Source organism: Nosocomiicoccus massiliensis (assembly GCF_002871345.2).
GTDB lineage: Bacteria > Bacillota > Bacilli > Staphylococcales > Salinicoccaceae > Nosocomiicoccus > Nosocomiicoccus ampullae_A.
This window is the reverse complement of sequence record NZ_CP136964.1, coordinates 1,038,090-1,095,760: the sequence shown is the minus strand read 5'-3', so window position 1 is coordinate 1,095,760 and position 57,671 is coordinate 1,038,090. Positions and strand designations below refer to the sequence as shown.

The following is a 57,671-nucleotide window of genomic DNA, read 5'->3' as shown; positions in this document are numbered from 1 at the left end:
CTGATTCCGTGAACGTAGAAAATATGATTGATATCGTAGTAGCTCTTGAAAAAGAATCCAATCACCCCTTAGCAGATGCCATTCTAAGAAAGTTTGAACAAAAAAATCAACTGACTATTGAAGTAGAAAATCAGATTGGTAAAGGGTTGACAGGAGATTACAACGGCAAAAATTATCGGATCGGAAAACCAACTTCGTTTAACGAGGTTGCAGATGAATATATTCGTTTAAATAATGAATGGGCATCAGAAGGTAAAACAGTCGTATATGTAGCAGAAGATGAGAATGTCATTGGACTTATAGCTCTCATGGACGTTCCAAGTGAACATGCAAAAGACACCATTAAATACTTTAAAGAACAAGGCATACACACCACTTTAATCACTGGCGACTCAGAAATGACAGGAAAAGCAGTTGCGGAACAATTAGAAATAGATGAAGTAATCGCGAATGTCATGCCAGAAGATAAATCTCGAATTATAGACGAGCAAAAAGAGAAATACGGCTTAACAGCAATGGTGGGTGATGGTGTAAATGATGCCCCAGCCCTTGTGAATGCAAATGTAGGGATTGCCATGGGAGACGGAACCGATGTAGCAGTAGAAGTGTCTGATTTGGTTTTGATGCAGAATGATTTATCCAAATTGGTCCAATCTCATAATATTTCAACCAAAATGAATCGTGTCATTTGGCAAAATATTATTTTTTCAATGGCAGTCGTCGCTTTTCTAATTGTGGTTAGCTTATTAGGATTAACAGATATAGCAATCAGTGTCATTATCCATGAAGGAAGTACATTGGTTGTAATCCTAAATGGGCTTCGTTTGTTAAAATCTAACTAATCCAATCAAAACTCAAAAAGGTTTAGGTATACTAATAAGTTTCTGAAGTTTATATGCCTCTAACGTGCTAAAAACGTTAGAGGCATATTTTTTATAAATTACTTTGTCTCAAAAACAATCGATTATGGGACGATTTTAAATAACAACTTTTATAGACTAGAAGAAGGGTTTTTAGTGCCAAAACTTTGCTCTTTATCTACGTATCTTTACCCACCCTTTATGATACAATTGAGAAAATCAAAATAGAGAAGGAAGAGGATTATGAGTGGGTATATATATGGGTATGCAAGGGTAAGTACACGATCACAAGAATTGTCTCGTCAGTTGGATTTGCTCAATGAACATAACTGCAACGAAATACTGACCGAAAAGATGACGGGAACCAAAGCTAACCGTCCGCAATTAAATCGACTGAAAGATAAATTGCGTCCAGGTGATACAGTTGTCGTGGAAAGCTTCTCTCGTTTGGGTCGCAGTACAAAAGATTTAATTGAACTTGTAAATTACTTTGAAGAACATAATATAAAGTTGATCAGCTTAAAAGAGAATTTTGATACTGCCACTCCACATGGTCGGCTTATGATGACTGTATTTCAAGCATTTAGCCAATTTGAGCGAGATTTGATTGTTGAACGTACAAAAGAAGGTTTAAAAAGTGCTCGAGCTAGAGGGCGAAAAGGCGGGCGCCCTCCTGTGAACCAACGAGATATCGAACGAGCAATAAAATTGTACAAAAGTGAAGAATATAGTGTGAAAGAAATTGTTGAGATGACAGGAATCAGCAAGTCAACGCTTTATCGTTACTTAGATAAATAAAAATTGACGATTAATTTTATTTAATCGTAGGAAAGAGGTGTTCTCATAAACCAAGAACTTCCTCCATTAACTCTATATACGGGCGACTAAAATGACGAATGAAATCGATATGATCGGTGGTAAAATGGGTATGGTTAAAAGTATGTATAGAGTTCTTCAGTTAGGAGCAGAAGAAAAATACTCAACGAATGTGTATGAAGAAATTGATCTCATTATTATTGATGAAATAGATCGATTAAAAGTACAGCATTTAGAACAATTAAGAGATATTTATGACCAAAAAGATGTGGTTATGATCTTTATTGGAATGCCGGGTATAGAAAAGCGATTGGCTCGTTATCCTCAACTCTACTCGAGAATAGGTTTTGCCCATGAATTTGACAGATTGAGTAAAGACGAGATCCACCATATTCTGGAATACAAATGGGAAGAGTTAGGATTATCTGTCCAACTGGAAGATTTTGCTAATTATGAAGCTGTCACTAGTATTATTAAAATTACCAGTGGAAACTTTCGACTTATCCAAAGACTTTTCACCCAAATCGAAAGAATATTAGAAATCAATAACCTTGAAACTATCACGACAGAAGTAGTGGAAGCTGCACGAGATAGTTTAGTTATTGGAGTAAAATAAGTAACAAAAAGGACTATTTCATTTAGCGAAATAGTCTTTTTTTGTTCTATTAGTGCAACATAGCGCTTGAAGTTAGTGCGAAATAAAACCAAAATTTACACTTATAAATGTTGGTATATGTGCATTTGTTAAGCATTTTAGTTACAATAAATATGTTAGGACATATAAATAGGTCATATATATAAGGTGGTTTTATTGAATAAAGAAAAACATAAAATCGGTTATGCAAGAATAAGTGATAAAGATCAAAACTTTGCTCGGCAGATTGAAAGTTTAAATAAAGCAGGTTGCTACAAAATATATACAGATGATTTAAGTGGGAAAGATAGAAATAGACCAGCTTTAAAAGAAATGCTTAGTTTCATAAGAGAAGGCGATATAGTGGTTGTTTCTGAACTTGATAGATTAGGAAGAAATAATAAGGAGTTAACAAGGACACTTGATGAAATAAGAATAAAAGGTGCGACAATTGAAATATTAGATTTACCTTCTTTAAGAGGAGTTGAAGATGATAATTTAAGACAATTATTGCAGAATTTAATTATTGAGCTATATAAATATCAAGCAGAAAAAGAACGTGAAGCTATTTTAGAAAGACAAAGACAAGGGATTGAAATAGCTAAAAAACAAGGGAAGTATAAAGGTAAACCTTTCAAATATTCAAAAGACAATCCTAGATTAAAACATGCTTTTGAATTATTTAAGCAAGGGTTAAGTGATTGAGAAGTTGAAGAAAAAACTGGTATCAATGAACGTACTTTTAGAAGATATAGACAAAGAGCGGGTATTTATAGAAAAGATTATTAGAAACATAGTAGATCAATGACTTTTTCTTTTTAGAAAAGGAGTTAGAGTATGAATACAGTTATTTTAGCTGAAAAACCAAGTCAGGCTCAAAGTTATGCAGAAGCTTTTAAACAATCAAAAAAGAAAAATGGTTATTTTGAAGTGTCAGATGATGAATTACCAAGTGCGATAATTACATATGGTTATGGTCATTTAGTTAGTTTAGCAGAACCTGAAAAGTATAATAAAGATTGGAAAAAATGGAGTTTAGAGCAATTACCAATGTTTCCTGATCAATATAAATTTGAGGTCTCAAAAGGTGCTGCAAAACAATTTAACATTGTTAAAAAGCATTTAGATAATGCTGATACTATTATTATAGGTACAGATAGTGATAGAGAAGGAGAAAATATTGCACAATCAATAATTAATCTTTCGGGAAATGGTAAAAAAGATATTAAAAGATTATGGTTAAACTCACTTGAAACTGATGAAATTAGAAAAGGTTTGAAGAACTTAAAAGACGGTAAACAATTTTATTCTACTTATAAAGAAGCACAGACTAGACAGATTGCCGATTGGTTGGTTGGAATGAACTTATCACGTTTATATACGTTGTATATGCAGAATAACGGTCTGAATGGCGTTTTTAGTATCGGACGAGTGCAAACACCAACTTTATTTATGATTTATCAACGAAATCAAGAGATAGAGAATTTTGTATCAAAGCCATTTTATGAGCTTTATGGTACTTTTTATACTGAAAAAGGCGAGTATGAAGGTAAATATTCAGGGCGTTTTGATACAGAAGATGAATTAAATGATTTTTTAAGAGAAAACAACATTGATAGTATCAGTAAGCTTAATCGAGCAAAAGTAAAAAATGTTGATGTTAAAGAGAAAAGATAACAAGCACCTAGATTATTTAGCTTGTCTGATTTACAAGCAACAGCTAACAAAAGATTTAAGTACAGTGCTTCAAAAACATTATTAGTTGCTCAATCATTGTACGATAAAAAGGTATTATCTTATCCTCGAACAGATACTAATTATATTGGTAGCCCTGAATTTAACTATTTTCAAGTGGCTAACTTAAACTTGAAATTTAAGTATTTAAAGTTTTATTTAAATATATTTTTTATCTAACAAAAAGAGCGCATAATTCCGATTTTTTGTTAATTATCCGGATATATTTAACAAATTCCAGCATCCAAGGCACAAATTTGTAAATAAGAGTGATGAAAAACGCCCCCAGCCAGTGCTTTATCTTCAAAAAGAGTCGAATAAGTACAAATAAATACCCAAACCACACACCTCTCCACCAAAGTTTAGGATTGACTAAAAAATAAACATAAGGTATCCTAAAAATAGGTTATTATAAGGAGGTTTACATGTTAAAGGTAGAGAATTTAAATGTCGTATACGACAAGCATATTCATGCGATTAAAGATGCGTCATTGGAATTGGAGACAGGTAATATATATGGGATTATCGGCTCGAATGGTGCGGGTAAGTCTTCGCTTATTAAAGGGATGTTAAATCTTGTGCCGAACACTGGTACGGTGACTTTTAATGGCGAATCGATGAAAAATCACGCGAAACGTATATCGTACGTGCCGCAGCGTGTCGATATTGATATGACGTTTCCAGTGACGGTTTTTGACTGCGTGCTTATGGGAACGTATCCGAACCTAGGCGTACTTAAAAGACCTGGTAAAAAAGAAAAAGAGCGCACGTTAGAAAGTTTGAAAAAAGTTGGTATGGAAGATTTTAAAGACCGACAAATTGGTGAACTGTCTGGCGGACAGTTCCAACGAGTCTTAATTGCACGTACACTTGCACAGCATAGCGATCTCGTCTTTTTAGATGAGCCGTTCGTTGGGATTGATGTACAGAGTGAAAAAGTGATCATCAAAGTCTTAAAAGAAATGGCTGAAGAAGGAATTACGATATTAATTGTGCACCATGATTTAAGTAAAGTGCACGATTATTTTGATGAACTTATTTTAGTCCACTTCGGTGTTAAAGATTACGGTTCAGTAGAAAAAGTATTCACTGAGAAGAATTTAAAAGAAGCATATGGTGACAATATTATCGTGAAAGCAGGTGAAGCATGATGGTTATGAATATTTTTCACGATATCCTCGCATACGAATTTTTTCAAAAAGCGCTCTTAACTGGTGCGGTTGTAGGGATTGTGTGTGGAGTAATAGGGAGTTTTATCGTCATGCGCGGGCTCGCTTTAATGGGTGACGCGATTTCACACGCAGTATTACCAGGAGTTGCGATTTCATTTATGCTTGGTATTAACTTTTTCGTTGGTGCGGTAATTGTTGGATTACTCGCAGCGATTGGTATCGGGTTTATTAATCAGAACAGTAATATTAAAAATGATTCGGCCATCGGGATCGTGTTCTCGACGTTCTTTGCGATAGGTGTGTTGTTAATTGCAAAAGCAAATACAGCGATGGATTTAACCGAAATACTATTTGGTAACGTTCTAACGGTACGCGACATAGATCGTACGTTAACGATGATTGTTGCAGCTGTCGTTATCCTCGTTGTTATCCTATTCTATAAAGAATTTTTAATTACGACGTTTGACCCGACGATGGCAGTAGCAAGCGGGATGCCAGTGAAAACTATTCACTACGGATTAATGGTACTACTCACACTTGTAACTGTTGTATCGTTACAGACAGTAGGAGTTATTTTAGTCGTGAGTTTACTCATTACGCCAGCGGCGACAGCATATCTACTCACAAAACGTATGTCTCTAATGATCGTAATTGCAGCAAGTCTCGGCGGAATTTCTGCCATCATCGGACTGATGTTTAGCTTTAAGCTAAATCTATCGAGTGGTCCGACGATTGTACTTGTAGCTACAGCATTTTTTTTAATTGCATTTATTTTTGCACCTAAGAAGGGAGTTCTATGGAAATGGATTTAATTAAAAGGATTTCTGGCGTTTTAATTGCGCTACTTATTTTAACGGGTTGTTCATCTGACAGTGCAGATGAAGAGCAAAATGACAAACTAAAAATCACATCGACGTTTTCTATTATGACGGATATCGTTGAAGCGATTGGTGGAGATCATGTGGAAGTTCATAACTTAGTGCCACTAGGAACAGACCCACATGAATACGATCCAAAGCCAGAAGACATTCAGTTTTTAACAAAAAGTGATGCATTATTCTATAACGGCTTAAACTTAGAAGGAGAAAACGGTGGATGGCTAGATAAGTTCATTTCGTCAATTAATTATGACGAAAATAAAGTGTTCCGTGCGACTGAAGAAGTCGAACCAATGTATCTCGCATCAGGCACAAAAGATGAAGAAATCAACCCACACTCGTTTATCGATCCAAATGTCGGCATTAAAATGGCTGAAGCGGTCGAACAAGCATTAATTGAAATTGATGCAGATAATAGCGACTACTACAAAAAGCGTGCAGAAGAATATATCTCTGAGTTAAAAGACATTGAAGCGGAATATCGCGAAACGTTTGAAAATATTCCAGATGAAAAACGCATTTTAGTCGCAAGTGAGTTTGCATTTCAATATTTAACAGAACAATATGATATTCAAGAAGGTTATATTTGGGCAATTGACACAGAAGATAACGGGTCACCACAACAAATTAAAGACGCGACAGAGTTTGTAAAACAACATAATCCGCCGGTCTTATTTGTAGAATCAAACGTCGATAGACGTCCGATGGAAGCTGTGTCTAAAGAGTCAGGAGTACCAATTTACGAAAAGCCACTGTACAGTGACGAAATTGGTAACCGAGACAGTGAAGCAAGTACGTATATCGAATATTTAAGATATAACTTAAAAGTACTTTCTGACGGTATGAACAGATAATATCTTTTAGTGTGCCATAACTAAAATATTATATATATACGGATTAGAACTCTCTAATCCGTTTTTTTTTATGATGAGAGGATAGTTTTCTCTTTAGATAATATGAAAAAATTAGTATCATAATAAGTAATTTACTAATAGGTAGAGGGCGGATGATATGCATATTGAAACAGCACCAGCAAAGATTAATTTAACGCTTGATGTACTTCATAAAAGAGATGATGGCTATCATGAAGTTGAAATGGTGATGACGACAATTGATTTAAACGACTATTTAACGTTCAAAAAACGCGAAGATAACCGTATCGTGCTGTCCTCAAATCACGGGTTTTTACCACTCGATAAGAAAAATCTCGTCTACCAAGCTGCACTTATTATGCAAGAGTACGGTGCTAAAGGCGTGGATATTCATATCGACAAATCGATTCCAGTAGCTGCGGGACTTGGTGGAGGTAGTGCAGATGCCGCTGCAACCTTTAGAGGAATAAATACACTATACGATTTAAATATCGATATTGACGAACTTGCTAGACGCAGTGCAGAAATCGGGTCAGACATTCCGTTTTGTGTATATGGAGGCACGAGACTCGCAACAGGGCGTGGAGAAATTACGACACCATTAAAACGCGCAGGACATGCGTGGATTGTGCTTGCCAAACCGAATATTAGCGTGTCAACAAAACGTATATATGGCGCGTTAAAAGGCGAAAAATCAAACCGAGGGACAAAACGCATGGTCGAAGCGTTAAATAACGGAAGTTATTATGACGTGATTGACGCGTTGTCTAATGACCTTGAACCAATTACTCGAACGCGTTATAAAAAAGTCGATAATTTACTCGAGTGCTTCAGAAGAAGTAAAGCAGACGGGGTACTCATGAGCGGAAGCGGACCAACGGTTTATGGTATTTGTAAAAAAGAACATCAAGCGACACAGTTATATAACGCAATTAAAGGTATTTGTGACGAAGTATATAAAGTACGACTTATCGGCTAATTCAACATAAGTGAGGAGAAGCAAATGAAGTTTAAACGGAGTGAGCGCATCGTTTTTATCACGGAGTATTTATCGAGACGACCAAACGAACGTATCCCGTTATCTGTATTTGTTAACAAATTTTCACAAGCAAAATCATCGATCAGTGAAGACCTTCGAATTATAAAAGCAGTGTTCGAAGAGGAATCTATCGGTAGAATCGAGACGACGCACGGCGCACAAGGTGGGGTGACTTTTATCCCACATATTAGTTATGAGAAAGCCACGAAAATCGTCGACCAATTTAAACAAGAGATTTCTGAAACAAAACGTATCTTACCTGGTGGATATTTATACTTATCTGATATTGTCGGCAATTCATCTCTCATGGCGCAATTCGGAGACCTTATTGCTACGATGTATGACGATAAAAAAATCGATGCGATTGTTACAATCGCAACAAAAGGGATTCCGATGGCGCATGCAGTTGCGAGTAAATTAAATGTGCCCGTCGCAGTCATTCGTAAGGACAATAAAATTACGGAAGGATTGACGGTATCTGTCAATTACGTTTCAGGGTCAACGCGTAAAATAGAAACGATGATTTTAGCAAAGCGTACGCTAGAAGAAGGTAGCCGTGTACTCGTTATCGATGACTTTTTACGTGCAGGCGGTTCGATTAATGGTGTCATTACGTTGATGGAAGAATTTAAAGCGACAGTCGTCGGTGTCAGTGTACTCGTCGAGTCAAAAGATACACCTGGGAACCGTAGATATAAAGACTATACGTCAATTGTTAAAGTATCAAAAATCGATGAATATAATGAAACATTTGTCGTCGAAGAAGGAAATTGTTTAGAATATTTTAGAAAAAGATAATAATAAACTATAGGAAGGAATGTGTTTATTTATGAATACTGAAATGATTAATACGAAAAACGTACCAAAAGCAATCGGGCCTTATTGTCACGCAATGAAAGCTGGAGATTTACTTTTCACTTCTGGTCAAATTCCATTAAATTTAAACGGTGAAATTGTGTCTGATGACGTGAGAGAACAAACGACACAAGTATTAGAAAATCTCGGCGCGATACTTAAAGAAGTTGGACTTGGATATGAGAACGTCGTGAAAACTTTAATCTTTATTTCAGATATGAATGACTTCGATGTCGTAAACGAAGTTTACGGACAATACTTTACGGGTAAACTACCAGCGAGATCATGTGTTGAAGTGAGCCGTTTACCAAAAGATGTAAAAGTAGAAATCGAACTTGTGGCTTCTTTTAAATAATATAAACACATGTCCGTATTATTGACTACAGGAGGATTCACACAATATGAAAATTACTGATGTAAGATTACGTAAAGTGAATAATCAAGATACGAGAATGAAAGCATTAGCGTCAATTACGTTTGATGACGCGTTTGTTGTGCATGATTTAAGAGTTATTGAAGGTAACAATGGATTATTTGTTGCAATGCCAAGTAAACGTACAGCAGATGGAGAGTTCAGAGATATCGCTCACCCAATCAACTCAGAAATGAGACAGCACGTACAAGAAGAAGTGATGCGCGTCTACGATGAAACTGAAGACGTACCTGAAGAGTCAACGGAAGATGAAGAAGAAACTGAAGCGGTTGAATCAGACGAAGAATAATCGTATGGAAAGCTAGGGCATATACGCTGTCCTAGCTTTTTATCTTTTTAAATTTCTTAGGAAATACTGTAAAATAATGGTAGAAGAAACGATTTGGAGGCATATTGTATTATGCATAAGCAAGCAGTGATTTTAACAGATGTCGATACATCTCAGATGAAATCAAATACACATACCGCATTACATACGTTATGTGGGACAACGCTATTACAGCATATCATTAACCAGTTAAAACTTTCGGGTGTAAATGATATTTATTTAACGTCAAAAGAAGGATTAAATGAGTCATTTGACTCATACAAAGTTCTGACGGATACAAGTCAGCTAGAGGACAAGGACACAGTATTTGTAGATAGCCGTTCGCCACTCATTTTTGACGAAATGTATAAAAGCTTATACGAAGAAGATATCGAGAATATTTACGTCGTCGATGGCCAGTTGTTGCTCGTCGAAAAAGGCAAGTTAAACACTTTAAAATTAGATACGATTGAAAACATGGCGAAATCAATCGGAGCTGTTGAAGCAGACTTTGGCATATTTACTGTAGAAACGAGAAAAGAGCTCGCAAATGCCCGTTATTTATATCAAACTGTTATATTAGACCGATTAATGGATCATGGAGTTACGATTATTAATCCTGAAAATACGTACATCGATAGTACGGTAGAAATCGGTAGAGATACTGTCATTTATCCTGGAGCAGTTATCGAAGGTGAAACGGTCATCGGTGAAAATTGTGTCATTCGAGGCGATAGTGAAATCACGAACGCAAGAATCGGTAACGACGTTGTAATTAGACACTCTGTCATTACAGATTCAGAAATTGGTGACGGTACGTCAGTTGGACCATTTGCACAAGTTCGACCAGGAACAAAAATCGGAAAGTCTGTAAAAATTGGAAACTTTGTAGAAACTAAAAAATCTTTCCTTGATGATGGTGCAAAAGTGTCGCATTTAAGTTATATTGGAGATGCAGAGGTCGGAAAACGAACGAACATTGGTTGTGGAACAATTACAGTGAATTACGATGGTGTAAATAAGCACAAAACGATCATTGGAGACGATGCATTTGTCGGGTGTAACTCGAATATGATGGCACCAATTATGATTGGAGACCGCTCGGTTATCGCTGCGGGAAGTACTGTAGTAGACGATGTACCATCAGATAGTTTAGCAATCGCACGTGAACGTCAAACGACTAAAGAAAATTATTATAAAAAATAACCGCTGGAGGATATTATGGGAAATCAGCAAAACATTAAAGATGACATGAAAGTATTTACTTTATCTGCAAACGAACCACTTGCTCAAGAAATCGCAGACCATCTAGGTGTAGAGTTAGGGAAGTGTAAAGTGAATCGCTTCTCAGACCAAGAAGTGCAAGTAGACGTGTTAGAAAGTGTACGTGGTAAAGATATCTTTGTCGTACAACCAACGTCAGAGCCAGTAAACGCACACTTAATGGAGTTATTAATTATGATAGATGCGTTAAGACGTGCATCAGCACGCCGCATCAACTTAGTTATTCCGTACTATGGTTACGCGCGTCAAGATAGAAAATCTCGTCCACGTGAACCAATTACAGCGAAACTCGTTGCGAACTTACTTGAAACAGCAGGTGCAGACCGCGTTGTGTCTATCGACTTACACGCTGCACAAATTCAAGGGTTCTTCGATATTCCAATCGACCACTTAACGAGTGTTCCATTAATCACGAAATACTTTGAAGATGAAAAACACGACTTAAACTATGAAGAAGAAGTCGTTATCGTATCACCGGACCACGGTGGGGTGACACGTGCACGCCGTATGGCTGAAAGACTCGGTTCACCAATTGCGATCATCGATAAACGTCGTCCACGTGCGAACGTTGCAGAAGTAATGAGTATCGTCGGTGACATTAAAGGTAAAACAGCAATCGTTATCGATGACATTATCGACACAGGTGGTACGATTAAACTTGCAGCAGATAAGTTAATCGAAGAGGGTGCGACTGAAGTGTACGTATGTTGTTCACACCCAGTATTATCTGGTAAAGCAATCGAAAACTTACAAGAGTCACAAATTAAAGAGGTAATCGTAACAAACTCAATTAAATTACCTGAAGAAAAACAAATCGATAAAATTAAGCAACTTTCAGTTGGAGAGTTACTTGCTGAAGCAATTACTCGTATTCACGAAGAGCGTTCAGTCAGTCGCTTATTTGACTAAAGTTAAATATTGTTAAAATACTTTTACAATATATCCTATTATATGGTATTATTACGTATGGCTATTTGTTAAAGTGGTAAAATGACTGCTAGTTTATGAAAGGTGGAAAATATAATGGCAAAACTAGTTGCGAATTCAAGAGAGAGTTTAACAAAAGGTGAACTCAATGAATTACGTGCAGCTGGCAAAGTACCTGCGGTACTTTACGGTTATAATGTAGAAAACACATCAGTTACTGTCGACGAAGTAGAATTTATTAAATTAATTCGTAAAATCGGACGTAACGGTGTAATCGATCTTGAACTTGACGGTAAAACAGTTCAAGCAATGGTGAACGAATATCAATTCGAATCATTAAAAAATAGAGTGGACCACATCGACTTCATCGCAATCAACATGGATGAAGAAAGAACAGTAGAAGTAAGTGTTGTTACTGTTGGTGAAGCTGCTGGTGAAAAAGAAGGCGGAGTTGTTGAACAACCAAACTTCGTTGTTGAAGTTACAGCTCGTCCAGCGGACATCCCTGAAGAGCTTGAAGTAAATGTTGAAGCACTTGAAATTGGTGATTCAATTACTGTCGGAGATATCCGTGATAAGTTCTCATTCACGATTGAAAACGAAGATGACACTACTCTTGCAATGGTATCTGTACCACAAGAAGAAGTTGAAGAAGACGCAGAAGATTCAGAAGAAGTTGCTGAAGAAGCACCTGCAGAAGAATCATCTGAAGACGAAGAGTAATATAATTATTGCTAGGGCGGTGGGGAACCATCGCCTTTTTTAATATGGAGGAAAGATTATGAAGTGCTTTGTTGGACTTGGGAACCCAGGACCTAAATATGACAATACACGTCATAACATTGGATTTATGGCGATTGATAAATTAAGTGATAGTTTAAATATCGATTTAGATGAAAATAAGTTTAAATGTGAATTTGGTACAGGTTTAGTGAACGGCGAAAAGGTAATGCTCGTTAAACCTCAAACATTTATGAACTTATCTGGGGAAGGCGTTCGCCCGTTAATCGATTATTTCAATATTGAACTCGACGATGTTTATATATTATATGACGATATGGATCTTGGACTCGGGAAACTGAGACTGCGTCAAAAAGGTAGTGCAGGCGGGCACAACGGGATTCGTTCGTTAAACCAACACTTCAAAACTGAAAAATATAAGCGTATTCGTATTGGAATTGGTCGTCCAGATGGTCCAATGCCAATCGTGAACTGGGTGTTATCAAAATTCACAAAAGAAGACATGGTCACACTCGAAAAAGTGTTAGACGTCACGACAGATGCGTGTGAAATGGCAATCAATCACGACTTTATAGATGTTATGAACCGTTATAACGGTGATATCAATGCATAACCGAGTTAAAGAGAGAATCAGACAAGACTCTCGCGTGAGAGAGGTTTTAGACTATACGCCCAATCAGTCACTACTCGTTACGGGTATAACAGATGAGTTTAAAGGGCCGTTATTTCACGAGGTCGTCGAAGCGAACGATTCACCCGTCGTGTTATTTGTTGAAAACAATCATAAAATGGAGAAACTACAAAGCCAACTAATGGCGTATACAGAAGACGTGTATACATTTCCTGTTGGCGACATTATGATTGAAACGATGGCAGACCAAAGCCCAGAATTTAAAAAAGAGCGCATGCGAACGTTATATGCCCTTCTTGAAAGAGAGAAAGGGTTATTTATCGTGCCGACAGAAGGACTTATGAAGCCGTTAATGGTGCCTGAAAAACTATCGACATACAAAAAGAAATTAGAGCTCGGTAGTGATATCGATTATGGTGCGTTTATTCGTTACTTATCTGACGTTGGATACGTGAGACGTGAAGAGGTCCAAAACTTCGGTGAATTCGCAGTACGTGGAGATATTTTTGACGTGTATATGTCGAGTGGGCTCGTACGTATCGAATTATTCGACACAGAGGTCGACTCAATACGCGCCATTGACGAAGAAACAAAGCGTTCTACACATAATCTAGAATCTGTCACGCTCGAACCATTTTCAGAATATGTGTTAGAAGAAGATGAACGCGACGCGCTGATTGAGCATATTACAAAGCTGTACGATAAAACGAAAGAAACGATCGACAAAGGTGCACATGAATCACTCGATACGTACTTCGAGAAGTTGACTAATAAAGACTATACGATGAGTCATTTAAGCCAATTTAGTCATTTACTTTATGACGATGAAGTATCGATTTTAGACTATATTAGTGAAGATGCGATTATATTAATCGATGAAGTCAAAACGATAGAAGCAAGTTTTGAACGTGAAGTCCGTGCGATGCATAATTATTACGAAAGCCTTCAAGAAGCAGGTAAGATGCTCAGTGAAGGTGGAAATTATTTAGAGCATCAACTCGAGCGTCTATATAAAAGAGATGCGATTTATTTTACACTATTTTTAAGTGCGCTACCTGTGAACGTACAAGACATCGTTAAAATCTCTGTGAAACCGACTGAAATTTATTACGGACAATACGATATACTCGCATCCAACATTAATCAGATGGTACGTGATGGCTTTTTAGTAAACATCGTTTTACGTGACGAAGAAGAACTAAAAAAGACGCGCCAGTTACTCGAAGATTTAAATATCGATAGTTTCATAAAAGAACTTCCTGAAGATGTAGAAAATGGTGTTGTACTATCCATTGGAGAATTCGATGCAGGTTTTATACTGCCATTTATGCATGCTGCAGTTTTAACGAGTAAAGAGCTCTATAACCGTACGTCAAAAAAGAAGCGTCGTACGAAAAAGCTATCTAATGCTGAAAAAATTAAATCTTATCAAGAATTAAACGTCGGAGATTATATCGTACACGTACATCACGGTGTTGGGCGTTATCTCGGTATAGAAACGTTAGAAGTTGGCGGTCTACACAATGACTATATGAAACTTCAATATAAAGGGACGGACCAATTATTTATCCCTGTCGATCAAATGGACCTCGTACAAAAATACGTCTCTAGTGACGACGGTGCACCAAAAATGCATAAGCTCGGAGGTACAGAGTGGAAGAAAACAAAAGCGAAAGTTGAAAGTAGCGTAAATGAACTTGCTGACGAATTACTTAAGTTGTACCAAGAACGTGCAGCGACTGAAGGGTTTAAATTTAGTCCAGATAATGACATGGTTCAGTCATTTGAAGAACGTTTCCCTTATGAAGAGACGCCAGACCAACTTGCATCTATTCACGAAATTAAACAAGATATGGAAAGAGTGCAGCCAATGGACCGACTGCTATGTGGTGACGTTGGTTATGGTAAAACAGAGGTCGCAATTCGTGCAGCATTTAAAGCAGTTCAAGACGGCAAACAAGTCGCGGTGCTCGTACCGACGACGATTTTAGCCGCACAGCACTATGAAACGTTCATTGAACGTATTGAAGATTTCCCAGTCAACGTGGAGATGATGTCGCGTTTTAGAACGCCTAAAGAAATGCGTGAAGTTAAAAAAGGTCTAAAAGAAGGAACGGTCGATATCGTTATCGGTACACATACGATTCTCGGTAAAACGGTAGAGTTTAAAGACCTTGGACTTCTCATTGTCGACGAAGAGCAGCGCTTTGGTGTAAAACATAAGGAGCGCATTAAGCAGCTAAAAACAAACGTCGACGTATTAACTTTAACGGCTACACCGATTCCAAGAACGCTACACATGAGTTTAATGGGTGTTAGAGACTTATCAGTGATTGAGACGCCTCCACAAAACCGTTTCCCAGTTCAAACGTACGTCTTAGAATATAACGGGAACTTCGTCAAAGAAGCAATTAACCGTGAACTCGCAAGAGGCGGACAAGTGTTTTATCTCCACAATCGTACGGATACGATTTACGAAAAAGCAATTCACATTGAAACGCTCGTGCCTGATGCGAGTGTTGGAGTGATGCACGCGAGAATGACTGAGTTAGAAATCGAAGAGACGATGCAAGCGTTCGTCAATAACGAGTACGACATACTCGTGACGACGACGATTATCGAAACGGGTGTCGACGTGCCGAACGCAAATACTCTAATTATTGAAGACTCAGATCGCTTCGGATTGTCGCAACTGTATCAAATTAGAGGTCGCGTTGGTCGTAGTAACCGAATTAGTTACGCGTATCTTTTCTATCAACCAAACAAAGTGTTAACAGAAGTTGCTGAAAAGCGACTTGCGGCAATTAAAGAATACACTGAACTCGGAAGCGGGTTTAAAATTGCGATGCGCGACTTAAATATACGTGGTGCCGGGAACTTACTCGGTAAACACCAATCTGGATTCATCGATTCAGTTGGATACGAGTTATATTCAGATATGTTAGAGACTGCTGTGCTAGAAAAGCGTGGTTTATCTATTGAGGAGAAAGAACCTGCAAACATACCAGTCGAAATCGAACTCGATGCATATTTACCAGCATCTTATATTTCACATGAGCAATCGAAAATTGACCTATATAAACGTTTAAGAGCAGTGGGTAGTATTGAAGCGTTACGAGATATTGAAGATGAAATGATCGACCGATTTGGAGAATACCCAGTAGAAGTCGAGAATTTAATCGACCTCGTACGTGTGAAGATTTATGCACTAATACTCGGTGGGTATAGAGTATATGAAGATAAACAATACTTCTATTTAAACTTAACGAAAGACGCAACAGCACAAATTGACGGCGAACGGTTGTTTATCGACACGAATGATTATAAAAGAGAACTTCGTATTCGAGTACAAAATAACGAAATTCAGTTTCAAGTGAAATCGAAAGACATTAAGCTATTTATCGATATTTTAAAACGCTCGCTGAATAGTAAAAAGGAGGAAGCGGTATGATAACGATTGTCGGTCTTGGAAGTAGTGACGTCGATCATATGACAGTTGGTGTTTATAACAGATTAAAAACAAGCGACTTTGTATACTTACGTACAAACGATCATCCTGCTGTCGAACTGCTGCATACTGAAAATATTTCGTATAAATCATTTGACAATTATTACGTTGAAAGTGAAACGTTCGAAGAGACGTACGAAAAAATCGTAGACACATTACTATCAAAAGGAAAAGATACAGACATCATTTATGCAGTACCTGGATCACCGTTGTTATACGAAACGACGACAGAATTACTGCTAAATAACGATGCTGGTGTGGAAGTAGATGTTATTGGTGGACAGAGTTTTATCGACGTGTGTATTGAAGCGGTAAATATTCGTGTAAACGAAGGGTTTCAAATTTTAGACGGCTCGACATTAACTGAACGCGATTTAAATCACCGTCAACATACACTAATTACACAAGTGTACGATCAGTTTTCAGTATCAGATGTGAAACTGACGCTTCTCGACTATTACGAACCAGAGACGCCAGTCACTTTAATTGTCGCAGCTGGTAGCCGTGAAGAAAAACTAATTACAAAACCACTCGAAGAAATCGATTATGACGTACCAAATTCGAATTTAATGACGATGTTTATCGAAAAAATCGACAGTGAAACGTTAGATAACCGTTCGATTTACCACATGCGTGAAATTTACCAAGTGCTCGTTGGTGAAAATGGATGTCCGTGGGATAAAGTTCAAACACATCAATCGCTCGAACGATTTTTACTCGAAGAGTCGTATGAAGTGATTGAAGCTATTGAAAAAGAAGACGATAATCTTCTCGTCGAAGAACTGGGAGATATTTTACTTCAAGTCGGTTTACACGCAGCGATTGCTGAACGAGACGGTTATTTTAATTTCCACGATATATTAGAGAGCTTAAATCGTAAAATTGTTCATAGACATCCGCACGTTTTTGGAGATGTTGAAGTAAACAATCAAAGTGAGTTAACAGAAGTATGGAACGCTCAAAAGAAAAAAGAAGGTAAAACAGAACGTATAAAATACGAAAAAGAATACGCAACGACAGTACTTGAATGGATGAAGGAAACGATTCACTCAGGGAAATCGTTAGACGAAATATTGGAGGAACAACATGAGACTCGATAAGTTTTTAAAAGTGTCACGTATTATTAAACGTCGTCCACTTGCGAAGACGATGAGTGACGACGGACGTATCGAAGTAAACGGTAAAGTCGCAAAAGCAGGCACGACAGTTAACGTCGGTGACGAACTTAAAATTCGTTTTGGGAACCGTATCGTCACGTACGAAATCCTCGATTTAAAAGAGCATGCTAAAAAAGAAGAAGCCGAATTAATGGCAAAAATGCTACACGATGAAAAAATAGAAGACGATAAAGACGAATCTGGATGGTAACTGTATAAAAAATCGTGTAAACTTGTATAAAAGGATGTGAATGCAAATGACGAACAAAATTATTAAAATGCTCAATAAATATACAATCGATTTAGACTCTAAAAAAGAGTCGCTTAAAGGTGAGCGTAAAGTGAGACGCCGTCGTATGATTATTGTGTCGATGCTCGCGTTTGTCTTTATATTTGCATTCATATCTGGCGGCATCAAACAAAAAGTAGAGAATCGCGCGTTAAAAGACGAAGTACGTGAAACAGAACTCGTCTTAGAAGAAAAACAAGAGAAGCGTGCAGAACTTGAACAAGAGATTATTCAACTAAATGATGAAAATTATATTCGTCGTATTGCCCGTGGAGATTTCTTTATGTCTGGTAGCGGAGAACTGATTTTCTCGTTACCAGAATCTAAAAAAGAATCGACTCAAACAGAAACACAAACAAATGAAAACGAAGATTCAGAGTCAAAAGAGTAATAAAAGTGATTATTGTCGCATTTAATGTTATGATAAATAAACATTACTACACTATTCAGGAGGAAATTTAAGTTCATGTCAGTTGAAGTTGGCGAAAAACTCGTCGGAAAAGTCACAGGAGTTAAACCGTTCGGAGCATTTGTTGAATTACCGAATGGAAAGAGTGGTCTCGTACACATTAGTGAGGTTGCAAACAAATTCGTTGAGGATATTAATGATCACCTTAAAGTAAACGATGAAGTCGAAGTAAAAGTATTATCTGTTGGTGATGATGGAAAGATTTCTTTATCTATTAAACAAGCAGAGAAACCAAAAAAGCAACGTAGAGCACAGTCTCCAGAAGACTTTGAAAAGAAACTCTCAAACTTCTTAAAAGATAGTGAAGAGCGTATGAGTTCAATTAAAAGACAAGCGGACGCACGTCGCGGCGGACGTTAATAAATAGAAGTAAAAAGGCTGGAATTTTCTAGCCTTTTTTATCCTTATAGGGTGAAGTGAATGGTCAAATTAAACGTCACTTGGACGCCGTCAGACAATATCGCCATAGCGTTATCGGGTGGTATAGACTCGACGGTTTTATATCATTTATTGACAACGCGTTATAGAGATACATATCGAGAGTTATATATATTACACGTTAACCACGGGAGTCGAGAGGCCTCTATCGGTGAAGAACAAGCGTTACGAAAAATGGCGGATAGTGACGGATATGTATTTTTATCGACGACATTAAATTTAGACAAGTTTTCACAGCGAAAAGGGCGAGACTTACGATATGCGTTCTTTTATGACATGTTAAACGAATACGACATCGATTACTGTTTAACGGCGCATCATAAAGATGATGACTTTGAAACGATTATGTTTGAGTTATTAACCGGTCGCCATTTAAAAGGCATTGGTATTCCGTCTCAGTTCGGTAAAGTACTTCGACCGATGATGAGTGTTCGTTTACAAGAAATCGAACAGTATGCACATGAACATCGTCTTGAATATTTTGAAGATCATACAAACGACACGAACGACTATACGAGAAATTATATTCGTCACGAAGTGTTACCAAATATCGAACAGCATGACGAGCTGCATTTAGAAAGTTTGACGCAATTTAAAGAAGATTACAACGAAATGACGCAATATTTTAAACAAGAGGCTGAAAGCTTTCTTAAAGATAAGCCTGTTAGCCGAAAGAAGTTTAACGCGTGTAGTCACATATTAAAAGTATATATCTTAAATCGCTGGTTAAACGTCGGCAGAGCGTATAGTGTAGAAATGATTCGGTTGTTACAGAGTGACACGAGTCAATTTGAATTGCCAGTTGGTGAACAAAGTTTCGTCTGTAGTTATGACGATTGCTACGTCATAAGTGACCGAATGTTCGATGAAGAGATGACGATTGATGACGCTGGCACGTACTATTTTAATGGTTATAAAATTACAGTTGATGGTTCGCCGAACTTAACCGTTCGCACGTTTCAACCAGGTGACCGTGTGGCGATACCGAACGTCGGTACTAAAAAGGTGAATCGGCTTTTTATCGACAAAAAAATTAGTCATGAAAAGCGAAAAACGATGCCGATTATTGTCGATGACACCGGTACAATTGTTGCGGTAGGTAATATTTATAATATAATAGAACTATTAAGCAATTTTAAAATAGACTTACATGTTGAGGAGTTATATTATGACGCTTAGAAATGATATTGATGAAATACTTTTTAGCGAAGAAGATATTAAAGAAATTACGAAACGACTTGCTTCTGAGTTAACACGTGATTACGATTGTAAAAATCCGGTTTTTGTGGCGCTATTAAAAGGCTCGATCATGTTTATGGGAGACCTCGTAAAGTACGTCGATACACACTTAGAAATGGACTTTATGGACGTGTCGAGTTACGTCGGAACAAAATCGACAGGAGAAGTAAAGATACTGAAAGACTTATCGACGTCAATTGAAGGGCGTCACGTCGTAATTGTAGAAGATATCGTCGAAACAGGTGCGACTCTTAACTATATCATTGACTTTTTACGTTCTAGAAAAGCTGAGAGTGTTGAAGTTGTTACGCTTTTAGATAAGCCAATACCTGAACGTAAACTAGAAGTCGACGTTAAATATATCGGTACGACAATTCCTGAAGGATTCGTCGTCGGTTACGGACTAGATTTCAATGAAAACTATCGTAACTTGCCATATATCGGTTTACTAAAACCAGAACTATATAACTAATGCATAACAGTAGATAATATATGTTAATTTTGTTAATATTTCTTTTAGTGTAATAGAAACGGAGGATTACGGATGCCTAAAAATACTGGCCGTAATATATTGCTTTTAGCAATTCTAGCAGTAATATTATTCGGTATATTCCAAAGCTTAAATGGCGGCACTCAAGCAGATAAAGAGCTGCAGTACAAACCATTTATCGAAGCTTTAGAAAATCAAAATATAGAAAAAATGACGATTCAGCCTGAAAATAATGTGTATCTTGTTAAAGGTAAACTAAAAGATCAGGAAGATCATGAATCATTCCATACAGTGATTCCTTATAATGCAACTGGAGATTTAGATTCAATTTTAGAAACAGCTAAGAAAGACAACGACCTTAAATTTAACGTTGAACCAGCAAAAGAACAAAGCCCGTGGACAGGAATGTTATTTACGTTCATACCGCTACTTGTGATTCTATTCTTCTTCTTATTCTTAATGTCTAATGCACAAGGTGGCGGTGGAAACCGCATGATGAACTTCGGTAAAAGTAAGGCGAAGCAATTTGATAACACGAAATCAAAAACACGCTTTACAGATGTTGCCGGAGCAGATGAAGAAAAAGCAGAACTTATCGAGGTTGTGGACTTCTTAAAAGATCACCGCAAATTCGATAAAATGGGTGCGCGTATTCCGAAAGGGGTACTATTAACCGGACCTCCAGGTACAGGTAAAACATTAATTGCACGTGCAGTAGCAGGTGAAGCAGGCGTTCCATTCTTCTCGATTTCAGGTTCTGATTTCGTAGAGATGTTCGTCGGTGTTGGTGCGTCACGTGTACGTGACTTATTCGAACAAGCAAAGAAAAATTCACCATGCATTATCTTTATTGACGAAATCGATGCTGTCGGTCGTCAACGTGGTGCAGGTGTCGGTGGTGGACACGATGAGCGTGAACAAACACTCAACCAATTACTCGTAGAAATGGACGGGTTTGCAGGCAACGAAGGTATTATTATGATCGCTGCAACAAACCGTGCAGATATTTTAGACCCGGCATTATTACGTCCTGGTCGTTTTGATAGACAAATTCAAGTCGGATTACCTGACGTAAAAGGCCGTGAAGCTGTACTTAAAGTACACTCACGTAACAAGCCGTTAGACGAAACAGTCGACTTAAAAGCAATCGCACAACGTACGCCTGGATTCTCAGGTGCAGATTTAGAAAACTTACTAAACGAAGCAGCACTTGTTGCGACTCGTGCGGGTAAAAATACGATTGACATGCGAGACGTAGACGAAGCGACAGACCGCGTAATCGCAGGTCCTGCTAAGAAATCTCGCGTTATGAGTGAAAAAGAACGTCGTATCGTTGCGTTCCACGAAGCTGGACATACAGTAATCGGTATGGTGTTAGACGAAGCAGAAACAGTTCACAAAGTTACGATTGTTCCGCGTGGTCAAGCAGGCGGATATGCCGTGATGCTTCCTAAAGAAGATCGCTACTTTATGACAAAACCAGAGCTTCAAGACCGAATCGTTGGATTACTCGGTGGACGTGTTGCAGAAGAAGTTACGTTTGGTGAAGCATCAACAGGTGCACATAACGACTTCCAAAGAACGACAAGTCTCGCTAGAAAAATGGTAATGGAATTTGGTATGAGTGAAAAACTTGGGCCAATCCAATTTGGTGAGACAGGCGGTCAAGTATTCTTAGGTAAAGAAATGGGTCACGAGAAGAGTTACTCAGATAAATTTGCTTATGAAATTGACTTAGAAGTTCAAAAGATTGTTAAAGAAGCGTACGAAAGATGTCACGAAATCTTAACGACGCATCAAGAACAATTAACATTAATTGCGGAAACGTTACTCGTCGAAGAGACGTTAGACCGCGAACAAATAGAAGGGTTATTCCACGACGGAAAATTACCTGAACGTAAGTATGATGATAGTCATCTAGAAGAAGATACTGAAGATGATGAAAAAGTTGGTCATTCATACGAAGAAATCAAAGAAAAGTTACAACGTCATGAAGACGTATCTGATAACGAGGAAGAAGTTTCTCGTCCAGAAATGACAGAAGACGAAGACGTTACAGAAGACGTGGATCCAAAAGGTCCAAACGAACAACGTGACGTACAAGACGATAGAGATAACAAATAACGAAAAGTCGCCTCGAGTTAGGCGACTTTTATTATGGAGGAAATAAACATGGCAGATAAGTTAATACGTGGATTAGGTTTAAACGATGAAGTAAGAATTTTTTCACTAGATACAACAGATACAGTAAATGAAGCTGTAAATCGTCATAAAGCATACCCAACAGCAGCTGCAGCGTTAGGTCGTACAATGACAGCAACTGTAGTATTAGGTGCAATGTTAAAAGGAAAAGATAAAGTCACAGTCACAGTAGAAGGTGGCGGACCGATCGGTGCAATCGTGACAGACGCAGATGCGAACGGTCACGTACGTGGATACGTGCAACACCCAGACGTACACTTTGACTTAAACGCTCAAGGGAAACTCGACGTGAGTCGTGCAGTTGGTACGAACGGGTATTTAAGAGTCGCAAAAGATATCGGACTTAAAGACAACTTTGTCGGTTCAGTTGAACTTATTTCAGGAGAACTCGGTGAAGACTTCTCTTATTACTTCTATCACTCAGAACAAGTCCCATCAATCGTTGCACTCGGTGTACTCGTTAATCCAGATAACACTGTCAAAGCAGCAGGTGGACTCGTCATTCAAGTACTACCAGCAGCAAGCGAAGAGACGATTACATGTCTAGAAAAAATCGCGAGCGAGATGCGTCCAATTTCACAAATGATCGACGACAATTTAACACCAGAACAAATCGTCGATGAAGTACTCGGCGACTCATGGCGCAAGCTTGATGAAATGCCAGTAGAATTCGAATGTACATGTAGTAAAGAGCGTTTCATCAACGCGATTGCATCACTAGAAAAAAACGAAATCAAACAAATGATCGAAGAAGACGGTGGGGCTGAAGCAGTATGTAACTTCTGTCGCAACGATGTTTGGATTGAAAAAGAAGAGCTCGAAGCACTTCTAGAAGAATAAAATTGCCGTGCCGGAGAATATCCGGTTTTGCCTCGAATAGTGCGGGATGAGGTAGTTCATCTACCGCGGTGTGTAATTTGTGTGACGCCCGAAAATACGAACAGATTCGTGTTTCCGGGCGATTTTTTGTGCTGTGCTGTGTTTTAATTTACAAAAATTCTTCGAATCTGTTAGATATATCGAGATAATTAACAAATTCCCGGAATTCAGCACCGTTTTTGTTAGATAAAAAAATATAATTAACAAAAAGTGATCACCACTGGCGAAATATGTTAAATAAAATCAGATATCTAACAAAATCCGGATATTTTTGTTAAATATAATTTTGATAAAGAGAGTTATTACAATATAAGAGTGGAACGAGCCTTCCGTCTCGCTAGCGATGAGGTTATTTAACAGATAATTACCGAATCTGTTAGATATATCGAGATAATTAACAAATTCTCGGGATTCAGCACCGTTTTTGTTAGATAAAAAATATATTTAACAAAAAGTGATCACCACTGGCGAAATATGTTAAATAAATCCGGATATCTAACAATATACGGATATTTTTGTTAAATAAAACTTTGATAAAGAGAGTTATTACACTTTTAAGAACTTAATAGGCTTTCCGTCTCGCTAGCGATGAGGTTATTTAACAGATAATTATCGAATCTGTTAGATATATCGAGATAATTAACAAATTCCCGGAATTCAGCACCGTTTTTGTTAGATAAAAAAATATATTTAACAAAAAGTGATCGCCACTGGCGAAATATGTTAAATAAATCCGGATAACTAACAAAATCCGACAATTTTTGTTAAATACAACCACGCAAAAGTGTATTATTAAACTTTATAAGATGAAAAATCCAATCCACCAGTAATTTCCAGTAAATCCTACCATCAACTAAGCATCACATTTGTAATTCTAGCCCTACCGTGTTATATTCATAGTTACTTACTATGAAATAAAAATAGGAGGACATTTTATGTCTAACAAAGTATTTAATAATATTACTGAAGCGATTGGTAATACGCCACTCGTAAAGTTAAACAGATTAACAGATGATAATATGGCGGATGTTTACGTCAAGCTAGAATTCATGAACCCTGGTTCATCGGTAAAAGATCGTATCGCTTTTGCGATGATTGAAGCTGCTGAAGAAGCAGGAAAATTAACGAAGGATACAACAATTGTAGAGCCAACAAGTGGAAACACTGGAATTGGTCTTGCGATGGTTGCTGCAAGTAAAGGGTACAAAGCAGTTTTAGTGATGCCTGACACGATGAGTAAAGAACGTCGTAACTTACTAAAAGCATACGGAGCAGAGTTAGTTCTTACTCCAGGTGCTGAAGGGATGAAGGGTGCGATCGCTAAAGCAAATGAACTTGCTGAAAAAGATGGTTACTTCATGCCACAACAATTCGAAAACCCAGCAAACCCTAAAATCCATGAAAACACAACAGGTCCAGAACTTGTGGAACAAGCGAAAAGTGCAGGATTTACAATCGATGCATTTATTGCGGGTGTTGGAACAGGTGGAACAGTAACTGGTGTTGGACACGTATTAAAAGAGCATAACAGAGACACAAAAGTTTACGCGTTAGAACCTGCAGATTCACCAGTATTATCAGGTGGAGAAGCAAGTCCACATAAATTACAAGGACTCGGTGCAGGATTCGTACCAGACACATTAGACACAGAAGTTTATGACGGTGTCGTTAAAGTAGAGAATGAAACAGCATTCGAATATGCTAGAAAATTAGCAAAAGAAGAAGGAATACTCGGAGGTATTTCATCTGGAGCAGCAATATATGCAGCACTTGAAGAAGCGAAAAAATTAGGTAAAGGTAAAACGGTTGTAACTGTATTACCATCAAACGGTGAAAGATATCTATCAACACCATTATTTAATTTTGAATAATTAAAATAAATCCCAGCAACATTAAGTTGCTGGGATTTTTTTTGTGCTTATTTTTCTCTCTCTGTTACATTTAAATTATCACCAGTCTTATCGACTTCAATGTCATCGTATTGGACGGTGTCTTTAATATGTTTTACTTCTTCTGTCACTTCTTTTCGAATAACAATTTCTTCGGAAACGACTTGCTCTTTAATAATACGAATACGCTCTCGAGTCACTGGTATACGCGTAACGTTGATGTCGTCAGTGTCTTCAGCGTTATTGTATTCTGATAATAACGGCTCTTCTTCAAACTTATGACGTTCGATAGTGACGGAATCTTTTTGAATCGGTACATCGACTTCTTCTTCACGTGTTTTTACACGTTTTCTAACATTTACTTCGCCTGCGTCAACAGTATGTTTATTCGCGACGAGTTGTTCTTCATGTAGTTCAAATTTTCCAGGTGCTTCTTGTTTATTTTTATCATCTTCATTAAAGATGAATAACAAATACTCGCCTTGATCGAGTGAATTTGAAACCTCGATGAGTTCTTCATCGGTAAAATCTTTAAAAACAGAAGCATCTGTCGTCTCGTCGGTGATAATCGCTTCGTTTAGTCCACTATATTTTTGTAAAAGTTCGGGAACTGGGTGAGCGGTAAATACAGTTAATTCATTCGGTTCATATCCACGCGTGACATAAGCGTTAATTTTTTTATCTAATTCAGTTATATTTTGTGCTTGAGTAAATTGTGACATAGTAATCACTCCAAATTTATAATTTTTTAAACATGCTTATACTCTTACTCTTCAACTTCTATAACGAGTTTTCCATGAACTTCGTGATTTTCTAATTTTTCATGTGCTTTAAAGATATTGTCTACCGATAACCCTTTCATGACCTCTGTTACTGTTGGTTTATAAACGCCTTCACTAATAAGATGACTAATTTCACTTAAGTATCTATGGTACTGATACTGATCATCAAGATCTTGTAGTGCTCTTGTAAACATAAATTCATGTGTAAATGTAATGCTTTTTGCTTTTAAGAGGTTTAAGTCTTGTTTTTCATTAAATGCGACAATTGTTGCGATATGACCACGTGGCTTTACAAGATCAATCATCACTTCATAATATAAATCTGCGTCAAATGTACAAAATACATAGTCAACGTTTTCGATATTATGAGATTTAAATTCATCACGTAAATCGTTCTTATGATTTAACACGATGTCGGCACCGAGTGATTTTGACCATTCTTTTGTTTCACTTTTTGATGCGGTCGTAATCACTTTGAGGCCATAGTGTTTCGCAATTTGTGTCGCCATACTTCCAACGCCACCTGCACCGTTAATAATAAGAATGGATTTACCTTTATTGTCTTCCTTATTTTTACTAATATTAAACACTTCAAAGAGTGTTTCTGACGCAGTAAGACTAGTGAGTGGAAAGCCTGCCGCTTCATTAAGCGATACGTTTTTAGGTGCATGCGAGATATACGCTTCATGCATCACTTGATGTGTTGCGTTCGAGCCGTCGACATCTGCACGACCGGAGTAAAAAACGACGTCTCCTTTTTTATAGCTCGTTACTTCACTTCCAATATCTTCAACAACACCTACCGCATCGTAACCGAGTATTCTCGGTGGTTGTTTAATTTCAGTTTGACGTGTTTTTGTGTCGACCGGGTTCATACCAATCGATTTTACTTTAACAAATACGTCTTTATCGTTTAGTTCTGGCTTTTCTAACTCTTTTTTGTAAAATTTATTTCCTTCGCTGAGTTTAAATGGTTCATCTGCAGCAATCGCATACATATTTAACGCCTCCAATTTAATAGTTAATATATGGATACCCTTACTTCTAACATAAGAAACCGTCAAAGAATTTATAAGTTAAAAAGCCGATAAAAAAATGGTATAATACTTATATTCTATGTAATTGAGGATGATTAGAGTGAAGCGACTACAAATTATGGGTATATTAAATGTCACACCAGACTCTTTTAGTGACGGTGGAGAGTTTCATCAACTAGATCATGCGGTTGAACACGCAGAGCAAATGGTTAAAGACGGTGCAGATATTATCGACGTCGGCGGTTATTCAACGCGTCCAGGGCATACCCCTATTTCTGTTGAAGAAGAAATTAAGCGTGTCGTTCCAGTAGTCGAAGCGATTCACAACTTAAATTTAAATGTCGACATTTCTGTAGACACGTTCCGTAGTGAAGTCGCAAAAGCGAGTATTGAAGCAGGCGCTACGATTATTAACGATCAGTGGCGTGGAACGTATGATGAAAAGATATTAGAAGTCGTCAGTGAATATAACGTGCCGATTATTCTAATGCACAATAATGAGCATGGTAAATACGACGACGTCGTTGAAGGTATGATTGCGGAGTTAAAAGAAAGTGTAGAACTGTGTAAGAAGTATAATATTAAAGATGAAAACATTTGGTTAGATCCAGGTGTTGGATTTGTAAAATCACGAGACGAAGAAATTAAAGTGATGAAAAACTTACACAAACTTGTCGATTTAGGGTATAAGGTTTTACTCGCAACAAGTCGTAAACGAATGATTAAAGAACTTATCGAAGACGATAGAGGACCAAAAGATAGAGACGCTGGTACTGCAGCAACAACAGTTATTGGCATTAACCACGGCGTAGATGCAGTGCGCGTTCATAATGTAAAAATGAACCGAGACATTAGTGATGTTTATATGAAGTTGAGAGGAAATTAAATGGATATTATAAAAGTAAATGGTATTCGACTTTACGCATATCACGGTGTTTTACAAGCAGAGCGTGATATTGGTCAGTATTTCATCGTTGACGTGGTATTATATACGGATTTAAGTGACGCAGGAGTTTCAGACGATGTTAACGACACGATTAATTATGCCGAAGTGTACCAATCGGTTGAAACGATTGTTCAAGGTCCACCAGTGAATTTACTCGAGCACTTGGGACATAAAATTATTGAAAAACTTATGAATGATTATCCTGCCGTGAAAAAAATTGAAGTTACAATCACAAAACCGAGTCCACCAATTGACGGCAACTACAAAGATGTGAGTGTGACGTTAAATAGAGAGGTTAAATAATGAAAGCTAAAGCTTATTTAGGACTTGGTGCAAATATTGGTGAACGACATGAAAACTTAAAACGTGCAATTCAGTTATTAAATGCTGGACCGCACGTCGAAGTAACAAAAGAGTCATCAATTTACGAAACTGCACCATATGGTAAAACAGACCAACCTGATTTTTTAAATATGGTACTCGAAGTAAAAACGGATTTAGAACCGATTGAACTGTTAGAATTTTGTTTATCAGTAGAAAATGAACTTGGACGTGTGCGTGAAGAAGTGTGGGGGCCAAGAATTATTGATATCGATGTATTAATGTATGAAGACTTAGAAATCGACATTGATAACTTAATCGTCCCACACGAAGAAATGCATCTACGCAAGTTCGTGTTAGAACCGTTCAACGAAATCGCACCGAATGCAGTACATCCGACATTTAATAAAACTGTCAAAGAGCTGTTAGAAGAACTAAACGGTGACACGGATGTTTAAAATTGGGAATGTAGAAATCCCAAACCGCGTTGTACTTGCGCCAATGGCAGGGATTTCCAACGTCGCGTTTAGAAAGACAGTCAAAGAGTTTGGTGCTGGAATGGTATGTGCTGAAATGATCAGCGACAAAGCACTGATCACTAACAATAAACGCACGTTAAAAATGCTCGAGGTGGACGAGACAGAGCACCCAATGTCACTTCAAATATTCGGTGGTGAAAAAGACACTTTAGTTGAAGCGGCAAAATATGTCGACAAACATACGAACGCTGATATTATAGATATTAATATGGGATGCCCAGTGAATAAGGTCATCCGCTGTGAAGCGGGTGCGAGGTGGTTACTCGATCCAGATAAGATATACGAAATGGTAAGTGCTGTTGTAGAAGCGGTTGAAAAGCCTGTCACTTGTAAAATGCGTATCGGTTGGGATGAAGAACACATCTACGCAGTTGAAAATGCGAAAGCCGCTGAACGAGCGGGCGCTGCTGCAATCGCAATTCACGGACGTACACGCGTACAAATGTACGAAGGAAAAGCGAACTGGGACGTCATTCGACAAGTAAAAGAAGCGGTGAACATACCAGTAATTGGTAATGGAGACGTTACAACTCCAGAACTCGCTAAAAAGATGCTCGACGAAACAGGTGTTGATGCTGTGATGATTGGCCGTGCCTCACAAGGGAATCCTTGGATTATATACAGAACCGTTCATTATTTAGAAACTGGTGAATTACTCGATGAACCGAGTTTAGATGAGAAAATCGACGTACTCACACTACATATGGATCGTTTAATCGACTTAAAAGGTGAGAAAACTGCTATTATGGAAATGAGGAAACATGCGTCGTGGTATTTGCGAAACGTTAAAGGTGGCGGACAAGTTCGCAGGCAAATTAATACAGTGGAGACACGAAGAGATCTCATTCAACTTTTAACACAATTTAAACGAGACATGGAATTACGTGACAATAAACAAACAGAAATACTTGTATAAGGAGACATATCAATGAGTGAAGAAATTAACGACCAAATTGAAGTTCGTCTAAATAAAATGAACGAACTTCGTGAAAAAGGACTCGACCCATTTGGACAAAAATTTATTGTAGATGCTATGTCTAAAGAATTAGTCGAAAATTGGGACGAGTTTTCTAAAGAAGAATTAGCAGAAAAAGAAACAGAGTCTAAAGTGCGTATCGCAGGGCGCGTGATGACAAAACGTGGTAAAGGTAAAGCAGGATTTGCGCACATTCAAGATATCGATGGACAAATTCAAATTTACGTGCGTAAAGACCAAATTGGTGAAGACGCGTTCGACGTTTGGAATCAAACAGACTTAGGTGATATCGTCGGTGTTGAAGGTGTTATGTTTAAGACAAACACAGGTGAATTATCTGTAAAAGCGACGGAGTATGTACATTTATCTAAAGCATTACGTCCATTACCAGACAAACACCACGGACTGAAAGACGTTGAAGAGCGTTATAGAAAACGTTACTTAGATTTACTGACAAACGAAGAGTCTAAAGTGCGTTTCATTTTACGTAGTAAAATCATTACCGAGATCAGAAAATATTTAGACGGTGAAGGCTTCTTAGAAGTTGAAACACCGATGATGCATGCGATCGCTGGTGGTGCGCAGGCACGTCCGTTTATTACGCACCATAATGCATTAGACGTTGATTTATATATGCGTATTGCGTTAGAGCTTCACTTAAAACGTCTCGTCGTTGGAGGGCTCGACAAAGTGTACGAAATCGGTCGTGTATTCCGTAACGAAGGGGTATCAACGCGTCATAACCCTGAGTTTACGATGCTTGAATTATACGAAGCATACGCAGACTACGAAGATATTATGGACTTAACTGAAAACTTAGTCGCACACGTAGCGAAAGAAGTACTCGGTTCTTCAGTCGTAGAATACGAAGGAGAAGAAATCGATCTTTCACCAGGTTGGCGCAGAGTCCACATGGCTGAAATTGTTAAAGAGTATACAGGTGTAGACTTCTTTGAACAAATGTCAGACGAAGAAGCACTCGCGCTTGCAAAAGAGCACGGTGTTGAAGTCGATAAATTCCATAGTACGTTTGGTCACGTATTAAACGAATTCTTTGAACAAAAAGTAGAAGAACACCTACATCAACCAACATTTGTTTACGGTCACCCAGTAGAAGTGTCACCTTTATCTAAGAAAAACCCAGAAGATGAAAGATTCACTGACCGCTTCGAGTTATTTATCGTCGGACGTGAACACGCGAACGCGTTCACAGAGTTAAACGATCCAATCGATCAAAGAGAAAGATTCCAAATGCAAGTCGACGAAGCGAAAAGCGGGAACGATGAAGCACATGAAATGGATGAAGACTTCATCGAAGCATTAGAATATGGACTCCCACCAACAGGTGGTTTAGGAATAGGAATCGATCGTCTCGTAATGTTGTTAACGAACGCATCATCGATTCGCGACGTTCTATTATTCCCTTATATGAGACAGAGTAAGTAATTAGGAAACATCCGCCGATAATTATCGGTGGATGTTCTCTTTATAGCTATTTATAAAAAACACTTGACGGTTATTAAAATTCATTGTAATATGTATAGTGTTGTGTCATGGAGGATTAGCTCAGTTGGGAGAGCACTTGCTCGACAAGCAAGGGGTCGGTGGTTCGAGCCCGCCATTCTCCATTTTTTTAATTTTAAAAGTAAATCATCTGCGGAAGTAGTTCAGTGGTAGAACACCACCTTGCCAAGGTGGGGGTCGCGGGTTCGAATCCCGTCTTCCGCTTTTTACTTTCTAGGGCCTATAGCTCAGTTGGTTAGAGCGCACGCCTGATAAGCGTGAGGTCGGTAGTTCGAATCTACCTAGGCCCATCGTTCGACAGTCGGTAACGGCTGTCTTTTTTTATGCAAAAAAACCGTTCGTAATGAACGGTTTTGTGCTAGATGATTTTTTTATCTTTTAATACTTTTCTAAACTCAAGCATTGCAGTATAACTCGCGATAATTTGAATGTTATCTGTACTCGCGTGCTTTAAATCTTCGACGATTTTTTCTAGATTGTCATACTTTTTAATTATGTGAGGGTTAAAACCTGCTTCAACTAAACGTTCAGTCATAACTTCTTTACTTATCCCACCAGTTTTAATTGTCGTAATGTTTTGACTAAGTAATGATTCGAAGTTACCATCACGTAACCAACTCACATCTACCCCGTCCGCGGGACGGTTGTTTAAGAGCGCAACGAGTGTCATTGGCTCTTCAACTGCTTCGATTAGAGTTAGGACTTGGTTTAAACCGACAGGGTTTTTAACAACGTTTAATGTTGCTGTGTGACCGTATATATTAATGCGTTCTTGTCGGCCAAATACACGTTCTGTCTCAAGTAGTGCGGCTTTAATATCCTCGTTATTAATATCATATTCTTTAGCGACACTATACGCAGCAAGTGCGTTATAGATGTTGTATAAACCAGCGACTGGGATTTTAAACGTCGCATCGTCCATACGAAAAGTAGACGACTCTTCTGAAAGCTTTATAATATCTGTGACTTTGTAGTCGAGTATTGGTCGCTTAAAATTACCTGATTTACAGTAATAGTTTCCTTGTCCAGAGTACGTATATGTTTTATAAGATAGTGTGCCACCACATTTCGGGCAATGATGCTGAGATTTTGGTGGGTGAACAGGTGTATCTACACCGAAAAATTTTCGTTCGTTCGGTAACTCTACCGTATTAAATAACGGTAAATCTCCGTTTTGTAACAGTATCGCATCCGGTACTTTTTTAGCAGCGTTTACGAGTAACTCATATGTTTTCGTAACGTCACCATAGCGATCTGCTTGGTCTAAAAATAGATTTGTATGGATTATGTACTTTGGGTTTAAGTCTTCAACGACTTTATTTAGAGTTCCTTCATCGACTTCTAAAATAGCAAATTTCTTTTCATCTGTACGATTTTTATGTTCGATGAAAGCACCAGCTATCCCTTGAACCATATTACTGCCTTGTATGTTAGACACGATCGTATTATATTTTTTCTTAAAAATGTTTGTGATTAAACGTGTCGTCAATGTCTTTCCATTCGTTCCAGTAATGATGATAACGTCATAATGTTGTGAGATATCTTTAATTATATTTGGAGAGATTTTAAGTGCTATTTTACCTGGGAGGCTAGAACCACCACCAGTAAATGTTGTAAGGAGTCGCTTCGTTATGCGACCTGTTAATAAAGCGAATGTTGTTCTAATAGACATTGAGATTTCCCCTTAAAATTAGTATGTATTATTATATCATTTTCAAATAAAATAAATAAATAAATTTGAATTTTTTAAAAGACGTGCTATAATTATAAAACGTAACAATTACGATATAGGAGGATTGTATGGCTAAAAAATCTAAAATAGCTAGAAACAAACAGCGCGAAGCAACTGTAGAAAAGTATCGCGCAATTCGAGAAGAAATGAAGAAAAATAAAGACTACGAAGGTCTTAAAAAATTACCGAGAGACGCATCACCAACACGACTCGTTAATCGTTGTGAAGTGACAGGGCGTCCGCACGGTGTACTTAGAAAATTTGGAGTATCACGTATTAAATTCCGTGAACTTGCACATAAAGGCCAAATCCCTGGCGTTAAAAAATCAAGCTGGTAATCAAAATGTCCTCTTCTTAAAGAAGAGGACTTTTTTGATTTAAAATGAGATCTCAACCGTTTTTAATCCATCGATGTTTTTAATTTTAGCAACTTCTTCATCAGAAGTTGGATATAAGTAAATTTCTTCTAGTTCAGAAGAGACACTTAAATATGCCTCATCGTCTTTAAAGAAACATAAGTCTTCAGGAGAGTCCGGTAAACTCCAGTCATATAAACTATTCGAGCGTTCGAGTAGCTTATCTTTTGCTTCAGATGTCGTCTTAAAGTAATACACTTTTGCGGTGTCATCGAAAAGGTTTGTCGATGGCCATTCATGTTGTTCCAGCACTTCTATAAATGAGTCCCCAAACCATTCGTTTAAATCTTGAAATGCATGTTCGTACTTTAAAATATCTGTACGCACGACGAGTTGAAACGTATCGCACGTCTCAAATAAAAAGTCGAGCAATGCTTCATACGTTTTTCCCACTGGGTTTTCTGTTACTGAAATCATTTTTTCACCTCGATTAAATTTTTATATAAGAAAAAGGTATGTCTAAAGACATACCTTATCGATTTATCTTACAAAGAATCCAACGATAACTGCACTTAATACAGATACGAGAGACGCACCGTATACAAGTTTTAAACCGAATTTCGCAATAAGGTCACCAGATTTTGCGTGGATACCTTTAACAGTACCTACGATAATTCCAATCGAACCGAAGTTAGCGAACGAAACTAAGAATACTGAAACCATTGCTTGAGTACGAGGTCCAAAAGTATCTTTAATTGCTTGTAAGTTTTCCATCGCAACGAATTCGTTTGTAACGAGTTTTGTTGCCATTAAAATACCAACTTCATGCGCTTCAGCAACTGGCACACCAATTAATACAGCAAGTGGCATTAAGATGTAACCGAGTATATCTTGGAACGTAAATACCAATCCAGGAATCGCTAAGAATAAGTTATTTAAGATTGCGATAAGCGCGTTAAATGCGATCAGCATCGCTGCTACGATAACCGCGATTAAAGCACCTTGTAAAATGTAGTCACTTAAAATTTGGAAGAATGACTTCCCTTGGTCAGGGTTAGACTCTGATGCAGTATAGTTTTCTTCCTCAGGTACATCATACGGGTTAATAATATGTATGATGATGTAAACGCTGAATAAGTTCAGCACAATTGCCGTGATGACGTACTCTGGTTGTAATAGTGTCATGTATGCTGCAACCATCGATAGAGAAATAGAACTCATCGCTTGCGCTGCGAGTGTATACAGACGTTGTTCGCCAAGTAAAGGTACTTGGTTTTTTAATGAAACGAATACTTCTGATTGTCCAAGGAACATCGAAGCTGCACCGTTATAAGACTCAATAAATGGCATACCAGTAATTTTTGATAAAATCCATCCTAAGCCGTGGATGATTGCTGGTAAGATTTTAAAGTATTGTAAAATACCGATTAATGCCGAAACTACGATGATAGGAATTAATACGTTAAAGAAGAATACAAATTGTCCTTCACCATTTGCGTCAACGAGTAACGGTCCGAATACGAAGCTCGTACCGACGCCTGCATATTCAAGTAATTTACCGAATCCAAACGCGAGCCCATCGACTACTTTACGTCCGCCACCTGTAGATAGAATTAAAAAGGCAAATGCGAATTGTAATGCGAGTAGTAACAGTATTTGTTTCCACTTTTTAAATGCGAGTTTTTTATCAGAACTTGCAATCCACGCTAAGAAGAACGTAACTGCTATACCGATAATTCCCCATACTATGTTCATATAACACACCTCTATAAAATTTATGACGTTATTCCATTATTATAACTGTTGTGTATATTGTATGTAAAGAATGTTCAATGATTTGAAAGATGAATTAAAACATATGGATAAGCATCCAAATTGATTAAAATAGGTCAAATAGGTTATACTATAGTCAAAGAAGGTCAAAAAGAGGTGGTTCTATGCGAAATATGTCGGATATTATCGAGGCTTATCTGAAACAAAAAATTGAGGAGTCTCATAATGAGCGCGTTGAAATTAAACGTGCGCAAATCGCTGAGAAATTCGATTGTGTTCCGTCGCAACTAAACTATGTCATTAAAACACGTTTTACAAACGAACTTGGTTATATCGTTGAAAGTAAACGTGGTGGCGGTGGGTACATTAGAATTACTAAAATTGAAACTCACGCTAAAGCAGACTATTTAGAACATATACTTGGGTTAATTGGGGATAGACTCTCTCAAATCAATGCGCAACATTTAATACAGTCTATGTATGACCGAGAAGTGATTACATATAACGAAGCACGTATTATGGATCGCATTATTTTAAGAGAGACGCTATTAATCGATTTACCTGAACGAGATATATTACGCGCACATATTATGCGCAACATTATTGAAGCAATATTATACGAGGAGTGATTGAATGCGGTGTGAAAGATGTCTTAAACGTGAGGCGATGATTCATGTGGCGGTCAGTCAAAACGAACATAAAAACGAACTATTTTTATGCCAAGAGTGCGCGCATGAATTATTTAATCAAAGCGTTGAAGACCAAGACCACAATCACTTAAATAATTTTATGTTACACGCACAATCTGAAATGAGAACGTGTCATCATTGTGGATCTACATTAAAAACAATCGTCGACATGGGTCGATTCGGATGTGAACACTGTTATGAAACATTTGGAAGTGATATTCACCAGATGATTAACCGTGTACAACATTTAAAAGATCGTCACGTCGGTAAAGTGCCGAAATCGTACGAATTATATTTAAAACAAGAAGAAAAAATCGAAAGACTCGAAGAAAAGTTAAACGTATTGATTAAAACGCAAGCGTTTGAAGAAGCTGCAGTTGTGAGAGATGAAATCAAAGCGTTAAAGGAGGGTGGTAATGGTGAAGACGAGCCCCTGGCTGAATAACAGCACACATCCACCGATTGAAATGTCGTCTCGCATTCGCCTTGCGCGTAATGTCGAAGGCTTAAATTATCCGCATCTTATTAAGGATGACAAAGAGTACGCACCGATTATAGAGACGATTACAACAGACTATCCGGAGTTTAACGTCATACACATGAATGAGTTAACGGATATCGAAAAAGAACTAATGAACGAAAAGTTTTTAATCAGTAAACTGTTTAAAAATCGTGGTGTGACACTGATTGTCAGTGAAGATGAAACGACGTCGATTATGATCGGAGAAGAGGATCATATTCGTATTCAAGTTGTAAATGTCGGACGTTCGCTTGAAGAACTGTATGAGGTGGCATCTGACATTGATGATGCGCTAGAAAAAGATTTAACGTATCAATTCGATCGTCAGTACGGATATAAGACGGCGTGTCCGACGAATGTTGGAACGGGACTTCGTGCGTCTGTGATGCTTCACTTACCAGCCTTAACGAGAAATAAACGAATTAAACGTCTACGTGACGTCCTCACGCGTATGGGATACACGCTTCGTGGTATATACGGAGAAGGGACACATCCAGTTGGAGATGTTTATCAACTTTCGAACCAAGTGACGTTAGGTTTAAGTGAGTTAGAGATTATCCATCATCTCGAGGAAATTAAAGAACAAATTATATTTGAAGAAACTCGAATGAGAGATTGGTTTTATCAAAATCGTGCGTTGACAGTGAGAGATACTGTATTTCAATCATATGGATTATTAAAGTATGCAGAGCAAATGTCATTAGAAGAAGCAGCAATGCACTTAAGTCATTTAAAATATGGCGTCGATATGGGAATTTTAGAAATCGAAAACTTTGAATTTCAAACGATATTAAATCAAATACAACGTGCATTTGTGCGTCAAAGTATAGAGTCGGTAGAACCCGCATATATCGATGCAGCAGAAAATAAAGCGCGTGCCACAATTTTAAAACGGCGCTTAGGAGGTATTTAATCTATGTTATTTGGTAAATTAACTGAACGTGCACAACGCGTATTAGCGTATGCACAAGAAGAAGCGATTCGCTTAAAACATTCAAATATAGGAACAGAGCACTTACTACTTGGTCTCGTGCGAGAACAAGAAGGTATCGCAGCAAAAGTTTTACAAGCTTTTGATATTACAGAACCATTAATAGAAAAAGAAATTAGTAAATTCGTGACAGAGGGTACAGAAACGCCAGTCAGCCTTCAATACACACCGCGTGCAAAACGCGTCATCGAATTATCTATGGATGAAGCACGAAAATTACACCATAATTTCGTTGGAACAGAGCATTTATTACTCGGGTTAATACGTGAAAGTGAAGGTATCGCAGCACGCGTTTTATCTTCTCTCGGTTTAAACATCACGCGCGCACGAGCGATGGTCATTCGAATGCTCGGGAACCCGCAGATGTATAAGTCACAAGAAGCAAAACCTGAAACAGATACGCCAACACTTGACGGTCTTGCGACAAACTTAACAAAAAAAGCAGAAGATGGGCGTTTAGATCCAGTCATCGGTCGATCAGATGAAATTACACGAGTCATCGAGGTGTTATCACGCCGTACAAAAAACAATCCGGTATTAATCGGTGAGCCAGGGGTCGGTAAAACGGCTGTCGCGGAAGGACTTGCGCAAAAAATCGTTAAAAACGAAGTGCCGTCAACGTTAAAAGATAAACGCGTCATGATGCTCGATATGGGTACAGTCGTTGCAGGTACTAAGTACCGCGGTGAATTCGAAGAACGCATGAAAAAAGTCGTCGATGAAATTAAAAAATCAGGAAACGTAATTTTATTTATCGATGAAATGCATACGTTAATCGGAGCAGGTGGTGCGGAAGGTTCAGTAGATGCATCTAACATTTTAAAACCGTCTCTATCTAGAGGAGAAGTTCAAGTCATCGGTGCGACAACGTTAGAAGAATATCGTAAATATATCGAAAAAGACGCAGCACTCGAACGTCGTTTCCAACCTGTAATGGTCGACGAACCGTCAGTTGAGGACACTATTTTAATTTTAAAAGGACTACGTGACCGTTACGAAGCGCATCACAGTGTGACAATTACTGATGAAGCACTCGAAGCAGCAGCGGTTATGTCAAACCGCTACGTTCAAGATCGTTTCTTACCAGATAAAGCAATTGACTTAATCGATGAAGCATCTTCAAAAGTGCGTTTAAAATCACATATGTCACCACCAGATTTAAAAGATTTAGAAGATCAGCTAGAAAAAGTAAAACAAGAGAAAAACGCAGCTGTACAATCTCAAGAATTTGAAGTAGCAGCGAAATACCGCGATGACCAAACGAAAATCGAAGAGAAGCTTCAACAGTTAGAAAACGACTGGAAGAACGCGCAATCGTCAGACAAACAAAAAGTAACGCGCGAAGACATTGAACTTGTCATTTCAAAAATGACGGGCATTCCACTGCAAAAAATTGCAGAAGAAGAGTCAGAGCGACTGTTAAACTTAGAGAAAATTCTACACGACAGAGTCATCGGTCAAAATGAAGCGGTAGAATCAATTTCTAAAGCAGTACGCCGTGCACGTGCAGGGCTTAAAAATCCTGAACGCCCAATCGGTAGTTTCATCTTTTTAGGACCGACAGGTGTCGGTAAAACAGAGCTTGCAAAAGCACTGTCTGAAGCACTTTTCGGTGAAGATGACGCGATGATTCGTATCGATATGTCTGAATATATGGAAAAACATAGCGTTTCTAGACTCGTCGGTTCACCTCCAGGATATGTTGGATATGACGACGGTGGTCAATTAACAGAACGCGTGCGTAGAAAACCATATTCACTCATCTTATTCGATGAAATTGAAAAAGCACACCCAGACGTATTTAATATGTTACTTCAAGTGTTAGATGACGGACGTCTTACAGATTCAACAGGTCGTACAGTCGACTTTAGAAATACAGTCATCGTCATGACATCTAACGTCGGAGCGACTGAGTTACGAGACAACAAATTCGTAGGATTCGGCTCTCAAGAAGCTTCAGAAGACTACGAAACAATTCGCAATACGATGATGAAAGAACTTAAAAACACGTTTAGACCAGAATTCATAAACCGTGTCGACGATATCATCGTATTCCACAGCTTAGAAAAAGAACATCTAGAAGAAATCGTTTCTCTTATGATTAAAGACTTAAATGCGCGTCTAAAAGACCGTGACATTCAAGTTGAATTAACAGACAGCGCAGTAAAAGCACTCGTCGATGACGGGTACGACAAAGAATTTGGTGCGCGACCATTAAATAGAAGTATTCAAAAGAATATTGAAGACACGTTAAGTGAAGCGATATTAAGTGGACAAGACTTAGTAGGTAAAACGGTGTCTGTCGATTATAAAGACGACGCATTTAAAGTCGACACAGGATCGCTTGAAAAGACAACTGAAAATGCATAAATAGATGTCGAGGGTTTAGAGCTTGTTATAATGCTCTAAACCCTTTTATATCATATGTACGGTACTTTCATAATTGTTTAGAAAATTATATAATAGTGAGTAATTAAACCGAGGAGGTTAACGTTTACAAATGGCAAAAACAAAAACAGTATTTGAATGTTTAGCATGCGGATTCGAATCTCCAAAATGGTACGGTCGATGTCCAAACTGTGGGGCATGGAACCAAATGGAAGAGTCGCTTGTACATAAAGAAACGAAAGCATCTGGACGCGGCACACTCGGTAAAGTAACCGATGAAAAAACACGTGCGACCCAGTTATCACGTGTGACGAAAAAAGAGTCGCCACGTACAAAAACGAAGAGTGGCGAGTTTGACAGAGTACTTGGTGGTGGGATTGTCGATGGTTCTCTTATTTTAATTGGAGGAGATCCAGGGATTGGAAAGTCGACGATTTTATTACAAACGGCACTCACACTTGCGGAAGATTACGACGTATTATACGTCTCAGGTGAGGAATCTCTGGAACAAATTAAAATGCGTGCAGACCGAATTACGACAGATGCGTCGAATTTAAACGTATACGCAGAAACGAATTTATTTTATATCCACGACGAGATCAATAAATTAAATCCAGACTTTTTAATTATTGACTCCATTCAAACAGTATTTCATCCAGATATTACAAGTGCACCAGGAAGTGTGTCTCAAGTACGTGAATGTACACAGTCAATTATGAATATCGCAAAAGGGCAAAACATCGCGACGTTTATCGTCGGACACGTTACTAAAGACGGGCAGATCGCAGGACCGCGTTTACTCGAACATATGGTAGATACCGTCTTATACTTTGAAGGTGACCAACATCACACGTTTAGAATTTTACGCGCAGTAAAAAACAGATTTGGATCGACAAACGAAATGGGTATTTTTGAGATGAAGTACGATGGTCTAAAAGAAGTCTTAAATCCATCTGAAATCTTCTTAGAAGAACGCTCTAAAAATACGCCAGGATCTGCGATTGTTGCGACGATGGAAGGGACACGCGCGATGCTCGTTGAAATACAAGCACTCGTCACGCCAACGCATTTCCATAATCCAAGACGTATGGCTACAGGAATCGACCACAATAGATTATCACTACTCATGGCAGTATTAGAAAAATCTGAAGGGCTACTCATGCAGCAACACGACGCGTATATAAAAGTCGCGGGTGGCGTTAAACTCGATGAGCCAGCGGTTGACCTTGCTGTGATTATGGCAATCGCTTCGAGCTTTAAAAATATAAGTGTACGAGGCGATACGTGTTTCATCGGAGAAGTCGGTTTAACAGGTGAAATTAGACGCGTTACTAAAATCGAACAACGCTTACAAGAAGCGGCGAAGCTAGGGTTTAACCGAGCGATTATCCCAGCGTCAAATTTAGCAGGACTAGCTCCTGTAGATATTGAAGTTGTCGGTGCAAGAACATTAAAAGATGCAATGAAAGAAATTTACAAATAGAAAGGAAGGAAGACGAATGTTAAGAGGATTATTAACACTCGTCTACTTTCTTACCGGAGTCACACTCGGAATATGGTGTTTCCATTCGACGGACTTTCCAGTACCAAGTGCAATCCACAACGTATTTTTCTATGGTGCGATTGGCGGGGTACTATTTTTAGCTTTAACATTTTGGACGATGCCATATTTTGTGCGCGGGTTAAAGAAAGTAGAGCGAAAATTATTATCTAGAAACATTACGGAAATATTCTTTGCGACAATTGGTATGCTACTTGGATTATTGTTTACTGTTTTTATTACGTTATTAACGAACATGTTAGACATACCTGTTGTCCGTGAAGTCATTCCACTAATTTCAGCAGTCGTCCTCGGTTATCTAGGCTATCAACTCGGCTTAAAAAAGACGACAGAGATTCTCGAGTTATTTAACCGAGCACCTAAAAATTTAACAAAAAAACTACTCGATACGAGTGCAATTATCGATGGACGTGTGTTAGACGTTTTAAAAAGCGGATTTTTAGAAGGCGAAATTATTATTCCGCAATTCGTGCTAGACGAACTACAATTAATTGCAGATTCTACCGATCATTTAAAGCGAGATAAAGGACAACACGGTCTCGACATTTTAAACGCGCTTCAAAAACAATCGGACGCCGTTAAAGTAAAAACGGTCAAATACGATAAGTTAGATGTGGACCAGCAGCTCATTGAACTCGCTAAAGAAGAAAATGCTGCAATTATTACGACAGACTATAATTTAAATCGTGTAGCACAAGTCCATAAAGTGACAGTATTAAACGTGAACGAATTAACTGAGGCGGTGCAGTTAAACATCCATCAAGGTGACACGTTCGAGATTTTAATTACAAAATCAGGTAAAGAAGACAACCAAGGTGTTGGATACTTAACCGACGGCACGATGGTCGTTTTAGATTCAGGAGAATCTTTTATTAACGAAACGGTACTCGTTGAAGTAACATCGATACTTCAAACCCATTCTGGGAGAATAATATTTACAAAACTTGGAGAGAAATAATGCAGTATTCAGCAGTGATTCCAGCAGCAGGGATCGGAAAACGTATGGGACTTGGCTTTAATAAGATAAAATACGAAATTGACGGCCAATCGATCATTCATCGCACAGTCGACATATTCAACCAAGATCCAGACTGTAAAGAAATTATTATCGCAACTGGAAAAGAAGACATCGAAGAATTGAACGAAGAGTTAAAAGACGTCAAAAAAGTAAAACGCATCGTACTCGGCGGTAAAGAACGCCAACATTCGATATATAACGCGCTTTTACACGTCGATGCGGATTACGTATTTGTACATGACGCTGCACGCCCATTTTTAGACATGGGTACTTTATCACGCTTAAAGACGGCGGTCGTGGAAAAAGAAGCGGTCATTTGTGGTGTCAAAGCAAAAAACACGATGAAGACAGTCGTCGACGGAAAAGTTGAAGCAACAATTAACCGAGAGACGACGTTCGAGGTGCACACGCCACAAGCTTTTTGTTATAATTTATTAATGGATGCACATGAGTACGCACGAGAAAACGACTTAGCAGTCACGGATGATGCAATGATGGTCGAGGCGTATGGACATGATGTTTTTATGGTAGATTCGTCGTATAATAACATTAAAATTACGACGGTAGAAGATTTAGTACTCGGAGAATCGATATTAAGGAGTCGAGAAAGATGAGAATCGGTCACGGTTATGATGTTCATCAGTTAAAAAAGGGACGACCGTTAATTATCGGTGGTCTTGAAATCGAGCATGAAGAAGGATTAGACGGTCATAGTGACGCAGACGTACTTCTTCATACGATTGCAGACTCGATTTTAGGTGCACTCGCACTTGGTGATATTGGAAAATTTTTCCCGGACAATGATCCAAAATATAAAGACATGGATTCACAAGTATTATTAAGTGAAGTCGTGTCAAAAATGACAGAAAAAGGTTACGAAGTCGGTAACGTTGACGCGGTAATTATCGCTGAGGCACCGAAGTTTCGTCCGTATATCGATGACATTCGACAAAACGTCGCGCGACTACTCGACACAACGATCGACAACGTAAACGTAAAAGCAACAACACATGAAAAGCTCGGCGCATTAGGTCGAAAAGAAGGTATCGCGAGTGAAGCGGTGATTTTATTAAAAAGAAAGAAGGCAAACAATGAGTAAAGTAAGAGTAAGATATGCCCCAAGTCCAACAGGTTACCTACATATCGGTAACGCAAGAAGTGCACTATTTAACTATCTATTCGCACGTCACTACGGTGGGGAGTTCATCATCCGTATTGAAGATACAGATAAAGCACGTCACGTCGACGAAGGTGAATCTTCACAGTTAAATTATTTAAAATGGCTCGGACTCGACTGGGATGAGTCAGTCGACGTCGGGGGTCAGTATGGGCCATACCGTCAATCTGAACGTAACCATATTTATAAACCTTATATCGAAAAGCTACTCGCTGAAGACAAAGCGTATCGTTGCTATATGACAGCAGAAGAGTTAGAAGAAGAACGCGAAATACAACTTAAAAACGGTAAGCAACCGATGTATAGCGGTAAGCACGCGAACTTAACAAAAGAAGAAGAAGAAGCATTTATCGCTGAAGGTAGAGAACCATCGATTCGTATTCGCGTACCAAAAGATAAAACATACACGTTCAACGACATGGTAAAAGGTGAATTATCCTTTGACTCAAACGGTATTGGAGACTGGGTCATCGTTAAAAAAGACGGTACACCAACATACAACTTTGCCGTCGCAATTGATGACCATGAAATGGCAATCACACACGTATTACGTGGAGATGATCACATTTCAAACACACCACGTCAATTAATGGTTTACGAAGCGCTTGGATTAGAGCCACCACAATTTGGTCATATGACGTTAATCGTAAACGAAGAACGTAAAAAGTTATCAAAACGCGACAGCGGTATTTTACAATTCATCGAAGACTATGAAGCACTTGGCTATTTACCAGAAGCATTATTTAACTTCATCGCTTTACTCGGATGGACACCAGGTGGAGAAGAAGAGCTATTCACAAAAGAAGAGTTCATTGAATTATTTACAGAAGAACGTTTATCAAAATCACCAGCATTCTTTGACAAAGTAAAATTAGAATGGGTAAACAACCAGTACATGAAACAAAAAGATATCGACAAAGTATTTGTGCTTGCATTACCATTCTTAGTTGAAGCAGGTCGCGTAAAAGAAGGCGCTTCAGAAGAAGAATTAGAATGGGCAAAATCACTCGTTCAGTTATATCAACCACAAATGAGTTACGCAGCTGAAATCGTCGAGTTATCTGAGCAATTCTTTAAAGAAGACGTTTCGTATGATGAAGCGGCAAAAGAAGTGTTAGCTGGTGAACAAGTCCCTGAATTAATGGATGCGTTAAAAGCAACATTCGCAAACTTAGAAGATTTCACAGCAGACAACATTAAAAAAGCGATCAAATCAGTGCAAAAAGAAACAGGCATCAAAGGTAAAAACTTATTCATGCCAATTCGCGTAGCGACAACAGGCGAAACGAGAGGACCAGAATTACCAAACGCATTAGAACTCCTCGGTAAAGAGACAGTACTCGCACGCATTGAAAACGTCATTCAAAGTCTTTAAGATTGAAAACAACTAAAAATCGTTATATAATTCACTTGTTGTTATCAGTATTTAAATAACGTGAAAACAGAGATTGCCTGGTCGGTGCGAAGGCAACACTATTATTTAAAGAAATGCATAAATTTTAAAGTGAATAAAAGATAAAAATCAGAGTGGAACCGTGCAACGCACCTCTGTCCGTATTAGGGCAGAGGTGTTTTTAATTGCGACAGGCGGTAAAGTTTAATGGGATTGTCAATCGCGAGGTAAAGCGCAGGTTTTTGTTCAGCAATTGGATTGTTGGCGGGGCGCTGGTGCGTAGCAATGCCGTTTATTTAACAGATTTTTGCTGAATCTGTTAGATATCTCCGGATAATTAACAAAAACAAGATGAGATACCCGAAATATGTTAGATAAAAAATTATAATTAACAAAAATCGGGTCACGCGAATGAAATTTGTTAAATAAATCCAGATATCTAACAAAATCACGATATTTTTGTTAAATAAAATCGTGAGAAAGAGTTTTGTTACACCTTAAGCGCGAAAAGTGCCTTTCATCTCACTGGCTACGTAGTTATTTAACAGATTTTTGCTGAATCTGTTAGATATCTCCGGATAATTAACAAAAACAAGATGAAATACCCGAAATATGTTAGATAAAAAATTATAATTAACAAAAATCGGGTCACGCGAACGAAATTTGTTAAATAAATCCAGATATCTAACAAAATCACGATATTTTTGTTAAATAAAATCGTGAGAACGGGTATAACTATCTTATAAGAGTAAAAACTCAAAAAGACGCCAACTCTTACCTGATTGCACCCACGCCAAACCCCACTCACAAAAGGAGAGACAATGTTTAAAAGAATAAAAGAAGATATTGATATGGTGCTTGAACTTGATCCAGCAGCGACGAGTCGGACGATGGTTTTTCTGACGTATTCTGGTATGCACGCTGTCTGGGGTCACTTGATTGCTCATTGGTTTTATAAGCACCGGATGTTTTTAATCGCGCGTATCATTTCGCAAACGATTCGATTTTTTACAGGCATTGAGATTCACCCTGGCGCGACGATTGGTAGGAGGCTTTTCATCGACCATGGAATGGGGATTGTCATCGGTGAAACGACAACGATTGGAGACGATGTTACGTTATACCAAGGTGTCACGCTCGGTGGTACCGGTAAAGAAAAGGGTAAACGTCACCCGACTATTGAAGATAAAGTACTCGTCGCAACCGGCGCGCAGGTGCTTGGTAATATAACCATCGGCGAAGGCACGAATATTGGTGCGAACTCAGTCGTCTTAAAAAATGTGCCGTCGTACTCAACAGTCGTCGGGATTCCAGGACATATCGTTAGACGTCACGGCAAACGTGTACCAACAGACACGCTTAACCATAACAACTTACCAGATCCGATATTAAATAAAATTTTAGAATTAGAAAAAGAAATCACTCAATTTAAAGAAAAAGAGAGGAATGAGGTTAAAGATGGTTCACATATATAACACACTCACACGTCAAAAAGAAAAGTTTGTTCCAATTGAAGAAGGTAAAGTAAAAATGTACGTCTGCGGACCGACGGTGTATAACTATATCCACATCGGTAACGCACGTCCAGCAATCGTATTTGACACAGTACGTCGCTACTTAGAATACCGTGGGTACGATGTCACGTTCGTATCGAACTTCACTGACGTTGATGACAAACTCATTAATGCGTCAAAAGAAACAGGTCAAACAGTTCCAGAAATCGCAGACAAATTTATCGCAGCATACTTTGAAGATACAGGTGCATTAAACGTCAAAAAAGCAGACGTCCACCCGAGAGTTATGGATCATATGGACGACATCATCGCATTCATTGAAACGTTAATCGATAAAGGACATGCTTACGAGCGAGACGGAGACGTATACTTTAAAACACGTTCATACGACGGTTACGGGCAGTTATCTAAACAGTCAATCGACGATTTAAAAGTCGGTGCGCGTATCCAGCAAGGTGAAAGTAAAGACGATCCACTTGATTTCGCGTTATGGAAACACGAAAAAGAAGATGAAATTAGCTGGGATAGTCCGTGGGGTAAAGGACGTCCAGGTTGGCATATCGAATGCTCGGTAATGGCGACAAAACATTTAGGCAAGACGATGGATATTCATGCGGGGGGACAAGACTTAACGTTCCCGCACCACGAAAACGAAATCGCTCAATCTGAATCTTGCACAGACGAAACGTTCGCAAATTACTGGATGCATAACGGCTACATCAATATCGACAACGAAAAGATGTCAAAATCACTCGGGAACTTTATCACTGTGCACGATATTTTAAAAGAACTCGATCCGAACATTTTACGATTCTTTATGCTAAGCGTGCATTACCGTGGACCAATTAACTTTAACCGTGAACTCGTCGACTCAGCAGCTGCTGGCTTAGACAGAATTTTAACAGCATACAATACTGCAGTAGAACGTAGAGAACACGCAATTAGTACAGAATTAGACGATAAAGAACTAGACTTCGTCAAAGAAAATATAAATACGTTTGAAGAAGCGATGGACGACGACTTCAACACAGCAAACGCAATTACAGCGTGGCACGAACTTGCGACGCGCCTAAATAAATATATGCGCCGTGACGCAACGAACAAAGACGTCCTTGACGCATATATCAACGCATACGACGCTTATAGTAACGTTCTTGGTATTACACTTGAACAAGAAGAATTACTATTAGACGAACGAATCGAAGCATTAATCGAAGAACGTGAAGCAGCACGTAAAGAGAAAGATTTTGCCCGTGCAGATGAAATTCGTGACACACTTCATGAAAAAGGCATTATTTTAGAAGATACAAAAGACGGAGTGAAATTCCGCCGTGGATAATTTATATGAAATTCACGACTTAACAAAAGCATACGTCGGTGACGCAGTTTACAGTATGTATGTCCGTAAACATATTGTGAAATCGTCACCTCGTATTCGAGCAAATGACGCGCATCAACTCGGCACGACGTTTGAAAAGGCGACGAGTCAGTCAAAAGCGTTACAGGCACTCGAAGATATATTAACGGATGAAGAAAAAGAAATCGTCAGACGTGCAAAAAATAAAAAGAGTAATACGAAAGCAAAGAGCGCAACGAGCAAAGAGTATCAAGAAGCAACAGGGTTAGAAGCCCTCGTTGGAGTTTTATATTTAAACGAAAAGTACGATAGGCTCGATGCGCTTTTTGAAATTATAGTGCGAGGTGAGTATTTATGAGTGAATCCGTTCTTGCAGGACGTCATGCAGTTAAAGAGGCGTTACAAGGTAATCGTGATTTAAACAAGATTTTAATTCAAGATAGTATTGAAAAGCATCAAATTAACGATATTTTAAAGCTTGCAAAGAAAAACAAAGTCGTCGTTCAAACAGTTCCTAAAAGTAAATTAGAATCGTTTACGAATGAACGCCATCAAGGTATTATCGCGTTTATCAGTGCATATAAATATATGCCGTTAGACACTCTCATTCAAAACGTCGAAGGAAAGAAAGCCAATCTACTTTTACTCGACGGCTTAGAAGATCCACATAATTTAGGAAGTATATTACGTACAGCGGACGCTACAGGATTTGATGCGGTAATTATTCCGAATAGACGTAGTGTACAAATTACAGATACAGTCGCACGCGTGTCAGTTGGTGCGGTCGAACACGTCCCAGTCGTACGCGTAACAAACGTCAACCAAGCGATCGACAAACTAAAAGACGCAGGTTTTTGGACGGTCGGTACAACGATGGATGCGCCGATGGACTATAGAGAATACCCGGCAGACATTAATACGGTACTTATTATCGGAAATGAAGGGGACGGTATTAGTAAAAAGACGTTAGAAAAATGTGATTTTACTGTGACGATTCCAATGGTCGGTAAAATATCAAGCTTAAACGCTTCGGTATCCGCAGGAATTTTAATGTACGAAGTGTACCGTAAACAATACCCGTTAAAAGAGTAGCGTCATGAAAAGAAGACAAAAGATTATGTTAGTCGACGGGTACAATTTGATTGGAGCAAACAAACGACTGACCGAAGAGGGCCGATTAAGTTTAGAATACGCACGCGAAGAATTACTCACGATATTAAGTGAATATCAAGCCGTATCCAAGTACGACGTCATTTGTGTATTCGATGCGTACGAGGTGAAATCAAAAGAGACGGTGTACGACTATCACGGTGTCCAAGTCGTTTTTACGAAAGAAAAAGAAACCGCCGATGAATATATCGAACGTTTCGTTTATAAGTATTTCCATCCACACTTAACGGAAATTACGGTCGTAACGAGTGATTTACCAGAGCAAAACGCGATATTTTCTTACGGAGCGTACAGAATTCCATCGAGAGAAATGTGGGAAGACTTAAAACATGCAGAAAAAAATATTAGTGTCGAAATTGAAGCAATAAATCAAAAAGTGCCTAAGACAAAATTAAATATTAGTGACGATATTTTAGCAGAACTTGAAAAACTGCGACGTGGCAAGCGTTAGGGCGACTTGTGAGTAGCGACTTTCGTATGTATGATATATACAAAAACGGGAGGTATTCATGTACAACATTCGTTCGTTTTTGATATTTATTTACGAAGATTCGAAACTCAATGAATATGTCGAACACGTAAAAAATGGGAAACTCGATTATTTTGACAAGATTGACGAAGCTATTCGTTTAAAAGTACGTAAAATGACATATAAACATACGCGAGACCCTTATGAAAGAGAAGACTTAGAACAGATGATTATGGAGTATTTACTCCACGCGTGCTTTAGATACGACAAAAGACTTGGAGACTTTCATAATTACGCAATAAGATCTGCATATTTAGAACTAAAAAAGCGTAGTGTGTATTTTTATCGATTAAATAGTAAAGAAACGACAAGCAACGAGCTGTCAAACTACGTGTGTGACAAAGTAGAAACATACGACCGCATCAATCAAATCATAAACCGAGATCAGTACTCTTATATGCTCCAAGATAAAAAGACGTTTTCAGAATACGAGCGTGCTGTGTTAAAATATTTAGGAGAGCATTATACATTTGATGAAATTAGCGAAAAGTTAAAAACGAATCGTAAATCGATTCAAAATACATTGTACCGTGTCCTTCGTAAAAAAGAGAAACAGCACGGCGTTTATTGACAAACGTAGACTTTAATCGGTATAGTATATAAGAATTGAAATGAGGTAATGAGATGAAAGTTGCATTACTATGTAGCGAGTGTGGCAGTCGTAATTATCACGTTAAACAAGCTGCCGATAAGGATGGAACAAGACTCACGATGAAAAAGTTCTGTAAACAATGCAACCGACATACGATTCATAAAAGTTCCATATAAGATGAGGAGGCGTCGCATGAATAACGATAGAAATTTCCTTGCAAACGTCGTCAGTGAAATGAAAAAAGTAAGTTGGCCAACTGGTAAAGAAGTAGTGAATTATACGTCAATCGTTGTTTTCACTGTTATCTTCTTCTTATTCTTTTTCTACGCGATTGATATAGGTATTACGTATTTAATTGATGCAATGTAATGAGGGAGGATATTATGTCCGAAGAAAAACAATGGTATGCCATTCATACTTACTCAGGCTATGAAAACAAAGTACATCAAAACTTACTTGCACGTTTAGAGTCGATGAACATGCAAGACCAAATTTTCCGTGTCGTTGTACCAGAAGAAGAGGAAACGACTATTAAAGATGGTAAAAAGAAAACACAAATGAAAAAGACATTCCCAGGTTACGTCTTAGTTGAGATGATCATGACAGATGAGTCTTGGTACGTCGTACGTAACACACCTGGAGTAACTGGATTTGTCGGTTCTCAAGGTGCTGGAATTAAACCGAACCCATTATTAAAAGAAGAAGCACGCTTCATCTTAAGACAAATGGGTATGTCAGAGCGCATCGTAGATTTCGACGTAGAAATCGGAGAATCAGTTAAAATTATTGACGGTCCGTTTAATAATCAATTCGGTACGATCGAGGAAATCGACGAGCAACACTTTAAACTGACTGTATTAGTTGAATTATTTGGACGTGAAACGCCAGTTGAAGTCGAATACGACCAAATCGAAAAAATCGACTAAATAAAGATTGAAAATACAAGTGAAGTATGTTAATATGAGATGGTTGCAAAAATGCGACCATCTTTTTTATGTAAAAAGATATGAGTGGGAGGATGAAATCTTAGCATCCTGTGACCACATCACGAGAATGAGGAGGTTGACATCGTGGCTAAAAAAGTTATCAACGTTGTTAAATTACAAATCCCTGCAGGTAAAGCAACTCCTGCACCACCAGTTGGACCAGCATTAGGTCAAGCAGGTATTAACATTATGGGATTCACAAAAGAGTTTAACGCACAAACTCAAGACCAAGCAGGTCTTTTAATTCCAGTGGAGATTTCAGTATATGAAGACCGTTCATTTACTTTCATTACAAAAACTCCACCAGCAGCAGTTCTTCTTAAAAAAGCGGCTAAAGTTGAAAAAGGTTCTGGTGAACCGAACAAAAACAAAGTTGCTGAAGTAACTGAAGCACAAGTTCGCGAAATCGCTGAACTTAAAATGGAAGACTTAAACGCAGCAGACGTTGAAGCAGCAATGCGCATGGTAGAAGGTACTGCACGCAGCATGGGCTTCACTGTTAAAAAGTAATAATTATTTATAAGAAAAAGTATTGGTACATGTGGGAGGTTCACCCGCTATAACCACAAGGAGGAATATAAATGGCTAAGAGAAGTAAAAAGTATCTTGAAGCTTCAAAGAAAGTAGACTCTGAAGCAGTATACTCAATCGAAGATGCTATTAAGCTTGCACAAGAAACAAGCACAACAAACTTTGATGCGTCAGTAGACGTAGCTTTCCGCCTAGGTATTGATACACGTAAAAACGACCAACAAATCCGTGGTGCGATCGTATTACCAAACGGAACTGGTAAATCACAACGTGTATTAGTGTTCGCAAAAGGTGAAAAAGCGAAAGAGGCAGAAGCAGCTGGAGCTGACTACGTAGGAGAAGCAGATCTTGCTGAAAAAATCAACGGTGGTTGGTTTGACTTTGACGTAATCGTTGCAACACCAGACATGATGGGGGAAGTTGGTAAACTTGGTCGTGTATTAGGACCTAAAGGTTTAATGCCAAACCCTAAAACTGGTACAGTAACGATGGACGTTACAAAAGCAGTTGAAGAAATCAAAGCTGGTAAAGTAGAATACCGTGCTGAAAAATCTGGTATCGTTCACTCTACAATTGGTAAAGTGTCATTCGGTACTGATAAATTAGTTGAAAACTTCAACGCTTTACACGAAGCTTTAGTAAAAGCTAAACCAGCAACTGCAAAAGGTGTTTACTTCCGTTCAGTTGCAGTTTCTAGCACGATGGGTCCTGGTATCAAATTAGATCCATCACAAGTTAGAACAGACGTTTAAAAAATAAATTGACAAGAGTAAATGTACGTGGTATATTTACTCTTGTATTAAATTTAAATTTAGATGTTTTACCTAAGACAGTAGGAGTCTAAGACTTAAAACACAATCCTACCGAGGCAAACAAAAATGACTTGTATATTATTTATAAATATATGAGCACTTTTTGCCCTGGGTAAAAGGTGCTTTTTTTATTGCACCGATAATTTTCAAAACGGAGGTGTAACTATGACAAATGTTATCGAAAGAAAGAAACAACACGTTTCTGAAATCGCGGAACAATTCAAAAACTCAGTTTCAACAATCGTAGTTGATTACCAAGGTCTTTCAGTTGCTGAAGCAACAGCACTTCGTAAACAACTTAGAGAAGCTGGTGTTGAGTTCCACGTTTACAAAAACACGATGGTACGTCGTGCGTTACAAGAAGCTGGAATCGAAGGATTAGAAGAACACTTAACTGGTCCAAACGCGATTGCGTTCTCAAACGAAGACGTAATTGCTCCAGCAAAAGTACTTCACAGCTTCTCAAAAGAGCATGAAGCACTTGAAATTAAAGCGGGTGTCATCGAAGGTGAAATTGCAGACGTAGAAAGCGTTAAAGCAATCGCAACTTTACCATCAAAAGACGGACTTGTATCTATGTTACTTTCTGTTCTTCAAGCGCCAATGCGCAACTTCGCTTATGCGGTTAAAGCAGTGGGAGAGCAAAAAGAAGAAGGTACAGACGCAGTAGAAGAAACTGAAGAAGCATAATTAAAAATTAAAAAAGTTAAAAATTGGAGGATTTAATAATGGCTAATAAAGATCAAATCATTGAAGCAATTAAAGAAATGTCAGTATTAGAATTAAACGAATTAGTTGAAGCTATTGAAGAAGAGTTTGGTGTAACAGCAGCAGCTCCAGTAGCAGTAGCAGGTGGCGCAGCTGAAGGTGGCGCTGAAGAAAAATCTGAGTTCGACGTTGAACTTACAGATGCAGGTTCATCTAAAATCAAAGTTATCAAAGCAGTTCGTGAAGCAACTGGTCTTGGACTTAAAGATGCAAAAGAGCTTGTTGACAACGCTCCTAAAGTTATCAAAGAAGCATTACCTAAAGAAGAAGCAGAAGCACTTAAAGCACAACTTGAAGAAGTTGGAGCTAGCGTAGAGCTTAAATAATTAAAATATGATATTTTAGACTTATAAACATTATGTTTATAAGTCTTTTTTTTCTACATAAAAGGAGGGTGTTTATGTCACATTACTATACGACAGATGATACACCGCATGATTTTAAAGAAATTAAATATAATATAAAAGGTAAAACATATACGTTCACAACAGATCGTGGTGTGTTTTCAAAAGATCGTGTTGATTTTGGTACAGACGTATTATTAAATGCAGTGTTAGAAGATTATGATGGTCCGGGGTACTTTATCGATATGGGGGCTGGGTACGGCCCAGTGAGTATCGTACTTGCCGACCATTATGGTGGAGACGGTGTTGCGGTCGAAGTAAATGAAGATGCAATCAGTGTTTTAGATACGAACATGCATAACAATAACGTAAGTTTTGATATTGTTAAGAGAGAAACATATGATGATATGGAGTTAAAAGCTGATCTATACGTAACGAATCCGCCGTTTAGAGCAGGAAAAGATACAGTGCTTGAAATTATTAATGATAGTTATGAACGATTAGTCGATCACGGTGCGTTTTACATGGTCGTTCAAAAGAAGCAAGGTATGCCGTCATATTTAAAACATTTAGAAACGTTATATGGAAATGTAGAAAAACTCAAAAAGAGTAAAGGTTACTACATCTTAAAGAGTATTAAACACGTAAGTTAGAATTATTGTTTAATATTAAAGAAAATAGGTGTACAATGAAAAATATAGAAAAGAGAAGTCAGTGAGGAGGCCGAACTATGGCATATGTAATTTTACAACCGTGTGCAGCAGAAAAGTCTGGTGACTGCGTAGACGTATGTCCTGTAGATTGTATCGAGGAAGGCGAAGATCAGTTCTACATCAATCCGGATATTTGTATCGACTGTGGTGCGTGCGTAGCAGTTTGTCCAGTAGATGCGATTGTCGAAGAATCAGAAATGCTACCAGAAGAAGAAATTTACCTCAAAAAAGCAGAAGAGTTTTATGCGAATAGATAAGTACATATACTCCATTAACATTTTGTTAGTGGAGTATTTTTGTTATTCAAAGTTATGTGAAATCAGTCAGATTTACAAGAGATAATAATTTGACTTGACAAATTAGCTGTGATATAGTTGTTAAATGAATATTATTATCAAGAAGTATGTATATTTTTCGAAAGCACGTATTGGTAGAAGCTTTTGAATAAGTCAATGTTTATAGGAAATGGAGTTGTTTAATTCCGTTTTCTTTTTTGTCTTATGAGGTCTATCTGTTGATAATAGTGGGAAATATTTTTAGGGGTGAATCTGTCGATGAGTCAAGTGATTCAGTATGGAAAACATGCAAAACGTAGAAGCTATTCACGTATCGAAGAGAAGTTGGAGTTACCGAACTTAATTGAAATTCAAACGAATTCTTATGAATGGTTTCTGAAATCTGGCTTAATCGAAATGTTTAAGGATATCTCACCTGTTGAGGATTTCACAGGAAACATTTCGCTTGAGTTTGTCGACTATAAACTCGGAGAGCCTAAATACAACGTCGATGAGGCTAAAAACCACGACGCTACGTATTCGGCGCCTTTAAGAGTTAAAGTTAGACTCATTATTAAAGAAACTGGTGAAGTAAAAGAACAAGAAGTGTTTATGGGAGATTTCCCTCTCATGACAGATACAGGTACATTCATTATTAACGGTGCAGAACGTGTTATCGTTTCTCAGTTAGTCCGTAGTCCTTCTGTGTATTACTCGGATAAGCTCGATAAAAACGGTAGAACGAGCTACACAGCGACAGTTATTCCTAACCGTGGTGCATGGTTAGAGTATGAAATGGACGCAAGAGATACGGTTTACGTAAAAATTGACCGTACGCGTAAAATGCCAATTACGGTATTACTACGTGCGCTAGGTTTCGCTACAGATCAACAAATCGTTGACTTATTAGGGGACAGCGAATATTTAAGAAACACATTAGACAAAGACACAACAGAAACAGTCGATCAAGCATTACTTGAAATATATGAAAGATTACGTCCAGGCGAACCGCCAACAGTTGAAAACGCAAGAAACTTACTATATACACGTTTCTTTGATCCAAAGCGTTATGACTTAGCGGCAGTTGGTCGTTATAAGATGAACAAAAAACTTCACTTACAAAACCGTCTATTCAACCAAGTCGTTGCAGAGCCACTTGTAGATACGGAAACTGGTGAAGTAATCGTTGAAGCAGGAACGACAATTGACCGTCGTACGCTCGACAACATTATGGAACAACTTGAAACGACAGTGAACTTAAAAACGTTTGAATTCGAAAACGGGATTTTAGAAGAGCCTGTAGAAATTCAATCAATTAAAGTTAAATCTAACGTCGATGGTGATGAAGATACAACGACAAACATCATCGGTAACGCGTTCCCTGACAAAGAAGTGAAATCTATCACTCCGTCAGACATTATCGCGTCAATCAGTTATTACTTTAACTTATTAAATGGTGTTGGACATACAGACGACATCGACCATTTAGGTAACCGCCGTTTACGTAGTGTCGGTGAGTTATTACAAAACCAATTCCGTATTGGTGTTGCACGTATGGAACGTGTCATTCGTGAAAGAATGTCAATTCAAGACAAAAACACAATTACACCGCAACAACTTATTAACATTCGTCCGGTAATTGCATCGATTAAAGAGTTCTTTGGTAGCTCTCAATTATCTCAGTTCATGGACCAAACGAACCCACTTGCTGAGTTAACGCATAAGAGACGTTTATCAGCACTTGGACCAGGTGGTTTAACGAGAGAACGAGCAGGGATGGAAGTACGTGACGTACACTATTCTCACTACGGACGTATGTGTCCAATTGAAACACCAGAGGGACCAAACATCGGTCTAATCAACTCGTTATCAAGTTTTGCACGTGTAAACGAATTTGGGTTTATCGAAACACCATATCGTCGTGTAGATCCTGAAACAAATGCGGTAACTAGCAGAATCGACTACTTAACTGCAGACGAAGAAGAGCAGTTTGTCGTCGCACAAGCGAACGCAGAGTTAAACGAAGACGGTACGTTTAAAAATGAAGAAGTTATCTGTCGTTTCCGTGGAAACAACACAGCAATGCATAGAGATAAAATGGACTACATGGACGTATCACCAAAACAAGTTGTATCAGCAGCAACAGCATGTATTCCGTTCTTAGAAAACGACGACGCGAACCGTGCATTAATGGGTGCGAACATGCAACGTCAAGCAGTGCCGTTACTTATTCCGGATTCACCGTACGTCGGTACTGGTATGGAACACGTCACAGCAAAAGACTCAGGTGCAGCAGTTGTTTCACGTTATAAAGGTGTTGTAGAACACGTAGAAGCGCGTGAAATTCATGTGCGTCGTTACGTCGATAAAAATGGCGACGGAAACTATACGAAAACTGAAGAAATCGATAAATATAAACTTGTGAAATTTGAACGTTCAAACGCAGGTACTTGTTATACTCAGCGTCCAATCGTATCACTTGGCGATGAAGTTGAAAAAGGAGAAATTTTAGCGGATGGTCCTTCTATGGACAACGGTGAAATGGCACTTGGACAAAACGTCGTCGTCGGATTTATGATGTGGGACGGTTATAACTATGAGGACGCAGTTATCA

Annotated in this window: 59 protein-coding genes, 3 tRNA genes, 3 pseudogenes and 1 other annotated feature (2 of these 66 cut by a window edge); of the genes and pseudogenes, 60 read left to right on the top strand and 5 right to left on the bottom strand. The window is 38.3% G+C overall.

From position 1 onward, the window contains the following. From CJ229_RS05735 to cysK, 26 genes and pseudogenes are all read left to right on the top strand, one after another. Positions 1-842: the 3' portion of a heavy metal translocating P-type ATPase gene (locus CJ229_RS05735; protein WP_317846526.1), read on the top strand. Its footprint begins 1,084 nt before the window's first position; the window shows 842 of its 1,926 coding nt (coding positions 1,085-1,926); the start codon falls outside the window, past its left edge; the stop codon is at positions 840-842. A gap of 261 nt (positions 843-1,103) precedes the next feature. Beyond that, positions 1,104-1,658, top strand: coding sequence for a recombinase family protein (locus CJ229_RS05730; protein ID WP_070623068.1), 555 nt, complete (start codon positions 1,104-1,106; stop codon positions 1,656-1,658). A gap of 187 nt (positions 1,659-1,845) precedes the next feature. Then, positions 1,846-2,292: pseudogene (locus CJ229_RS05725) on the top strand (AAA family ATPase); the annotation flags it as partial. A 195-nt stretch (positions 2,293-2,487) separates the two neighbouring features. After that, a pseudogene (locus CJ229_RS05720) lies at positions 2,488-3,099 on the top strand (recombinase family protein). 48 nt (positions 3,100-3,147) lie between these two features. After that, positions 3,148-4,224 (top strand): annotated as a pseudogene (locus CJ229_RS05715) (DNA topoisomerase). A gap of 245 nt (positions 4,225-4,469) precedes the next feature. Further along, complete coding sequence (locus CJ229_RS05710) at positions 4,470-5,195, top strand: metal ABC transporter ATP-binding protein (RefSeq protein ID WP_102167571.1); 726 nt, start codon at positions 4,470-4,472, stop codon at positions 5,193-5,195. Beyond that, positions 5,192-6,028: a metal ABC transporter permease gene (locus tag CJ229_RS05705; RefSeq protein WP_040928179.1), complete on the top strand. Its 837-nt coding sequence runs from the start codon at positions 5,192-5,194 to the stop codon at positions 6,026-6,028. The genes CJ229_RS05710 and CJ229_RS05705 overlap by 4 nt, the downstream gene beginning before the upstream one ends. Beyond that, positions 6,019-6,948: a metal ABC transporter substrate-binding protein gene (locus tag CJ229_RS05700; RefSeq protein WP_102167605.1), complete on the top strand. Its 930-nt coding sequence runs from the start codon at positions 6,019-6,021 to the stop codon at positions 6,946-6,948. Before CJ229_RS05705 ends, CJ229_RS05700 begins: the two co-directional genes overlap by 10 nt. Positions 6,949-7,105: 157 nt before the next feature. Further along, positions 7,106-7,945: a 4-(cytidine 5'-diphospho)-2-C-methyl-D-erythritol kinase gene (gene ispE / locus CJ229_RS05695; protein ID WP_070458327.1), complete on the top strand. Its 840-nt coding sequence runs from the start codon at positions 7,106-7,108 to the stop codon at positions 7,943-7,945. A 24-nt stretch (positions 7,946-7,969) separates the two neighbouring features. Then, positions 7,970-8,803, top strand: coding sequence for a pur operon repressor (gene purR, locus CJ229_RS05690; RefSeq protein ID WP_317846525.1), 834 nt, complete (start codon positions 7,970-7,972; stop codon positions 8,801-8,803). Between the two features lie 31 nt (positions 8,804-8,834). Next, on the top strand, positions 8,835-9,215 hold the full coding sequence (locus CJ229_RS05685) for a RidA family protein (RefSeq protein WP_040928182.1): 381 nt from the start codon (positions 8,835-8,837) through the stop codon (positions 9,213-9,215). Positions 9,216-9,261: 46 nt separating this feature from the next. Continuing rightward, the gene (gene spoVG / locus CJ229_RS05680; RefSeq protein ID WP_040928183.1) at positions 9,262-9,582 is read left to right on the top strand and encodes a septation regulator SpoVG; all 321 of its coding nucleotides are present in this window, start codon (positions 9,262-9,264) and stop codon (positions 9,580-9,582) included. Positions 9,583-9,693: 111 nt separating this feature from the next. Then, positions 9,694-10,806, top strand: coding sequence for a DapH/DapD/GlmU-related protein (locus CJ229_RS05675; RefSeq protein WP_102167572.1), 1,113 nt, complete (start codon positions 9,694-9,696; stop codon positions 10,804-10,806). A gap of 15 nt (positions 10,807-10,821) precedes the next feature. After that, positions 10,822-11,793 carry a ribose-phosphate diphosphokinase gene (locus CJ229_RS05670; RefSeq protein ID WP_068128640.1) on the top strand — a complete coding sequence of 324 codons (972 nt, stop codon included), beginning with the start codon at positions 10,822-10,824 and terminating at the stop codon, positions 11,791-11,793. Between the two features lie 114 nt (positions 11,794-11,907). After that, a complete protein-coding gene (locus tag CJ229_RS05665; protein ID WP_102167573.1) occupies positions 11,908-12,534 on the top strand; it encodes a 50S ribosomal protein L25/general stress protein Ctc in 627 nt (208 codons plus the stop codon). A gap of 58 nt (positions 12,535-12,592) precedes the next feature. Next, entirely contained in the window at positions 12,593-13,165 is a 573-nt protein-coding gene (gene pth, locus CJ229_RS05660; RefSeq protein ID WP_102167574.1) for an aminoacyl-tRNA hydrolase, read from the top strand. Beyond that, positions 13,158-16,634, top strand: a complete 3,477-nt coding sequence (gene mfd / locus CJ229_RS05655; RefSeq protein ID WP_070623095.1) for a transcription-repair coupling factor — start codon at positions 13,158-13,160, stop codon at positions 16,632-16,634. Before pth ends, mfd begins: the two co-directional genes overlap by 8 nt. Beyond that, the gene (locus CJ229_RS05650; RefSeq protein WP_102167575.1) at positions 16,631-17,791 is read left to right on the top strand and encodes a MazG nucleotide pyrophosphohydrolase domain-containing protein; all 1,161 of its coding nucleotides are present in this window, start codon (positions 16,631-16,633) and stop codon (positions 17,789-17,791) included. The genes mfd and CJ229_RS05650 overlap by 4 nt, the downstream gene beginning before the upstream one ends. Further along, positions 17,778-18,059: an RNA-binding S4 domain-containing protein gene (locus CJ229_RS05645; protein WP_102167576.1), complete on the top strand. Its 282-nt coding sequence runs from the start codon at positions 17,778-17,780 to the stop codon at positions 18,057-18,059. Before CJ229_RS05650 ends, CJ229_RS05645 begins: the two co-directional genes overlap by 14 nt. A 46-nt stretch (positions 18,060-18,105) precedes the next feature. Next, entirely contained in the window at positions 18,106-18,528 is a 423-nt protein-coding gene (locus CJ229_RS05640) for an FtsB family cell division protein (protein ID WP_068128629.1), read from the top strand. A 75-nt stretch (positions 18,529-18,603) separates the two neighbouring features. Beyond that, positions 18,604-18,966, top strand: a complete 363-nt coding sequence (locus CJ229_RS05635; RefSeq protein WP_040928192.1) for a S1 RNA-binding domain-containing protein — start codon at positions 18,604-18,606, stop codon at positions 18,964-18,966. 60 nt (positions 18,967-19,026) lie between these two features. Then, positions 19,027-20,223, top strand: coding sequence for a tRNA lysidine(34) synthetase TilS (gene tilS, locus CJ229_RS05630; RefSeq protein ID WP_102167577.1), 1,197 nt, complete (start codon positions 19,027-19,029; stop codon positions 20,221-20,223). Further along, the gene (hpt, locus tag CJ229_RS05625; RefSeq protein ID WP_102167578.1) at positions 20,213-20,755 is read left to right on the top strand and encodes a hypoxanthine phosphoribosyltransferase; all 543 of its coding nucleotides are present in this window, start codon (positions 20,213-20,215) and stop codon (positions 20,753-20,755) included. The genes tilS and hpt overlap by 11 nt, the downstream gene beginning before the upstream one ends. 72 nt (positions 20,756-20,827) lie before the next feature. Next, on the top strand, positions 20,828-22,897 hold the full coding sequence (ftsH, locus tag CJ229_RS05620; RefSeq protein ID WP_068128625.1) for an ATP-dependent zinc metalloprotease FtsH: 2,070 nt from the start codon (positions 20,828-20,830) through the stop codon (positions 22,895-22,897). 48 nt (positions 22,898-22,945) lie between these two features. Next, a complete protein-coding gene (gene hslO, locus CJ229_RS05615; RefSeq protein WP_102167579.1) occupies positions 22,946-23,815 on the top strand; it encodes an Hsp33 family molecular chaperone HslO in 870 nt (289 codons plus the stop codon). A 974-nt stretch (positions 23,816-24,789) separates the two neighbouring features. Next, on the top strand, positions 24,790-25,725 hold the full coding sequence (gene cysK, locus CJ229_RS05610; protein ID WP_102167580.1) for a cysteine synthase A: 936 nt from the start codon (positions 24,790-24,792) through the stop codon (positions 25,723-25,725). A gap of 47 nt (positions 25,726-25,772) precedes the next feature. Here the strand turns inward: cysK and CJ229_RS05605 are convergent, their stop codons facing one another. After that, positions 25,773-26,465 (bottom strand): YsnF/AvaK domain-containing protein, encoded by a 693-nt coding sequence (locus CJ229_RS05605; RefSeq protein WP_102167581.1) that lies wholly within the window; start codon positions 26,463-26,465, stop codon positions 25,773-25,775. A gap of 44 nt (positions 26,466-26,509) precedes the next feature. Further along, positions 26,510-27,523, bottom strand: coding sequence for a zinc-binding alcohol dehydrogenase family protein (locus CJ229_RS05600; protein ID WP_102167582.1), 1,014 nt, complete (start codon positions 27,521-27,523; stop codon positions 26,510-26,512). A gap of 130 nt (positions 27,524-27,653) precedes the next feature. Between CJ229_RS05600 and folP the strand changes: the two genes are divergently transcribed. From folP to CJ229_RS05560, 8 genes are all read left to right on the top strand, one after another. Continuing rightward, a complete protein-coding gene (gene folP / locus CJ229_RS05595) occupies positions 27,654-28,448 on the top strand; it encodes a dihydropteroate synthase (RefSeq protein ID WP_308409540.1) in 795 nt (264 codons plus the stop codon). Beyond that, on the top strand, positions 28,449-28,811 hold the full coding sequence (gene folB, locus CJ229_RS05590; RefSeq protein ID WP_102167584.1) for a dihydroneopterin aldolase: 363 nt from the start codon (positions 28,449-28,451) through the stop codon (positions 28,809-28,811). Then, positions 28,811-29,287: a 2-amino-4-hydroxy-6-hydroxymethyldihydropteridine diphosphokinase gene (folK, locus tag CJ229_RS05585; RefSeq protein ID WP_102167585.1), complete on the top strand. Its 477-nt coding sequence runs from the start codon at positions 28,811-28,813 to the stop codon at positions 29,285-29,287. Before folB ends, folK begins: the two co-directional genes overlap by 1 nt. Beyond that, a complete protein-coding gene (gene dusB / locus CJ229_RS05580) occupies positions 29,280-30,284 on the top strand; it encodes a tRNA dihydrouridine synthase DusB (RefSeq protein ID WP_102167586.1) in 1,005 nt (334 codons plus the stop codon). Before folK ends, dusB begins: the two co-directional genes overlap by 8 nt. A 12-nt stretch (positions 30,285-30,296) precedes the next feature. Further along, positions 30,297-31,790, top strand: a complete 1,494-nt coding sequence (gene lysS / locus CJ229_RS05575; protein WP_102167587.1) for a lysine--tRNA ligase — start codon at positions 30,297-30,299, stop codon at positions 31,788-31,790. A gap of 109 nt (positions 31,791-31,899) precedes the next feature. After that, positions 31,900-31,972, top strand: a tRNA-Val gene (locus tag CJ229_RS05570). A 28-nt stretch (positions 31,973-32,000) separates the two neighbouring features. Then, positions 32,001-32,072: transfer RNA gene (locus CJ229_RS05565), tRNA-Gly, on the top strand. 12 nt (positions 32,073-32,084) lie between these two features. Beyond that, a tRNA-Ile gene (locus tag CJ229_RS05560) sits at positions 32,085-32,158 on the top strand. Between the two features lie 68 nt (positions 32,159-32,226). On the opposite strand, the gene CJ229_RS05555 is transcribed toward CJ229_RS05560, so the two are convergent. Further along, complete coding sequence (locus tag CJ229_RS05555; protein WP_102167588.1) at positions 32,227-33,540, bottom strand: MurT ligase domain-containing protein; 1,314 nt, start codon at positions 33,538-33,540, stop codon at positions 32,227-32,229. A gap of 128 nt (positions 33,541-33,668) precedes the next feature. Here CJ229_RS05555 and rpsN point away from each other — a divergent pair, with 128 nt between their 5' ends. Next, positions 33,669-33,938: a 30S ribosomal protein S14 gene (gene rpsN / locus CJ229_RS05550; protein ID WP_068128604.1), complete on the top strand. Its 270-nt coding sequence runs from the start codon at positions 33,669-33,671 to the stop codon at positions 33,936-33,938. A 39-nt stretch (positions 33,939-33,977) separates the two neighbouring features. On the opposite strand, the gene CJ229_RS05545 is transcribed toward rpsN, so the two are convergent. Continuing rightward, on the bottom strand, positions 33,978-34,433 hold the full coding sequence (locus CJ229_RS05545) for a hypothetical protein (RefSeq protein WP_083286915.1): 456 nt from the start codon (positions 34,431-34,433) through the stop codon (positions 33,978-33,980). A gap of 63 nt (positions 34,434-34,496) precedes the next feature. Next, positions 34,497-35,711, bottom strand: coding sequence for a NupC/NupG family nucleoside CNT transporter (locus tag CJ229_RS05540; protein WP_317846524.1), 1,215 nt, complete (start codon positions 35,709-35,711; stop codon positions 34,497-34,499). Positions 35,712-35,893: 182 nt separating this feature from the next. On the opposite strand from CJ229_RS05540, the gene CJ229_RS05535 reads away from it, so the two are divergent. From CJ229_RS05535 to rpoB, 25 genes are all read left to right on the top strand, one after another. Further along, positions 35,894-36,358, top strand: a complete 465-nt coding sequence (locus tag CJ229_RS05535; RefSeq protein WP_068128600.1) for a CtsR family transcriptional regulator — start codon at positions 35,894-35,896, stop codon at positions 36,356-36,358. Between the two features lie 4 nt (positions 36,359-36,362). Then, entirely contained in the window at positions 36,363-36,863 is a 501-nt protein-coding gene (locus CJ229_RS05530; RefSeq protein ID WP_070458380.1) for a UvrB/UvrC motif-containing protein, read from the top strand. Next, positions 36,835-37,851 carry a hypothetical protein gene (locus tag CJ229_RS05525; RefSeq protein WP_317846523.1) on the top strand — a complete coding sequence of 339 codons (1,017 nt, stop codon included), beginning with the start codon at positions 36,835-36,837 and terminating at the stop codon, positions 37,849-37,851. Before CJ229_RS05530 ends, CJ229_RS05525 begins: the two co-directional genes overlap by 29 nt. A 3-nt stretch (positions 37,852-37,854) precedes the next feature. Continuing rightward, entirely contained in the window at positions 37,855-40,299 is a 2,445-nt protein-coding gene (locus tag CJ229_RS05520; protein WP_068128592.1) for an ATP-dependent Clp protease ATP-binding subunit, read from the top strand. Between the two features lie 130 nt (positions 40,300-40,429). Continuing rightward, complete coding sequence (gene radA, locus CJ229_RS05515; RefSeq protein ID WP_070458386.1) at positions 40,430-41,800, top strand: DNA repair protein RadA; 1,371 nt, start codon at positions 40,430-40,432, stop codon at positions 41,798-41,800. Between the two features lie 16 nt (positions 41,801-41,816). Next, positions 41,817-42,836 carry a PIN/TRAM domain-containing protein gene (locus tag CJ229_RS05510; protein ID WP_070458390.1) on the top strand — a complete coding sequence of 340 codons (1,020 nt, stop codon included), beginning with the start codon at positions 41,817-41,819 and terminating at the stop codon, positions 42,834-42,836. Further along, positions 42,836-43,510 (top strand): 2-C-methyl-D-erythritol 4-phosphate cytidylyltransferase, encoded by a 675-nt coding sequence (gene ispD / locus CJ229_RS05505; RefSeq protein WP_102167589.1) that lies wholly within the window; start codon positions 42,836-42,838, stop codon positions 43,508-43,510. The genes CJ229_RS05510 and ispD overlap by 1 nt, the downstream gene beginning before the upstream one ends. Next, positions 43,507-43,995 (top strand): 2-C-methyl-D-erythritol 2,4-cyclodiphosphate synthase, encoded by a 489-nt coding sequence (ispF, locus tag CJ229_RS05500; protein WP_068128583.1) that lies wholly within the window; start codon positions 43,507-43,509, stop codon positions 43,993-43,995. The genes ispD and ispF overlap by 4 nt, the downstream gene beginning before the upstream one ends. Continuing rightward, positions 43,988-45,448 (top strand): glutamate--tRNA ligase, encoded by a 1,461-nt coding sequence (gene gltX, locus CJ229_RS05495; protein WP_102167590.1) that lies wholly within the window; start codon positions 43,988-43,990, stop codon positions 45,446-45,448. The genes ispF and gltX overlap by 8 nt, the downstream gene beginning before the upstream one ends. An 839-nt stretch (positions 45,449-46,287) precedes the next feature. After that, a complete protein-coding gene (gene cysE, locus CJ229_RS05490) occupies positions 46,288-46,941 on the top strand; it encodes a serine O-acetyltransferase (protein WP_068129492.1) in 654 nt (217 codons plus the stop codon). Beyond that, positions 46,925-48,319 carry a cysteine--tRNA ligase gene (gene cysS, locus CJ229_RS05485; RefSeq protein ID WP_102167591.1) on the top strand — a complete coding sequence of 465 codons (1,395 nt, stop codon included), beginning with the start codon at positions 46,925-46,927 and terminating at the stop codon, positions 48,317-48,319. Before cysE ends, cysS begins: the two co-directional genes overlap by 17 nt. Continuing rightward, positions 48,312-48,695, top strand: a complete 384-nt coding sequence (locus tag CJ229_RS05480; RefSeq protein ID WP_068129494.1) for a Mini-ribonuclease 3 — start codon at positions 48,312-48,314, stop codon at positions 48,693-48,695. The genes cysS and CJ229_RS05480 overlap by 8 nt, the downstream gene beginning before the upstream one ends. Beyond that, positions 48,692-49,429 (top strand): 23S rRNA (guanosine(2251)-2'-O)-methyltransferase RlmB, encoded by a 738-nt coding sequence (gene rlmB / locus CJ229_RS05475; protein ID WP_068129496.1) that lies wholly within the window; start codon positions 48,692-48,694, stop codon positions 49,427-49,429. The genes CJ229_RS05480 and rlmB overlap by 4 nt, the downstream gene beginning before the upstream one ends. A gap of 4 nt (positions 49,430-49,433) precedes the next feature. After that, a complete protein-coding gene (locus CJ229_RS05470) occupies positions 49,434-49,958 on the top strand; it encodes an NYN domain-containing protein (RefSeq protein ID WP_068129497.1) in 525 nt (174 codons plus the stop codon). A gap of 58 nt (positions 49,959-50,016) precedes the next feature. Beyond that, complete coding sequence (locus CJ229_RS05465) at positions 50,017-50,607, top strand: sigma-70 RNA polymerase sigma factor region 4 domain-containing protein (protein WP_102167592.1); 591 nt, start codon at positions 50,017-50,019, stop codon at positions 50,605-50,607. A 53-nt stretch (positions 50,608-50,660) separates the two neighbouring features. Further along, positions 50,661-50,804: a 50S ribosomal protein L33 gene (rpmG, locus tag CJ229_RS05460; RefSeq protein WP_083286916.1), complete on the top strand. Its 144-nt coding sequence runs from the start codon at positions 50,661-50,663 to the stop codon at positions 50,802-50,804. Between the two features lie 16 nt (positions 50,805-50,820). Continuing rightward, the gene (gene secE, locus CJ229_RS05455) at positions 50,821-50,997 is read left to right on the top strand and encodes a preprotein translocase subunit SecE (RefSeq protein WP_040928223.1); all 177 of its coding nucleotides are present in this window, start codon (positions 50,821-50,823) and stop codon (positions 50,995-50,997) included. Between the two features lie 14 nt (positions 50,998-51,011). Further along, positions 51,012-51,554 carry a transcription termination/antitermination protein NusG gene (nusG, locus tag CJ229_RS05450; protein ID WP_040928224.1) on the top strand — a complete coding sequence of 181 codons (543 nt, stop codon included), beginning with the start codon at positions 51,012-51,014 and terminating at the stop codon, positions 51,552-51,554. Positions 51,555-51,698: 144 nt separating this feature from the next. Then, positions 51,699-52,124, top strand: coding sequence for a 50S ribosomal protein L11 (rplK, locus tag CJ229_RS05445; protein ID WP_040928225.1), 426 nt, complete (start codon positions 51,699-51,701; stop codon positions 52,122-52,124). Positions 52,125-52,195: 71 nt separating this feature from the next. Continuing rightward, positions 52,196-52,897, top strand: coding sequence for a 50S ribosomal protein L1 (gene rplA / locus CJ229_RS05440; RefSeq protein WP_068129500.1), 702 nt, complete (start codon positions 52,196-52,198; stop codon positions 52,895-52,897). Between the two features lie 53 nt (positions 52,898-52,950). Beyond that, positions 52,951-53,095 (top strand) — a sequence feature (ribosomal protein L10 leader region). A gap of 27 nt (positions 53,096-53,122) precedes the next feature. Continuing rightward, the gene (gene rplJ, locus CJ229_RS05435) at positions 53,123-53,647 is read left to right on the top strand and encodes a 50S ribosomal protein L10 (protein WP_070458413.1); all 525 of its coding nucleotides are present in this window, start codon (positions 53,123-53,125) and stop codon (positions 53,645-53,647) included. 38 nt (positions 53,648-53,685) lie between these two features. Beyond that, complete coding sequence (gene rplL, locus CJ229_RS05430; RefSeq protein WP_040928228.1) at positions 53,686-54,051, top strand: 50S ribosomal protein L7/L12; 366 nt, start codon at positions 53,686-53,688, stop codon at positions 54,049-54,051. A 74-nt stretch (positions 54,052-54,125) separates the two neighbouring features. Continuing rightward, positions 54,126-54,722, top strand: coding sequence for a class I SAM-dependent methyltransferase (locus tag CJ229_RS05425; protein WP_070623140.1), 597 nt, complete (start codon positions 54,126-54,128; stop codon positions 54,720-54,722). Positions 54,723-54,799: 77 nt separating this feature from the next. Beyond that, the gene (locus CJ229_RS05420) at positions 54,800-55,039 is read left to right on the top strand and encodes a ferredoxin family protein (protein ID WP_317846522.1); all 240 of its coding nucleotides are present in this window, start codon (positions 54,800-54,802) and stop codon (positions 55,037-55,039) included. A 297-nt stretch (positions 55,040-55,336) separates the two neighbouring features. Beyond that, positions 55,337-57,671, top strand: partial view of a DNA-directed RNA polymerase subunit beta gene (gene rpoB / locus CJ229_RS05415; RefSeq protein WP_068129506.1) — the 5' portion only. The gene runs 1,208 nt beyond the window's last position; the window shows 2,335 of its 3,543 coding nt (coding positions 1-2,335); its start codon is at positions 55,337-55,339; the stop codon falls past the right edge of the window.

Coding starts and splice junctions, on each gene's coding strand:
- CJ229_RS05730 (WP_070623068.1), top strand. CDS start 1,104: ATGAGTGGGTATATATATGGGTATGCAAGGGTAAGTACACGATCACAA.
- CJ229_RS05710 (WP_102167571.1), top strand. CDS start 4,470: ATGTTAAAGGTAGAGAATTTAAATGTCGTATACGACAAGCATATTCAT.
- CJ229_RS05705 (WP_040928179.1), top strand. CDS start 5,192: ATGATGGTTATGAATATTTTTCACGATATCCTCGCATACGAATTTTTT.
- CJ229_RS05700 (WP_102167605.1), top strand. CDS start 6,019: ATGGATTTAATTAAAAGGATTTCTGGCGTTTTAATTGCGCTACTTATT.
- ispE (WP_070458327.1), top strand. CDS start 7,106: ATGCATATTGAAACAGCACCAGCAAAGATTAATTTAACGCTTGATGTA.
- purR (WP_317846525.1), top strand. CDS start 7,970: ATGAAGTTTAAACGGAGTGAGCGCATCGTTTTTATCACGGAGTATTTA.
- CJ229_RS05685 (WP_040928182.1), top strand. CDS start 8,835: ATGAATACTGAAATGATTAATACGAAAAACGTACCAAAAGCAATCGGG.
- spoVG (WP_040928183.1), top strand. CDS start 9,262: ATGAAAATTACTGATGTAAGATTACGTAAAGTGAATAATCAAGATACG.
- CJ229_RS05675 (WP_102167572.1), top strand. CDS start 9,694: ATGCATAAGCAAGCAGTGATTTTAACAGATGTCGATACATCTCAGATG.
- CJ229_RS05670 (WP_068128640.1), top strand. CDS start 10,822: ATGGGAAATCAGCAAAACATTAAAGATGACATGAAAGTATTTACTTTA.
- CJ229_RS05665 (WP_102167573.1), top strand. CDS start 11,908: ATGGCAAAACTAGTTGCGAATTCAAGAGAGAGTTTAACAAAAGGTGAA.
- pth (WP_102167574.1), top strand. CDS start 12,593: ATGAAGTGCTTTGTTGGACTTGGGAACCCAGGACCTAAATATGACAAT.
- mfd (WP_070623095.1), top strand. CDS start 13,158: ATGCATAACCGAGTTAAAGAGAGAATCAGACAAGACTCTCGCGTGAGA.
- CJ229_RS05650 (WP_102167575.1), top strand. CDS start 16,631: ATGATAACGATTGTCGGTCTTGGAAGTAGTGACGTCGATCATATGACA.
- CJ229_RS05645 (WP_102167576.1), top strand. CDS start 17,778: ATGAGACTCGATAAGTTTTTAAAAGTGTCACGTATTATTAAACGTCGT.
- CJ229_RS05640 (WP_068128629.1), top strand. CDS start 18,106: ATGACGAACAAAATTATTAAAATGCTCAATAAATATACAATCGATTTA.
- CJ229_RS05635 (WP_040928192.1), top strand. CDS start 18,604: ATGTCAGTTGAAGTTGGCGAAAAACTCGTCGGAAAAGTCACAGGAGTT.
- tilS (WP_102167577.1), top strand. CDS start 19,027: ATGGTCAAATTAAACGTCACTTGGACGCCGTCAGACAATATCGCCATA.
- hpt (WP_102167578.1), top strand. CDS start 20,213: ATGACGCTTAGAAATGATATTGATGAAATACTTTTTAGCGAAGAAGAT.
- ftsH (WP_068128625.1), top strand. CDS start 20,828: ATGCCTAAAAATACTGGCCGTAATATATTGCTTTTAGCAATTCTAGCA.
- hslO (WP_102167579.1), top strand. CDS start 22,946: ATGGCAGATAAGTTAATACGTGGATTAGGTTTAAACGATGAAGTAAGA.
- cysK (WP_102167580.1), top strand. CDS start 24,790: ATGTCTAACAAAGTATTTAATAATATTACTGAAGCGATTGGTAATACG.
- CJ229_RS05605 (WP_102167581.1), bottom strand. CDS start 26,465: ATGTCACAATTTACTCAAGCACAAAATATAACTGAATTAGATAAAAAA.
- CJ229_RS05600 (WP_102167582.1), bottom strand. CDS start 27,523: ATGTATGCGATTGCTGCAGATGAACCATTTAAACTCAGCGAAGGAAAT.
- folP (WP_308409540.1), top strand. CDS start 27,654: ATGATTAGAGTGAAGCGACTACAAATTATGGGTATATTAAATGTCACA.
- folB (WP_102167584.1), top strand. CDS start 28,449: ATGGATATTATAAAAGTAAATGGTATTCGACTTTACGCATATCACGGT.
- folK (WP_102167585.1), top strand. CDS start 28,811: ATGAAAGCTAAAGCTTATTTAGGACTTGGTGCAAATATTGGTGAACGA.
- dusB (WP_102167586.1), top strand. CDS start 29,280: ATGTTTAAAATTGGGAATGTAGAAATCCCAAACCGCGTTGTACTTGCG.
- lysS (WP_102167587.1), top strand. CDS start 30,297: ATGAGTGAAGAAATTAACGACCAAATTGAAGTTCGTCTAAATAAAATG.
- CJ229_RS05555 (WP_102167588.1), bottom strand. CDS start 33,540: ATGTCTATTAGAACAACATTCGCTTTATTAACAGGTCGCATAACGAAG.
- rpsN (WP_068128604.1), top strand. CDS start 33,669: ATGGCTAAAAAATCTAAAATAGCTAGAAACAAACAGCGCGAAGCAACT.
- CJ229_RS05545 (WP_083286915.1), bottom strand. CDS start 34,433: ATGATTTCAGTAACAGAAAACCCAGTGGGAAAAACGTATGAAGCATTG.
- CJ229_RS05540 (WP_317846524.1), bottom strand. CDS start 35,711: ATGAACATAGTATGGGGAATTATCGGTATAGCAGTTACGTTCTTCTTA.
- CJ229_RS05535 (WP_068128600.1), top strand. CDS start 35,894: ATGCGAAATATGTCGGATATTATCGAGGCTTATCTGAAACAAAAAATT.
- CJ229_RS05530 (WP_070458380.1), top strand. CDS start 36,363: ATGCGGTGTGAAAGATGTCTTAAACGTGAGGCGATGATTCATGTGGCG.
- CJ229_RS05525 (WP_317846523.1), top strand. CDS start 36,835: ATGGTGAAGACGAGCCCCTGGCTGAATAACAGCACACATCCACCGATT.
- CJ229_RS05520 (WP_068128592.1), top strand. CDS start 37,855: ATGTTATTTGGTAAATTAACTGAACGTGCACAACGCGTATTAGCGTAT.
- radA (WP_070458386.1), top strand. CDS start 40,430: ATGGCAAAAACAAAAACAGTATTTGAATGTTTAGCATGCGGATTCGAA.
- CJ229_RS05510 (WP_070458390.1), top strand. CDS start 41,817: ATGTTAAGAGGATTATTAACACTCGTCTACTTTCTTACCGGAGTCACA.
- ispD (WP_102167589.1), top strand. CDS start 42,836: ATGCAGTATTCAGCAGTGATTCCAGCAGCAGGGATCGGAAAACGTATG.
- ispF (WP_068128583.1), top strand. CDS start 43,507: ATGAGAATCGGTCACGGTTATGATGTTCATCAGTTAAAAAAGGGACGA.
- gltX (WP_102167590.1), top strand. CDS start 43,988: ATGAGTAAAGTAAGAGTAAGATATGCCCCAAGTCCAACAGGTTACCTA.
- cysE (WP_068129492.1), top strand. CDS start 46,288: ATGTTTAAAAGAATAAAAGAAGATATTGATATGGTGCTTGAACTTGAT.
- cysS (WP_102167591.1), top strand. CDS start 46,925: ATGGTTCACATATATAACACACTCACACGTCAAAAAGAAAAGTTTGTT.
- rlmB (WP_068129496.1), top strand. CDS start 48,692: ATGAGTGAATCCGTTCTTGCAGGACGTCATGCAGTTAAAGAGGCGTTA.
- CJ229_RS05470 (WP_068129497.1), top strand. CDS start 49,434: ATGAAAAGAAGACAAAAGATTATGTTAGTCGACGGGTACAATTTGATT.
- CJ229_RS05465 (WP_102167592.1), top strand. CDS start 50,017: ATGTACAACATTCGTTCGTTTTTGATATTTATTTACGAAGATTCGAAA.
- rpmG (WP_083286916.1), top strand. CDS start 50,661: ATGAAAGTTGCATTACTATGTAGCGAGTGTGGCAGTCGTAATTATCAC.
- secE (WP_040928223.1), top strand. CDS start 50,821: ATGAATAACGATAGAAATTTCCTTGCAAACGTCGTCAGTGAAATGAAA.
- nusG (WP_040928224.1), top strand. CDS start 51,012: ATGTCCGAAGAAAAACAATGGTATGCCATTCATACTTACTCAGGCTAT.
- rplA (WP_068129500.1), top strand. CDS start 52,196: ATGGCTAAGAGAAGTAAAAAGTATCTTGAAGCTTCAAAGAAAGTAGAC.
- rplJ (WP_070458413.1), top strand. CDS start 53,123: ATGACAAATGTTATCGAAAGAAAGAAACAACACGTTTCTGAAATCGCG.
- rplL (WP_040928228.1), top strand. CDS start 53,686: ATGGCTAATAAAGATCAAATCATTGAAGCAATTAAAGAAATGTCAGTA.
- CJ229_RS05425 (WP_070623140.1), top strand. CDS start 54,126: ATGTCACATTACTATACGACAGATGATACACCGCATGATTTTAAAGAA.
- CJ229_RS05420 (WP_317846522.1), top strand. CDS start 54,800: ATGGCATATGTAATTTTACAACCGTGTGCAGCAGAAAAGTCTGGTGAC.